Origin of the sequence: Comamonas sp. MYb69, assembly GCF_037479315.1 — a bacterium.
GTDB lineage: Bacteria > Pseudomonadota > Gammaproteobacteria > Burkholderiales > Burkholderiaceae_C > Comamonas.
Genome location: NZ_JBBGZG010000016.1, coordinates 54536 through 110560, shown reverse-complemented (window position 1 = coordinate 110560; position 56025 = coordinate 54536). Strand labels below are relative to the sequence as shown.

Genomic DNA, 56025 nt, shown 5'->3' with positions numbered 1-56025 from the left:
GTGGCCCACCGGCTGCTGCTGGACCACCCGGGCCGGGTGACGCGCGCCATGCTGCTCGATATTGCGCCAACCTTGGCCATGTACGAGCAAACCACGGAAGCCTTCGCCAAGGCCTACTGGCACTGGTTCTTTCTGATCCAGCCCGCACCGCTGCCAGAGCGGCTGATTGACGCCGACCCCGCCGCCTATATTCGCGATGTCATGGGACGCCGCCATGCCGGCCTGGCCGCCTTCGCGCCCGAGGCGCTGCAAGAGTACCTGCGCTGCATTGCCATCCCGGGCACCGCCACCGCCATCTGCGAGGACTACCGCGCATCCGCCGGCATCGACCTGGAGCACGATCGCGCCGATAGGGACAAGGGGCACAAGGTGCTGACCCCGCTGCGTGTGCTATGGGGCGAGGAAGGCGCCGTGGGGCGCTGCTTTCCGGTGCTGGACCTGTGGCGCGAGGCCGCCACTGACGTCAGCGGCAAAGCGCTCGACTGCGGCCACTACATTGCCGAAGAGCAGCCGGCACAGTTGCTGGAGGAGATGCGGGAGTTTTTTGCCATCTGATGGGCAGGATGGCGGTGGTCGTTGCGAGGCCCGCTGAGGGTATCAGCGGGCTTTCTTGGGTTTGGCTAGAGCGTTGTTTCAGGCAGCGGTGCCACCAATAGCCTCACCAACAATCGTCGTGTGGCAGACGCTTAAGAAAGATCCAGCCCAGCCTCTCTGAGCCGAGCACGTAGATCATCGACTCCCACAAAGTGGATGGCATTGAGCCCCACACGCCTGGCCGCTTCCACATTACGCAGGCTGTCATCAATGAAGAGGGTGGATCTGGGGCTCAAACCGAATCGTTGGATGGTGAGCTCAAAAATCTCGGCTTGAGGCTTTACCAGTCCCTCGAGACCCGAGACAACGATGCCCTCGAACCAGTTGAGAAAGTCAAACCGCGCTTGCGCGATAGGAAAGGTTTCGGTAGACCAGTTGGTCAGTGCCAGCAAGCGCAGATGGCGCTGCCCAAGCTCCCTCAAAATGTCCACCACATCGTTGTTCGCACCAGGCATCATTTCCTCCCATCGATCGTAGAAGGCACGAATGTTCGCCTCCTGGGACGGATGCCTTTCAATAGCTTCTGCAATGGCTTCACTCCATGGCCTGCCTTGGTCCTGACGTTCGTTCCAATCAGGACTGCACACTTCTGCCAAGAACGCTTCCATACCTGCAACGTCCAGGCCAAAAATCTTTCGGTACAAATGTCTCGGGTCCCATTGGATCAGCACATTGCCGAGGTCAAAAATCACGGTATCTATCAGCGGTCCGTTCATGCAATCGCTCAAAGTAGTAGAACCGCTGCACCTTACACCAAACGATGGATCTTGTTGCCGCTTGCGTAGGTCTTGGTAGCTGATGATCAACGCATTGCGGCTCAGCAGATAACTGCGCTTGATCACAATCCACCCTCGTAGAGCCCCCATTCATGAGCCCCGCTCATGGCGGCATGCGCCCCAAAGGGCTCAATCAAAAGCCGTTCCATCTCTAGCATGCAAGCCATGGATCACCCGGCCGCGCCAGCGGCCCTTCCCTGGAGTTGATATGCAGATAAACGGCTATACAGCCCACACCCCAGGCACGTCTGTGCCCACCCGAATCCCTGACAGAAGCCAGCACTGGGCCCCACAGGAGGCCGCATGAGCAAACACCTGATCGCAGCAGGCGCCTCCATGCTGATCAGCAGCAGCATCGCGCAGGCCCAGGGCATCCATATCAGCCCGGCTGGCACACCGGCCACGATGATCGGCGCGGCGCAGAACTTCAGCGGCCATGTGGCCGTTGACATCAAGGCCGCGGGCGACAGCGCGCAGCATGGCAGCGTGGGCATGGTGGACTTTGCACCGGGCGCACGCACCGCTTGGCACACCCACCCTGTGGGGCAGCTGCTGGTGGTCACCGATGGAAAAGGCTGGATACAGCAGGACGGCCAGCCCCGGCAGAACATCCAGGCCGGTGATGTCGTCTGGATCGATGCCGATGTGCGCCACTGGCATGGGGCTGCCGCCACCACCGGCATGCGCCATATGGCGGTGACCTATCTCAAGAACGGCAAGAACGCCGACTGGAAGGAGCTCGCCAGCGATGCGCAATACAACCCCCGCTAAATACCTGCAGCAGCTGCTGTGCGCCACCGGGCTAGTGGTAATGGCGGGTGACTCTGCGGCACAAAGCACGGCCACCCGCCCGGCAGCCGCGAGCGCACAGGCCTGCACGGCCAACGGCAAAGCCCAAGCACCGTCGCAGGTGCTGAGTGCCCAGCAGCAGGCCATCCTGCCGATCGCAGCATTTGCGGCCGCAGGCGACATGGAGCGGCTGACGCCCAGCCTGCAGGCCGGGCTGGAGGCCGGCCTGACTATCAGCGATATTCGCGAAGTCCTCGTACAGCTGTACGCCTATGCCGGCTTTCCGCGCAGCCTCAATGCGCTGAGCGCCTTTATGCAGCTGCTGCAGCAGCGCGAAAAAAGCGGCATGGTCGATGCACCCGGCTGCCCACCCAGCAGCGCCATTGCGCAAGGCGATGCGCTGCGCGCTGCCGGCCGCGCCAACCAGACCCAGTTGGCGGGCGCGCCCGTGCAAGGGCCCTTGTTTGACTTTGCGCCTGCGATTGGCGAGTACCTGCAGTCGCACCTGTTTGGCGCCATCTTTGAGCGCGACAACCTCGACTGGCACAGCCGCGAGCTGGCCACCGTCGGCATGCTGTCGGCGCTGCCGGGAGCCGAGGCGCAGCTGCAATCGCATATGCGCATCAGCCTGAATGCCGGGCTGAGCGCCGCCCAGCTGCAGCAGGCGGTGGAGCTGCTGGACAGCCGCGTGGGCAGCGCCAACGGCCAGCGTGCCCGCGCGACCCTGGCCAACACCTTGGGCGCGTTGGCTGGCCAGACGCGTTAAAGCGCTAGCCTTTGCTGGGCTCGCCCTGCACCTGGCCCCAGCCCCCGCCCAGCGCCTTGTACAAGGCCACGCTGGCGCGCAGGCGCTCCTGGTGCAGCTGCACCGCCAGGTCCTGCGCCTGGTACAGCGAGCGCTGCGTGTCGAGCAGTACCAGCTGGGTCTCGGCGCCAGCGCGGTAGCGGGCCTCGGCCAGCGCCAGCGCCTTGCGGGCCTGGCGCAGTTCTTCCTCCTGCGCCAGCGCCTGCTGCTGCACACCGGCCACGGCGTTCAGGGCGGTCTGCACATCGCTGAAGGCCTGGACGATGCTCTGGCGGTAGGCCAGCAGCAGCTCCTCGCGCTGGGCGATCACCAGGTCGCGGTTGGCGGCCAGGCGGCCGGCATCAAAAATGGGCGCTGCCAGGCCAGCGGCCAGCGAGTACAGCGGGTTGTCCAGCACGCGGTGCAGCTGCCGGCCTTGCGCGCCCAGCTCGGCGGTCAAGGTCAGGCGGGGCAGCATGGCGGCGCGTGCGGCCTCCAGGTTGGCATCGGCCGCCTGCAAGCGGGCCTCGGCGCGGGCAATGTCGGGCCGGCGGGTAACCAGCTCGATGGGCTCGCCCTGGTCGATGCGGGGCACCTGCAAGGCCAGCACACTGCTTTGGCTGACGACAGGGCCTTGCGCCTGGCCTAGCAGCAAGGCCAGGCTGCGCTGGGCATCGGCCTGCTGCTGGTCCAGCGCCGCCAGCGCCCGGCGCTGCGCCGCCACCAGGCCGCGCTGCTGCGCCAGTTCCAGCAATGTGGCCGCGCCAAAACTGGCCTTGGATTCGACCAGCGCCAGCAGGCGCTCGGCGGTTTGCAGATTGCGCTGGGCAATCTCGCCGCGCTCACGCAGGCCCACATTCAGCAGCCAGGCATCTGCGACTGCGGCGGTAACCGACAGCCGCACCGTGTCGTGGTCAAAACTGCTGGCGCGCAGCGCAGCGCCTGCCGCATCGCGCTGCGACTGCAGGCGGCCCCAGAGGTCGAGCTCATAGCTGGCGGCCAGGCCGACAGACAGGTTGCGGCCCGTCGTCTCGGCGTGGCCCCCCAACCGGCCCTGGTGCCCGGCCTGCGCCGAAGCATTCACCGTGGGCAACAGCTCGGCCCCGGCATAGCGGGCGCTGGCTTGCGCCTGCTGCACCCTGGCCATGGCGGCGGCCACATCCAGGCTGTGCTGCTGGGCATCGGCCACCAGCGCATCGAGCTCCGCGCTGCCAAAGCTGCGCCACCAGCCCTGGCTGACGGCATCGCCTTGGGCAGCGTCACCGCGCTGCCATTGGGCCGGCACATCCAGGGCTTGCAACTGCGACTGCTGCACCTGATGCACCTGCGTGGGCGCCGACACACAGCCGGCCAGCACCAGGGCCGCTGCCAGCGCGCTGGCGATTGGGAAGATCTGCATACTCACTCTCCTGCCAGGGCCCGTACCGGGTCCAGGCGCGCGGCCGTCTTGGCCGGCATATAACCAAACACCAGACCGGTGACCACCGCGCAGGCAAAGGCACCGGCCATGGCCCGGATGGAAAACACCACCGGCACACCGGCCAGCACCAGCACGGCGCCTACCAAGGCGCCCACCACCAGGCCCACGGTGCCACCGGACAGGGTCACCAGGCTGGCCTCGGTCAAGAACTGGCGCAGGATATCGCTCTGGCGCGCACCCACTGCCATACGGATACCGATCTCCCGCGTGCGCTCGCGCACCGTCATCAGCATCACATTCATCACGCCAATGCCGCCCACCACCAGCGACACCGCTGCAATCAGCCCCAGCATCACCGCCATGCTCTGGCGCGTGGCCGCCTCGGCCTGGATGCGCGCGGCCGCATTGCCGATGCCAAAGTCCTCGCGGCCGCCGTGCCGCGCCAGCAGCACGCGGTGGATGGCCGCCTCGGCCTCGTTGACCACCTCGGAGGACATGGCCTCGACCACCACATAGTCCGGCTGGGTCTGCGCCTGGTAGACGCGCGCCCGGCCCGATTGGTAGGGGATAAAGACCATGTCGTCATAGTCCTGCGCCCCCGAATCCGCCCCGCGCTCGCTCATCACGCCAATCACCTCGAAGGCCGAGGTGCCGATGATCAGCTGCCGCCCCAGTGGGTTGGGCGTGTCGGGGAAGAAGTGCTTGTGCGCCTTGTGGCCCAGCACCACCAGGGGCGCCAGATCGCGGTCCTCGGTGTCCGTGTAGTAGCGGCCCAGCTTGGGCTTCCAGTGGTGCACCAGCGGCATCTCTTGGCTGGCAGCAAACACATAGACCTGCTTGTCCGCATTGCCATAGCGCACGGTGACCGGGTCGCCAATCACCGGCATCACGCGCCGTATCTCGGGCAGCTCGCGCAAGGCGGCCAGGTCTTCCTCTGTTATCTGGCCGGCCGGCCCACCGGTCGCTGGCGGCTTGCTGCCCATGTAGAGAATCGCCGTGCCCATGGTGCCCATCTGCTCGACCACCTTGCGCCGAGCACCTTCGCCAATGGCCAGCATCACGATCACCGAGACCACGCCGATCACAATGCCCAGCAAGGTCAGGCTGGTGCGCACGCGGTTCATGCTCATGCCCCTCCAGGCCGAGCGCGCAGCCTCCAGCAGCTCGGCGACCAGCGGCGCGGCCGAGGCACTGCCGCCCTGGGGCACCGGCGCCAGCTGCATGCGGGTGCCCTCGCCTGTGCGCGCACTTGCAGTTGCACTTGCGGCGGCCGACGCTGCTTCGGGCTGGCTGGCACTGTCACCCACGATACGCCCATCGCTGATCTCGATGACTCTTTGCGCCTGCGCCGCCACATCGCGGTCGTGTGTGATCAGGATGATGGTGTGGCCAGCAGCGGCCAGCTCGCGCAGCAGTGCCATCACCTCGGCGCCGCTGTGCGAATCAAGCGCGCCGGTGGGCTCGTCGGCCAGGATGATATGGCCGCCATTCATCAGCGCGCGCGCAATCGACACGCGCTGCTGCTGCCCGCCCGAGAGCTGGTTGGGCCGGTTGCCCAGGCGCTCGCCCAGGCCCAGGCGCTGCAGCAGCGCCTGCGCGCGCTGCACCCGCTCCCCCTTGGGCAGGCCGGAGTAAATCGCCGGCATCTCCACGTTCTCACTGGCGCTTTCGCTGGCAATCAGGTGGTAGCCCTGGAAGACAAAGCCAAAGGCCTCGCGCCGCAGCCAGGCCAGCGCGTCCGAGTCGAACTGCGCCACATCCTGGCCCTGGAAGTGGTAACTGCCGCCGCTGGGCCGGTCCAGGCAGCCGAGGATGTTCATCAACGTGGACTTGCCCGAGCCCGAGCTGCCTACGATGGCGACAAACTCGCCCGCGTCGATCTCCAGATCGATACCATGCAGCACGGTCACCAGCGGCTGGCCGCTGGCAGGGTCGCCATAGTGTTTGCGAATGCCGCGCAGTGCGATCAGTGGCTGCTGGGGGTCAACCGCCTCGCTCACCATTGCAGCCACCTGGGGCCCCGCTCCAGCGCGGTCTCGCCGATGACGACCTTCTCACCTTCGGCCAGGCCCTCGAGCACCTCCACCTGGTGGCGGCTGCGTATGCCCAGCTCCACGCTGCGCGTCTGGGGCTGGCCATCGGCATCCAGCACCCGGGCTACATGGGTGCCTTCGCGGGCCTTGTCTTCTTCCACCGCCGTCAGCGCCACGGCCAGCGCCTGGCTGGCACTGGCGCTGACAAACACCACTTGCGCCGTCATCTGCGGCATCAGCTCGGCGTCCTCATTGCCCACATCAAACAGCACGGTATAGGCCACGGCCTTGGTGGCGGGTGCCGGCGTTTGCGCATTGCCGGCCGGCTGGGCCTGGCTGGCGGCGGGCGCGGGCAGCACCTGGCGCACCTCGCCCTTCCAGCGCCGGGGCTTGGTCTGGCCAGCGCCCCCCAAGGTGGTGAAGTAGACCGGCATGCCCTCTTTGACACGGCGCACATCGGCCTCGGACACCTCGGTCCAGACCGTCATCGCCGACAGATCGGCAATGCGCAGGATATTGGGCGTCTGGTAGGTCGCGTTCAGCGTCTGGCCTTCGCGCGCCTCGACCGACACCACGGTGCCCGCCATCGGTGCATAGATGCGGGTGTAGCCCAGGCGCGCCTCGTCGGCCTTGAGCGATGCCTGGGTCTGGCTGATCTGGGCCTTGAGGTGATCCATGCGCGCCACGGCCATCGCCAGGTTGGCCTGGGCGGTCTGCAGGTCTTCCTCGCGCGTGGCCTCGTGCGCGCTCAGCTGCTGCTGGCGCTGCAGCTGCTGGCCCGCCAGCCGGTGCTGGGCCTGTTGCTCGGCCAGTTGGGCGCGCAGCCCCGCCAGGGATGCACGGCCCGCATCCACCGTCGCACGCTGCACGCTGGGGTCAATCTCCACCAGCAGATCGCCCTTGGCCACCTCGGCACCGGGCTGCACGCGCAGCTTCAGGATCTGGCCCGATACCTGGGCACCCACATCCACATAGCTGCGCGGCTGCAAGGTGCCAATCGCCGTCACCGTGGCCTCGATATCCTGGCGCGCCACCGGCTCGCTCTGGTAGGCCATCGCCGGGCGGCCCGACCACCACAGCAGCGCCGCTGCCACCACCGCCGCAGCAGCGACTGCTGCCACTCCCACACGCGAGACCTTCATGAGATGTCTCCCTCAGCCACGCCCAGCCATTGCTTCTGCACACCCATCATTTCTTCCCCCACCATAGCTCCCTCACTTAGAGTCACTAACACAACCCTTGATACGTCGTTACCAAACCTTGTCGTACGTCTGTACTGCCTGCGGCTTGGCGCCTAGTCTCAACCGCAAACCTTCGGTTTGCTGGGCCGTGCTAGCGACTCTCATTCATCAGCAAGCCATCAGGCCCACCGCCACATCAAACCCAACAAGGCCAGCGGCGCCAGCGCAGCCGCTGCACGCGCCGCCCAGCGCGGCGCAGCCGCAATCCACAGCACGGCAACCAAGGCGCCGGCCGATATCCAACCCAGCCAGGCGACCACGCCCACGGTGGCACCCCAGCCGCCCACGCTGGGCAGCACGGCGGCCGCCAGCAGCAAGCTGCCCAGCAGGCGCAGCAGCTGGCTGCGCCGCCGTGGTATTTCTCGCTCGCCCGTCAACTGCTCATGGTGGCGTCCCATCGCAAAGGCCAGGGCCGTCATGCCGGCAAAGGCCAGCGCCAATGCATACGCGGATGCTTGCCAACTGTTCATGCGCCCACCTGTACCTTGTTGGCGGTTGAAGATGCCGCCTTGCCCGCCACCAGCGCGCGGCGCCGCCACAGCACGCGGCAGGCCCAGACGGCGGCCAGGCCAAAGGCCCAGGCGCCCAGCTCCACGCCGGCGCTTTCCCAATCGCCGCGCATCAGCTGCGCGGGCCAGTGGTCGCCCACGGTCACCGCATTCAGCACCGGCAGCAGCAGGCACAGCGCAGCGAGCAGCGCCATCTGCTCCAGCCAGGCCTTGGCCGGGGCGCGCAGCAGGCTATGCAGCAACGCGGCCAACCACAGGCCAAAGAAGACACCCAGCTCCCACTGCGCGCGCTGAGGCAGCTCCAGCGGCAGCAGGCGGTTGGCCCAGAGGTAGCCAATACAGGCGACGCCCAGGCCGACAATGGCCGCCACATTCAGGCCCTCGATCAAGCGGTAGACGGCGGCCGTGGCGCTGCCAAACTCGCCCATGTGCTTGCTGCGGCGTTTGACGACAAACAGGATGGCGCCGGTGGCCATCATCGCAGTGCCCGCCAGGCCGCAGACAAAGTACAGCCACTTCATCACCCAGCCACCAAACTTGACCATGTGCAGCCCGCCCATCACCGACTGGGCGAGCGATGCGCCGCCGCCTTCGGCCTCGCCGGGCATGCGCAGCTGCAGCAGCTCGCCGCTGGCGGCCGAGAACATGGCCATGCCGGTATTGGGGCTCAGGCGCTTGTCGGCGTCGGCATCGCTGTTCCAGCCATAGATGCCCACGCGCGCAGCCGCATCCCCCGGGTGGTTCACGACCACGGCGCGCACAGGCTGGCCGATCAGCGCCTGGCCGCGTGCGGCAAAGCTCTCCAGATCGGGCACCGCCATGGCCTCGCCCGAGCGCGGCGGCTTGCCGGGCTCGCCCAGCTCGGCCGCAAAGGTCTGGACGGCGCCGGGCGCGGTACCGTACTGGCTCCAGATGCCAGCGGGCATAAAGGTCAGGGCCGATATCGCAATGCCGGTGTAGGCTATCATCAGCTGGAAAGGCAGGGTCAATACCGCCACGGCATTGTGCGCATCCAGCCAGCTGCGCTGGCCCTTGCGGCTGCGGAAGGTGAAGAAGTCCTGAAAAATGCGCTTGTGCGTGACCACGCCACTGATGAGCGCCACCAGCATGGCCATGCCGGCAACACCGACCACCCACAGCCCGGCCTGGCCGGCATGCAGCTCGTAGTGGAAATGCACAAAATGCTCGCCACCCATCGTGGCCCGCATCGCGCCATGGTGGTGCTCGTCCAAAGGCTGGCCGGTGCGGGTGTCCAGCTCGGCATCGGCGTACTGGCGCTGCTGGTCAAACCAGTAGACCTTCAGGTCGCCACCGCCCTTGGCATCGGTCGGCCAGATCTCCCACATCTCGGCGCCCTGGTGGTGCTTTTCCATAAAGGCCGCGCCCCAGGCCAGGCGCTGGCCCCGGCTGGAGGCCTGGCCGGCGGCCTCGGCAGCCGCCTGCTCGGCCTCATGCGCCGCTTCTTCGGCATGGTGCTCAGGCGTCATCCAGTGGCCAATGGCCTCCTGGAACACCGCCAGGGTGCCGGTCAAAAACACCGCATACAGCAGCCAGGAGAACCACAGCCCGCACCAGGTGTGCAGCCAGGCCTGCGCCTGGCGAAACCCGCCCCGCCCTGCGCCGCTGCCCGGCCGCTTGTCGATCACGGTCTTGCCCATGTCAGCGCCCCAACACCAAAGCGCCCGCTGCCAGCAGCAGCGCGGGCAGCGCAATCCCTAGCCAGACCTTGCCCGGCGAGACCGGCGAGAACGCCCACACCGCCGCCAGCGCATGCAGCGCAAAGCTCCACTGCATGCCGGCCAGCACGGCCTCGGCCCGGGCAGCGGGCAGCACGGCCGCCAAAAAGACGGCCAAGGCGCTCGCCAGCAGGTAGCCGCCGAACACGGCGGCCAGCAAGCGGCTCAGGACAGACAGGCCCGGGTGGGCGCTGGGGGCGTTAGGAATGGGGTTCATGGATAGGGGCATCGTGGTGGTTGCGGGATAAACAATTTTTTAAGTCGCCAATGGGCCTTTTCAGGCCCCTCCTCTTACATGACAAACGAGATGCGAAAAAGGGCCAGCTGGTTTGTAAGCACCTGTCGAGGATCCACCCGCCTGTGGCAGCGGGTGGGCCCTCAAACGGTACGGGTTCAAGCCAGTGGCCCAGCGGCTTTTTGTTTAGAAGGTCCCCCGCAAGGTCAGCATCGCGCTGCGCGGGCTGCCGTAGTAGTTGCTGCCGCTCGCATAACCCACCGACTGGTAGTAGGTCTTGTCGAACAGGTTGTTGAGGTTCAAGGTCACGGTCCAGCGCGGGTCGACCCGGTACTGCAGCATCGCATTCCACACGGCGTAGCCGCCTTGGCTGAAGTCGTAGTTGCGCACCGGGTTCCAGTCCGCGTCGTACAAGGTGTCTTTCACATAGTGCTTGCTCTGGATGTGGGCGCTGGTCCCCACGCGCCAGGCAGACAGCTCACCCGGCAAGGTATACGCCGTACTCAGCTTGAGCAGATGGCGCGGCGTGATGCTGCTGAAAGGCGCACCCTCGGTCTCATCGCGGGTGGAAACATAGGTGTAGCCCGCAGACGCCTGCCAGCCCGGACGCAGCTCGCCGCCCACCTCCACATCAAAGCCCCGGCTGGTGACCCGGCCCTGTGGCAGGTAGCAGCAGTTGCCCGACCATTCCTCGTGGTTGTTGGGGTAGCGCGTGTCAAGCACGGCCGTGCCGCTGCGCTCCACATGGAAGAGGCTGAAGGTCGCGTTGAGCTTGCCCTCCATCAGCTCGCCCTTGAGGCCCGCCTCATAGCTTTTGCCCTTGACAGGCGCCAGCGAATCGCCGGGCGGCGGGCCGGACTTGGACAAGGCCTGCGGCTTGAGGATGGACGCATAGCTCAGGTAGGCAGACCACTGGCCATTGAGGTCATAGATCACACCGCCATAGGGGCTGAACTTGCCAGGCTCGCTGAAGCGGCTGCCCGATGCCAGCTCCCAATTGCCGGCCGCATCCATAGCCTCATACACCTGGTTGAACTTGTACTTGGCGTAGCGCCCACCCAGGATGACATGCAGCCGGTCCGTGGGGTGCAGGCGCAGCACGCCATAGCCGCCCAGCTGCTTTTGGCCCCAGGGGTTGTAGCGGCGCGAGACCGGGCCAGCCGCCGCCGGCTGCCAATAACCGGGGTTGAACACATCAATGGGTACGACGCCCGAGGGGTCACTGGAGTAGCCCACATTCCAGAAGCTCTCCACGCTTTGGCGGTCCACACCCAGCACCAGCTCATGCGTGCGGCCCAGCAGCGAGAAGTTGCCCGACAGGCTGGCATCGGCCACCGTCTGGGTGTTCTTGTACAGATAGTGGCCGCCGCCGTTCCAGGTCACGCCAGTGCCAGTTTCTCGGTCCAGCGCGCCATAGCCAAAGGCGGTGGTGCCGTCATAGTCCGAGGTGCTGCGCGTCACATTCAGCTTGGCGCGCCAGTTCGGGTTCAGCCGGTGTTCCAGCGCGGCAAACAGCTCATTTTTCTGGGTGCGGCCCGTGGCCCAGGGCTGGGTCAGGCTGGTGTGGCGCGGCAGGCCAATGTCGCTGCCATCGCTGTAGCGCGGCACATCGCCCCCGCCCTCGCCGCGCGTGCGGGTATTGGCGCGGCTCATGCCGGCGGTCAGCAAGGTGTCGGGCGTCAGATCGGCCTCGATGATGGCGTAGAACTGGGGCGAGCGCTTGTGCTTGATGTCGATGTAGGAGTCGCTGTCGATATAGGACAGCACCGCACGGCCCCGCACCCGGCCGTCGAGCGCCAGCGGACCGGTCACATCGAGCATGCTGCGGTAGTTGCTCCAGCTGCCCAGCGACTGCTGCACCGTGACGCGCGGTTCGGCCAAAGGCTTTTTGCGCACCACATTGATGATGCCGCCCGGATCACCCACGCCGCCCAGCAGGCCGGAGGCCCCCCGCATCACCTCGACCCGGTCATAGAAGTCCATGTTCTGGGTGGCACTGTAGGTATAGCTGGCAATGTTCAGCGGCGCGCCGCCGTCCACCTGCATGCTGTCGATCTGAAAGCCCCGCGAGAAGAAATTGGTCGACTCGAAATTGGTCAGCGACGTCGTGATGCCCGGCGTGGCGGCCAGCGCATCGCGCACCTCGGTCAGGCGGCGGTCATCGAGCTGCGCACGCGTGACCACCGATACCGACTGCGGAATCTCGCGGAAAGCCAGGTCGGATTTGGAGGCGATGCTGGTGACCCGGCTGGTGTAGGAGCCCGTGTCCTCGGTGGTGCCATCCACCGCGCGGCGGGCCTGCACCCGCACCTCGGCCAAGGTGCTCTCGCGCGTGGGCGCCGTCTCTACCGTCAAGGTGCCATCCTGCATGCGGCCATGCAGACCGCTGTTCTTGAGCAGCATGTCCAGCGCCTCGCGCAGCGGCAACTGGCCGTGCAGGGCCGGGGCCTGGCGGCCGGCGGCCAGCTCGGGCGCAAACACCAGCTGCAGGCCCGCCTGGCGGGCAAACTGGTCCAGCGCAGCGGCCAGCGGCTGGGCCGCCATGTCAAAGCGCAGGGTCTGGGCGGGGCTGCTGGCTTGTGCCAGCGCGCCCTGCAGCGGCAGCGCCAGGCCCAGCAAGAGCACGGCATGGGCCAGCGGCGAGCGCCGGGCACGGAAAAGCAATGAAGGCATGAAAATCGTCCTTGTGATGAGGGGGTGAAAGCAAACGCTCACCACAAGGACGACCGGGCCAGAAAGTTCCTGAAAAATAATTCGATCGCGGCTGCCGCAGCCCGCATAGTGCAGTGCCATAGCGTGCGCTGCTCCCTCAAGACCGGCTGCGGCGGCTGAGCAGCAGGCTGCCATCGCTTTGCTGCTGCACCTGCACCGGCAAGGCCCGGGGCAGTGCCTGTATCCAGGCCTGGGCCTCGCCAATGCGCACCCGGCCACTGAGCGGCAGCCGCGCCGCATCGGGCGTGGCCACGATTGCATACGGCGCATAGCGCGCCAACCGTTCCAGCGCCTGGCCCAGGGTGGCATGCTTGAACACCAGCTCACCATGGCGCCAGGAGGCGGCCGACTCCAGGGGCGACAGCTCGGGGCCGCGGTCGCCCGCCGCCCACTGCAGCGCTTGGCCGGCCTCCAGCGTATGTACAAAGCCATCATCCTGCGCCGTTGGGGAGGCATCGCCATCGGCCATCGGCTCCACACGCACCCGGCCGGATTCGACCTGCACGCTGACCCGGCTGGGCCCCCGGCCCATCGGCGTGATCTCCACGCCAAAGCGCGTACCCAGCACGGTGATGCGCAGGCCGGCCGCCTGCACCTCGAACGGCAGGTTCTCCTCACGCGCCACCTCAAAAAAGGCGGCGCCCTGCAGCAGCTGCACCGATCGGCGCGCCGCAAAATACTGCAGCTGCGCCTGGCTGAGCGCATCGAGCAGCAGGCTGGAGCCATCGGGCAGCGCATGGCGCACCTGCTGGCCGCGTGGGCTGCTCCAGCTGGCCTGCCACTGCACATGCTGCTGGCGGTACAGCTGCCACTGCTGCCAGCCCAAATGACCGCCCAGGCCCACACCGGCAACACCCAGCAGCGCGGCCAGGCTGCGGCGCCGGCCGGCACGCCGGGCGCTGCCCAGGTGGTTGCCGCGCCAGCGCTGCAAGGCGTCTTCGACACAGGAACTGGCCTGGATCAGATCGCGTTCGATGGTATTCAGCGATACGCCCAGCCGCTCGGCAATCAGCGGCTGCTTGTCGCCATGGATGCGGTGGGCCACAAAGGCGGCGCGGCTGCGCTCGGGCAGGCCGGCCAATGCCGTCTCCAGCACCGCCAGCGCCTGGCGGTACATGACGGAATCGGCCACATCCGGCGCATGGCTGGGCGCCAGCTGCTCCTGCAATACGGCGCCTTCTACATAGCGGCCATGGCGCTGGCGGCGGCGGTGCGCATCCAGCGCCATATGCTGGGTCATCACCGCCAGGTAGGCTGTCGTGTCATCGGGCTGGTCGCCAGCGGCCTCGGCCTGGCCACTGGCCTGCGCATGTTCGGCCAGTTTGAGCCAGGCCTCATGCACCAGCTCACCCGCCTCGTCGCGGCTGCCGGTGCTGCGCGTCGCCACCCGCACCAGATCGGCATAGGCCCGGTCAAAGCCGGTCAATAGCGCGCGGGTGAAGGAGGCAGACAATTCCATGGGGCTGGATCATAAGCCATGTAAAGAGAATCATTCTCAATAGCCATACTGATTTTCTGTCCTCTGCCCCAGGAACGCGCTTTTCTGCCTTCGAGGGCTTAGAAGTAGTACTTGAAGCTCAGCGTCGCCTCGCGGTCCACACCGCGGAAGATGCCCGCGTAGTAGGTCTTGTTGAAGAGGTTGTTGACGTTGAGCGCCACGCGGTACTGGGGTGTTTCATAGGCCAGCGCCAGATCGGCCACGGTCACCGAATCGTTGTAGTTCAGGCTGCCATTGGAGGCCAGGTTATAGGGCGAGCGGCCCTTGTAGCGCAGGCCAGCACCCACCATCACGCCCGGCAGGCTGCGCGGGCGGTAGTCCAGCCAGAGGCTGGCCATGTGGCGGGAGGTCTGCAAGGTTTGCCGGCCGATCTCTGCCGGACGGTTGCTTTGGGTGGTGCGCGGGTCCAGGTAGGTGTAGCCAAGCATGCCCTGCACCTCAGGCGTGAGGGCCATCTGCGCTTCCAGCTCGAAGCCGGTCGAGCGCACCTCGCCGGTCTGCACGCTAAAGCGCGGGTGGTCCGGGTCCTGGGTGGTCACATTGGTCTGGCGCAGGTCAAACACCGAGGCGGTGACCACGCTCTTGCTGCCGGGCGGCTGGTACTTGATACCGACCTCGTACTGCTTGCCCTTGCGCGGCGCAAAGGCGCTGCCATCAAAGGCCAGGCCGGTGGTTGGATCGAACGATGTCGCGTAGCTGGCATACGGCGCCAGACCATAGGCCATCTGGTAGAGCAGGCCAACGCTGCCGCTGGTGGCGTTGTCGCGCATGCGTGGCTGGCTACTGCTGTTTTGCGTGGTGCGGGCCGCATCATGGCGCAGGCTGAGGTTGGCAATCCAGGGCCCGCGCTTGAACTGGTTGAGCGTGTAGATGCCGGTCTGGCGCAGGTCGCTGTTGCTGTCTTCGAGCTCAGGCACCGCAATCGACTGGCCATAGATGGGCGCGCTCAGGCTGAGGTTGGGCACATCCCAGCCAAAGCCCAGACCGCCACGCTCCTTGTACTGGGTGATATCCACGCCCCAGGCCATGCGGTGCTCCACATCGCCCCAGCGCAGGTCCTTCTGCGCCCGGGTGTCCATCGCCAGGGTCTTGCCCTTGGTGCGCTGTGCCAGGCTGGCGCGGGTGATGCTGTCGCCATCGGCCAGCACATCCATCGCATAGATGTGGCGGTAGTCGATGTCGATCGTGGAGTAGCGCAGGTTTTGCGTGAAGGTCCAGCCGTTGTCGGTCTGGTGCGAGAACGCATAGCCCAGCGAGCGGGTGTCGCGGTCAAAGCGGTCAAAGGCCGGGTCGCCTGCCGTCAGCTTGGGCGACAGCTGCTTGATCTGCGGATAGCTGAACAGGCTGGGCCACCAGGGCTTGGGCGTGCTGCGCTCGCGTGAGTAATTGGCCAGCACCGTCAGCTGGGTCTGGTTGGAGATATTCCACAGCAGCGATGGCGCAATGGCCAGGCGGTCGTCGCGCGATCCGATAGCGCGGCCATCGCTGTCGCGCCCTTTGAGGTTAAGGCGGTAGAGCAGCTTGCCATCGGTATCGAGCGCGCCGCCCAGGTCGGCGCTGAGCTGGGTGCGGTGGTAGCGCCCGTACGAGGCGCCCACGCTGTTGACATGGTCCGCCTGGGGCCGCTTGGACAGCACATGGATGACGCCGCCGGGCCGGCCCTGGCCAAACAGCATGGATGCGGGGCCCTTGATGACCTCCAGGCTCTCGATCTCGTCGATCTCATCGTTCCAGGAGCCATAGGTGCCGGCGGCAAACTGCCGCAGCCCATCCTTGTAGTACGAGCTGCCATCGCTGAAGCCCCGGATGATGGCGCCCGTCATGCGCACATCGGCGCCCGTCACCTCGGTGGCCACGCCGGGTGTATAGGACAGTGCCTGCTCAATGCTCTTGGGCGCCTGGGCCTGCAGCTGCGCCTGGCTCACGACCGAGATGCTGCGCGGCGTCTCCATCAGGCTGGTGCCCAGCTTGGTGGCAGACACGGGGCCGGGGCTGGCATAGCCCTGCTGCGCCTGGCCGCGCTGCGAGGTGACGGTGACCGCTGGCAAGGTGGTGTCACCCGCCTGGCCGGCGCTGGCCGGTGCCACGGCCGGGCGCGGCGCGGCTTGCAAAATATAAGCCCCGTCAGCCGTGCGCTGCAGCGCCAGGCCGGTGCCGGCCAGCAGGCGCTGCAGGGCCTCATCCGGCGCATAGCTGCCCTGCAGGCCCGCGCTGCGCAAGCCCTGGACCTGCGCTTGCGTGAAGGACAGCAGCAGGCCCGATTCGCGCCCAAAGCGGTTGAGCGCATCTTCGAGTGCGCCGGCCGGGATCTGGTAGCTGCGGCTGGCTCCCACGGCCTGCGATGCTGCTGGTTGCTGGGCATGGCTACTGGCCATGCCGGCACAGGCCAGCGCCAGCACCAGGCTGCGGCAGGCCCAGGCATGGGTTGCGGAAGAAGCGTTAAACAACGGCAGCCTGGCAGCGGCACGCGGGTGGACAGAAGACTTGGCCATGGTGATCACAAAGAAAAGAGGACGGGTGGCAGGAGCGCCGTGCAAGACGGCGCCATGCCGCTTTCCTTTGACATGTCCCGCGAGAACCTAAAACAGACCAGGGTGGCCAAAAAATTCTTCAAAATTCTTTGCCCTGCCTTCGATCTGTCTCAGCCAGCCCTCTCCACCACCACCTCGCGCTGGCCCCACCAGCGCACCAGGCTGCGCACCCGCAGGCCCGGCAGGGCGTCAAGCGTGGCCAACACCCGTGCCACATCGGCCAGCGGGTAGCTGCCCGACATGCGCAGCGCCGCCACCGCCGGGTCGCAGACCAGGCGCTCCACGCTATAGGGCTGCAGCGCCGCCAGCATGTCGGCCAGCGGCATGCCGCGTGCGACCAGCATGCCGTCGGTCCAGGCCAGGCTGTCTTCAACCACCGCTTGCGGCGTAGATACCGACGCGGCTTGCAGCACGGCGCTAAAGCCGGCTTGCAGCACGGGACCGGCCCCGGCACTGTGGGCGGGGGTCAGCCGCACGGCGCCATCAAACACGCTGACCAGGCTGCCCCCACCCGCCAGGCTGCGCAGCGAAAAGCGGGTGCCCAAGGCCTGCGCCAGTCCTTCGCGTGTCTGCACGACAAAGTCGCGCGCAGGTTGTTGGTGATCGGCTGCCGTGGTGATCAGCACCTCGCCCTCCAGCAGCTGCAGGCGGCGCAGGCCTGCGCTGTAGTCGATGTTCAAGGCCGTTGCGCCGTTCAGCACGATTTGGGTGCCGTCTTCCAGACGCATGCGCTTGCGCTCGGCACGGGCCGTGCGCACATCGGCGCTCCAGCGCCGCCAAGGCAGCTGCTGCTCGGCCTGCCAGACAAGGCCCGCACCAAACACCAGCAACGCCAAGGTCTGCACCACCTGGCGGCGGCGGGCAGAGCCCCGGGGCGCCAAGGCCGCCCGCGCCACCTCGGCCGCGCCGCTGCTGCCAGGCGCCGCCAGTGCGCTGAGTTTGCCGCTGACCTGGGCCAGCTGTTGCCAGGCTTTTTCATGCAAGGGGTCGGCATCGCGCCAGGCCAGCCAGGCCTGGTGCTGGCCCTCGCTCAGCGCGCCCTCTTGCTGCTGCAGCCACCACTCCACCGCGCTACGCGCTACCTCGGGCGGTATGGCCAAGGCGCCGGGGCCCGTCATGTCGCCACCGCAAAAAAGCAACGCATGCCCGCCTGCAGCAGGTAGCGCTTGACGGTGGTGATCGACACGCCCAGCGCCTGTGCAATCTCGGCCTGCTTCATGCCATCGAGCTGGGCCATCAAGAACGCCCGGCGCACGGGGACCGGCAGGCCATCGAGCAGGCGGTCGATCTCGTCGAGCGCCTCCAAGAGCAGCGCCCGCTCTTCGGGCGAGATGGCCGTGGCCTGCGGCACCTGGGCCAGCGCCTCCAGGTAGGCGCGTTCGAGCTGCTGGCGGCGGTAGTGGTTGGCCAGCACGCGCTGGGCCACCGTTGTCAAAAACGCCCGGGGCTCGCGCGCCTGCACCGGCTCCTCGCGCGTGAGCAAGCGCATGAAGGTGTCCTGCGCCAGATCGGCCGCCTGGTGCACATCGCCCAGCTTGCGGCGCAACCAGCCCTGCAGCCAGCCATGGTGGTCGGCATAGAGCGTGGCAACTTCTGAATGCACAGGGGGTTCGGCGCTGGTCATAGGGCTGGGGGCATGCAGGCATGCCCATAGACAATGCAAATAGGAATTAATCGCATTGTAACCAGCGGTATTTGACCCCTTTGGCCTCCGCACCACGGCCACCCTCTTCCCATACGGCCATTGCCCAAACCCGCATGGCCACGCCGGAAAGCGAGGAGCGCGACAATATCAGCCAAATTTAGCTATATGTAAACTTCGATAAGCATGCGAGATATCAAGAAGATGGACCTCAACCTGCTCAAGGCGCTGGACGCACTGCTCGATGAGCGCAGCGTGACCCGTGCGGCCGGCAGGCTGGGGCTGACCCAGCCGGCGATGAGCGGCATGCTGCAGCGCCTGCGCGAGAGCTTTGCCGACCCCTTGTTTGCGCGCGTCCAGCGCGGCATGGTGCCCACGCAGCGCGCGCTGGATCTGGCCCTGCCGGTCAAGCAGATGCTGTGCGAGATCGATGCATTGCTGCAGCCACCGGTGTTTGACCCCAGCTCCGCCCGGCTCACCTTCCGCATCGCTGCCACCGACTATGCGCTGCGCGCCATTGCCGTGCCCTTTCTGGCAGCCTTGAAGCGCCAGGCGCCCAGCATTCGCGTCTCGCTGATCCCGCTGGAGCCGCGCCTGGTGCAGGGCCAGCTCGAGCGCGGCGATATCGACCTGGCGTTTTTGACGGGTGACAATACCCCCCAGGACATGCATGCGCGCGAGCTGTTCCAGGAGCACTATGTCTGCGTGATGCGCGCAGGCCACCCGGCTGCGGGCCGCAAGCTCAGCGTCAAGCAGTTCTGCGCGCTGGACCATGCGCTGGTGTCGTACGAAGGCGGCGGCTTCCACGGCGTGGTGGACGAGGCGCTGGAGAAGCTGGGCCAGCGCCGCGAGGTCACCTTGTCGCTCAAATGCTTTGTGGTGCTGCCCGATATCCTGCGCTCCAGCGACCTGGTCGCCGTGCTGCCCAGCCGCCTGGTCGCTGGCATGGAGGGCTTGTCGGTCTGCAAGCCGCCCGTGGAGGTGCCAGGTTTTAGCAAGCTGGCCGTCTGGCATGAGCGCAGCCACCACAACCCGGCGCAGCGCTGGCTGCGCGAGCTGCTGTTTTCTGCGACCCAGGCATAGGAAAGGGCCCCATAAGGGGCCCTCAGAATTGCCACATGAGCGCCCTACCCCAAGGTTGCGGCGCTCCACGGGCTTAGGTGCTGGCCACGCTTATTGCGCTACCCAGGGCGGCGACTGGATGTAGTTGTCCCAGCATGCAGGCTGCTGCGCTGGAGCGCCTTGGCAGCTGCGCCAGCCTACGGCATACCAGGCCTTGCCGCCGTTGCGGTAGTCGCCGGATTTTTTGGCGTCACTGCGCCAAACTTCCTTTTCCAGCGTGTCGTTCCAGTCCTTTGTCTTCAAGGGGCTTGTGCTGGGTGTGAGCTGGCCCATGGCGGTATTGGTCACGCCAGGAAAAATCTCCGTCCCCGGCGTGGCGCTGCGCATTTTGAAAGCCGCATCGCGTACAGCGGCGACATAGCTGACGGTGCTGCCTGCGCCCGCTGTTTCAACGCCGCTTTGGACATTGACTTCGGCAGCGTTGAGGTCCTTCAGGTTGTACTTGCTCAGGTCGATGGCAGCTTGGCCGGACGCTGCTTCGCGCAGCCACAGACCCCAGTAGAACTCGGCAAATTCCTGCACCTGGGCATTGCTGTAGCCCATATCGCGGGTGAGGTAGACCAAGGAGCGATAAGGGTCGTCCGCCAGTGCGCCCAGGCCCAAGGTGCTGGGCAATTGTTCTGGCGTGATGGCCTTACCGGCCTTATCGAACAGCCAGACGAACTTGTTGGCCTGCATTTTTTGCCAGAAGCTCGTGAGGTCTGGCGTATCGCTGAAATTGCCTGCGACGCGTACATACACCGTCAGGTCTGGGCCGCCATCGGCCAATTCCCACAGGGTCGTGAAGGTGTGGTGGCCATCGGTCAGGTACAGCTGGCCATTGGGGCCCACCACCACGGTTTTGAGGCCATCGGGGCTGACATCGCTATCGGCTACCGTGCATTTGAAACCTGTGCCCTTGATCAGCGAGACCTGGCCTACCCGATAGTCGCTGGCGCTGCCCCGGCCCGTGTCTTCGCAGTAGTCTTTGGCGCGCTTGAGCTCGGTGGCTTCCGTTTGGTCTTTGAAGTTGGTGGAGCCAGCCGCAAAGCGTGCCAGATTTGGTTGCTTGCGCGCCAGATGGTAGTAAATCTGGTCATAGCCCACCGATGGCTGGGTGGGATGCAGGTCCCGCAGTTGGACGGCCATCACCTCGCCCGTTTGGCGGGTAAAGTTGTCGGACACCACCACGTCAATCGCACAAGACTGGCCTGCCGCCAAGCTCAGGTCGTTGCGGCAGGCGGGCACCTGGCTGTCATCGCTGGAGGAAAACAGACGCGTGCTGGCATTGCCGTTTTGGATGCTCAAACCCTGCAGGCGCACTGGCTGCTGGGTGGTGTTGCGCACCAATACCCGCTCGCTGAAGTCCCGGTCCAGACTGATTTTGGCCGGGCTGGTTTGCAGGTTCAGCGTGCGCTGCACTGCTTCGGCCTGCGTGCTGTCTGCCTGGCTGAAGCCCACCACGGCAAGCATCGCCAACACCGGGAGGCTCAACCAATGGCCTGCGCCTTTGCGCTTGCCCAGCAGCAGCACCAAGCCAATGGCCAGCACGCTCAACAACACGGCCAGCGGGCCCAGTGGCACGGGCACGGCTGCGGCAGCGCCTGGGGCCAGGATGGCCACAAACTCCACCACCAGCGAAGCGGTTGTTGGTTGGGCATGGACGGGAGAAGCGGTAGCTGCGACAAGCGCCAGCGTGGCAGTCGGCAAGAGTAGACGGTGCATAAACAGGGGGACTGGTAACAAAATGCTAGGCCGCCACCCTAAGGTGTTTATTTGACAGCATCGTGACAAGACCGGCCATAGCCATCTGTTTTGCGATGCATGCCAGGGGCACGCCTGATATCAGCCAGGCATATGGCCGCCATAAAAAACCAGCATTTGATTTATGGCTGCAGCACCTCAATTGCAGGCGATGGACAGCCGGAGCAGCCCCTGTTTGGGCTGGCGACCTCCCGCCTTGCAGATGTGAAAGCGATCTGCGGGCGGCAGGTCCAGCGGCCGCTCCATCCCTTCTTTTTTCCTCAGCCCAAGCATTGCCATGTCAGCCCTGTTTACCCCCTTTACCCTCAAAGACGTCACCCTGCGCAACCGCATTGCCGTGCCCCCGATGTGCCAGTACAGCGCCACTGATGGCTTTACCAACGAATGGCACCAGGTGCACTACCCCTCGATCGCCCGGGGCGGCGCGGGCCTGGTGATTGTTGAAGCCACCGGCGTATCGGCCGATGGCCGCATCAGCCCTGCCTGCCTGGGCCTCTGGGATGACGCCCATGTGCCCGGCCTGGCGCGCATTGCCGCTGGTATCGAGGCCGCAGGCGCCGTGCCCGGCATCCAGATCGCGCACGCCGGCCGCAAGGCCAGCGCCAACAGCCCTTGGGAAGGCGACGACCATATCCCCGAGAGCGACCCGCGCGCCTGGCAAACCATTGCACCCTCGGCCATCGCCTTTGGTGGCGACCTGGGCCGCGTGCCCCGTGAGATGACCCTGACCGATATCGAACGCGTGAAGGCCGACTTTGTCGCCGCCGCCCGCCGCGCGCTGGCTGCCGGCTTCAAGTGGCTGGAGCTGCACTTTGCCCATGGCTACCTGGCCCAGAGCTTTTTCTCGGCCCACTCCAACCAGCGCCAGGACGCCTATGGCGGCAGCTTTGACAACCGCGCCCGCTTTGCGCTGGAAACCCTGGCCGCCGTGCGCGAAGTCTGGCCCGAGAACCTGCCACTGACCGCCCGCTTTGGCGTCATTGAATACGATGGCCGCGATGAGGAAACCCTGGCCGAATCCATCGAGCTGGTGCGCCGCATGCGCGAAGGGGGGCTGGACCTGCTCAATGTCAGCGTGAACTTTGTCATCCCCGGCGTGCAAATCCCCTGGGGCGAGCCCGCCTTCCTGGCCCCGATTGCCCAGCGCGTCAGCCGCGAAGCCGGCCTGCCCGTGGCATCGAGCTGGGGCATTGACGACCCCGAGCTGGCCGAGCGCGTCGTCGCCGAAGGCCAGATGGCGCTGGTAATGATGGGCCGCTCGATGCTGGCCAACCCGCACTACCCCTACACCCTCGCCCAGCAGCTCAAGGCAGCCCGGCCGGACTGGGTTCTGCCCGCCCCTTACGCGCACTGGCTGGAGCGCTACCGTGGTGCGGGCAAGCAGGCGGCGGTGGCCTGAGCCTTCCCCCGCGTTCTAAGGGACCCACCCGAGACCTCGGGCCGGTCCTTTTTTGCTTTAAAACCGGTACCGCGCCGTCAGCATCACATTGCGCGGATCGCCAAAGAAGTTGGGGCCGTTGTCTGCGCCGATGGAGCTGTAGTAGTAGCGGTCGAACAGGTTGTTGATGTTCAGGTTCAGATCCAGCTGGCGGTTGACGGTGTAGCCCAGGCGCAGGCCGGCGATGGCAAAGCCGCCCTGGTGCACGCTCCAGGGGCTGTCGGTCTTGCTTTGCACCTCCAGCGATCCGCCCACGCTCCAGCGCTGCCAGTCGCCTGGCAGGCGGTAGTTGGTGGCCAGCTTGACGAGGGTTCGCGGAATATTGGAGGCATAGCGCTCGCCCATGGTGTAAGTGCCGGCCGGGTCATAGGCCGATGCCGGGCTGCGCCGCTTGGCCGAGGCATAGGTGTAGCTGGCGGCCACCTGCCAGCCGGGTTGCAGCTCGCCGCTCAGCTCCAGCTCCACACCACGGCTGCGCACTTTGCCGGCAGACTGGTAGCAGCTGGTGGCGCGACCTCCACAGGCCGATGCCGGCAAGGCATCGGGCAGGTTGTCCAGATCGATCTGGAAGATCGCAGCGCTGGCATTGAGCTTGCCGTCCAGGTATTCGCCCTTGATGCCCAGCTCGAAGTTGGTGCCGGTCTGCGGCGGCAGGCTGCCGCCATCGGCGCTTTCGTAGCTTTGCGGGTTGAAGATGCGTGTGCCACTGGCGTAGACCGAGTACTGGTCATTGAGCGTGTAGACCAGGCCTGCATAGGGCGTGAACTTGCGCGTTGCCTTGTCGTGCGTGACGCCATAGGGCGTATCGCCGTCGTACTGTGCCTGGTCGCGCTCGAACCAGTCCAGACGTGCACCCAGAATCAGCTTGGTGGCATCGCCCAGCGCCAGGCGGTTCATGCCGTAGAGGCTGGTCTGGTCCATCTCGGCTTTGCGCGCCCACAGGCCAAACTCGCCAATCGTCGGCTTGGGAATGCTGCCCGGGTCCCAGCTGAGCGGGTTGAACGTGCCCAGCGTGAAGTTGCCATTGATCGTGGCGCCGCCGCCCACATCGTTCCAGCGGCTGCGGCGGTGGCTGGCGCCCAGGACCAGGTCATGCGCGCGGCCCCAGGCATTGAACTGGCCCGAGAGCTGGGCATCGATGCTGCGCTGGGTGCGGTCGTAGTCATAGCCACCACCACCCAGACCGAACTGGGTCTGGCCATTGCTGTCCAGTACCGGCGTGCGCAGGTAGGTGCCCAGCATGTGCATCTCGCTGTTGATGGCCGAGGCGGCCAAGCGCGCCTTCCAGCCATTTTCCAGGCGGTGCTCCAGATCGGCAAACACCGTCTTGCTGCGCTTGTCCCAGAAGGACCAGCTGGGGCTCATGCGGGTCGAGCGCGACAGCGGCAAAAAGCTGCCGTCGGGGTTGGTGCCCAGGCCGTTCCAGTCCACGCCGGGGTTGTCTTCGTCGCTGAAGGAGCCGCCCACGGTCAAGGTGGTGGAGGCCGTCAGGTCGGCTTCGACAATGCCATAGACGAGACTGCGCTTGTTCTTGGTGTCGTCGATGAAGGAGCCCTTGTCCTGGCGGCTGACCACGGTGCGGCCGCGCAAAGTGCCTGCCTCGTTCAAGGGGCCGCCCACATCGAGCGAGGCCGTGTAGTTGTTCCAGCTGCCAGCGCTGGCGGTGACATTGCCCTCCAAGCTGCGGCCCGGGCGCTTGCGCACCAGGTTGATCGAGCCGCCCGGCGTGCCCGCGCCCTCGGTCAAACCGGCTGCGCCGCGCATGATCTCGGCCCGGTCATACATGGACAGCGCGCCGGTGGACAGCGCCGCCTCCTCATACTCAATCGGCAGGCCATCGACCAGCAGGTTGTTGATCTCAAAGCCGCGCGACGAAAAGCGGTAGCGCTCGCCGCCCCACTTGACCACCGACAGGCCCGGCGCCGCCTGTGCAATGTCGGCCAGCGATACCAGGCCCCGGTCTTCGATCTGCTGGCTGGTGATGACGGACACGGACTGCGGCGTCTCGCGCGGCGACAGGGCCAGCGGCGTGGCGGTGCGCATCTGCTGCGTGGTGTAGCTGCCCGTGCCTTCGGTGGCGCCGCTGCGGTCAAGCGGCGCGCTGACCTTGACTTCGGGCAGGGTCAGCGCTCTGTCCGTGCCATCGGCGGGTCGGGCCGTAGCTGCGGCGGGCGCCGGTGCAACACGCAAGGTATAGACACCGGCTGCGCGCGCCGCTACCGGCTCCAGGCCCGTGCCGGTCAAGAGGCGGGCCAGGCCTGCATCCACCGCATGGCGCCCTTGCAGGCCGGGCGACTGCTTGCCCGCCAGCAGCTGTGGCGGCATGCTGATGCTGATACCGGCTTGCTCGGCAAAGCGCGCCAGCGCTTCGTCCAGCGGCCCCGCCGCAATCTGGTAGCTGCGCAGGTCAGCGGCCTGGCTGCTGGCTGCGCTGGTAGGGTTGTCGGGGGTAGATGGCGGCTGCTGGGCATGGCCCAGGCTGGCGCTGCAGGCCATGGCCAGCAGCGCGCTGCGCACGGCTGCACTGAGGGGCCGGCGCAGCAAGGCGGGCGTGGCGGATTGTTTGGAACAGGTAAAAGCGGAACCCATGTCGGCGTACTCCGGATAGTGTCAATGAAGGTCTCTCAAGGCTTCACACGCCAAATCCGGAAAAGGGACAGCTGGGAGCAGAAATATTGGAAAAAGAAAAACAAGGGCGAGATCAGGACGCGTCAGCAGGCACCAAGGTGACCCAGTAGCGGCTGCGGTAGACGACCTGCACCGGCAGCAGATCGGGCAGGCTGTCCAGCACCGGCGTGGTATCGCGCAGCTGAAAACTGCCCGACAGCCGCAGCTCGGCCACCGCCGGATCGCAGCGCAGCAGACCGCTGCGGTAGCGGCCCAGCTCGGCAGCAAAATCGGCCAGCCGCATATTGCGCACATGCAGCACACCCCGGGTCCAGCTGTCTGCCTGTGGCGCCACGGCCTCGATGGCTGAGGCACCATCTGCATGCAGCTGCGCCTGCTGACCGGCATGCAGTACCACAGCGCTGCTGCCAGCTTGCGCGGGCCGCATCTCCACAGCGCCTTCGAGCACCGCCACCGCTGTCGCATCGCCTTGCACCCGCACGGTAAAGCGCGTGCCCAGCGCACGCAGCCGCCCCTGGGGGATGGCCACGACCAGCGGGCGCGCCGGCACGACTGGGTCGGCAGCAGTCTGTACATGGATGGCGCCCTGCTGCACCCGGATCAGGCGCAACGCGTTGTCAAAGCGCACATCGATGGCGGTGGCGGTATCGAGCTGGAGCTGGCTGCCATCGGCCAGCACCAGGGCACGCTGCTCACCGGTGGCGGTGCGGTAATCGGCCAGCCAGCCCGCTTGCTCGCTCTGGCGCCAGGCCATCCAGCCCAGGGGGGCGGCCACCAGCAAGGCAGCGAGGCCGCGTATCGCTTGCCGGCGCCGGGCGGCGGGGCGGTCCAGCGCGGCCATCGCCAGCGACGGCGGTAGCTGCGCCATCTGGCCTGCCAGGCGCTCGGCCTTGTGCCAGGCCGCGGCATGCACAGGATCGGCCGCCAGCCATTGCTGCCAGCGTGCCCGGTCCTGCGCGCTGGCATCGCCTGCCTGCAGCAGAAAAAACCATTCGGCCGCCTGCAGTGCGGCCTGCTCGCTGATCGGGCTGGTGCTGGCTGCGGGCGCTGCTGCCTGGCCCGGGGCGGGATGCAAGGTGCTCATGGCATCAGCACGATGCAGCGTGCCATCGCCTGGGCCATATAGCGTTTGACCGTGCGCTCGCTGCATTGCAGGCGGCTGGCAATATCGGCATAGGCCATGCCTTCCAGCTGCGCCAGCAGGAAAGCCGCACGCACCGGCGCGGGCAGGCCATCGAGCACGGCCTCGAGCTGCTGCAGGGTTTCCAAAATGATGGCCTGGTGCTCGGGCGATGGCGCCAGCAGCTCGGGCATCAGCGCCAGCGCTTCCAGGTAGGCCTGCTCGAGCGAGCGGCGGCGGTGCAGGTTGGCAACCAGGCGCTTGGCAACCAGGGTCAGGTAGGCACGCGGCTCGCGCAGCTGCCAGCCGCCTTGTTTCTCCGCGCTGTGCTCGGGCGCATCGAGGAGGCGCACAAAGGTGTCCTGCGCCAGATCGGCTGCATCACCCGCATGACCGAGCTTGCGGCGCAGCCAGCCCTGCAGCCAGCCATGGTGGTCAAGGTAGAGCGCAGCAATGTCGCCGTGTGGCGTGGGGGCGGTGGAAGGCATGGAGAGCCGGTTCTGTGCAGGCCCTGGGCAGCCGCATTCAAACAAGAATCATTCTTATTTAATTTTAACCAAATCTTGTCTGGGGCCATCTGCCACATCTATAAACACCCAAAGAGCTGTGGTGAGAACGCATCAGCACTTGGGCCGGACGCTGCGCCTGTCACCCGGCTTCAACGCGGCAACCCAGCGATGAAAACCGGCCATCGCCGGGCCAGAGGGAGGCACTCACTTACGGCCCCACTCAGCCTGCTGGGAGCGAAAGACATCGACAGCACAGCGCTATACCGCGCGCTAAGCCTTTGAAAAAACAACCATTTGATATGGGTCAATGCCTGGCGGTCCGGCTGTTTTGCCAGCCCCGTCCTACATGCAGATTTCGGCCACCTCGGTTAACGTGGTCAGCGCCCCAATGACAACAATTCTTAACAAGCTGTACACCGCGCGACATGGGTTTAATGCGGTAGCGCAGCCTTCTTTTGATTGGAAAGGCTCGTATGGATTGGCTCAGAGGTATCTTGCACCAGGCGCCCGAGATAGCGCTGTTTGCATCGCTGGCACTTGGCTATGGGGTCGGCAAGCTGCGGTTTGGCTCGTTCCAGCTGGGGGGCGTGGCGGGCTCGCTGCTGGCGGCTGTGTTGATCAGCCAGGTGGGGGTGACCATCGACTCGGGCATCAAGGCGGTGCTGTTTGCGCTGTTCATCTATGCCGTGGGTTTTGAGAGCGGGCCCCAGTTCTTTCGCTCCCTGGGGCGGCAGTCGATCAAGGAGATCCTGATGGCGGCCGTGGTCGCCATCTCGGGCCTCATCACCGTCGTGGTGCTGGCGCGGGTCTTCCACCTGGACAAGGGGCTGGCTGCAGGGCTGGCCGCCGGCGGCATGACGCAGTCGGCCATCATCGGCACGGCAGGCTCTGCCATTGAGAAGCTGGGCCTGGCGGCTGACGAGGTACAGCGCATGCAGGCCAATGTGGCCATCGGCTATGCGGTGACCTATATCTTTGGCTCCTTCGGCGCCATCTTGCTGTGCGTGAATGTGCTGCAGTGGCTCACCGGCCGCAAGATCCATGACGACGCCATCCAGGCCGAGCAGGAAATGCTCAAGGGCGTGCATGTCTATGGCGCGGGCGAATCGCCTGCGGCGCCTGATCTGGTGGGCCGCATTTTCAAGGTTAAGCAGTCAGGCCGCACGGTGGCCGAGCTGGAGGCCAGCACCCCGCAAGGCTCGGTCACCATCGAGCGCATCCGCCGCAAGAATGCGCTGGTCGGCGTGGACCCGCAGCTGGTGCTGGAAGCGGGCGACATTGTGCTGCTGGTGGGCCGGCGCGCTGCGGTGGTGGCGCTGGGCGCAAACATCGGTGATGAGCTGCAAAGCGCCGAAGACATGGACGTGGTCATGGTGCGCCGCGATGTATCCATCACCAACAGCCAGTACCTCAACCGCAGCGTCAAGGACATTCTGGACAGCCTCACGCCTGAGTTCAAGCATGGCGTCTATGCGGTGGCGCTGACGCGCTCGGGCTCGCCGCTGCCGATCACGCCCAGGACCCTGATCGTGCCCGGCGATGTGGTGACCCTGTTTGGCACGCCCCAGGATGTGCAGAACGCCGCGCAGTCGGTGGGCCCCATCCTCATTCCCAGCGACAAGACGGACTTTGTCTTCCACGGCCTGGGCATCACGGTCGGGCTGCTGATCGGCCTGCTGGTGCTGCGCATCGGCTCCATCCCCATCACCCTGGGCAGCGGCGGCGGCGCCTTGCTGGCGGGCCTGCTGTTTGGCTGGTGGCGCAGCCGCAAGCACACCTTGGGCAATATGCCGACTGCGGCATCCACCCTGCTGCGCGACCTGGGCCTGGCCGGCTTTGTGGCCATGGTCGGCCTGCAGTCGGGCCAGCAGGCGGTGAGCACGGTGATGGAGCAAGGCCTGAGCCTCTTTCTGATGGGCATGGTGGTAACCATCGTGCCGCTGCTGATTGCGATGCTGTTTGGCAAGTATGTGCTGCGCTATGAGAACGTCGCCATCTTTGCCGGGGCACTGTCGGGCGCGCGCAGCGCCAACCCGGCCTTTGGCGAGGTGCTGGACAAGGCGGGCAACGCCATCCCCACGGTGCCGTTTGCGATCACCTATGCGCTGGCCAATGTGTTTCTAACATTGCTGGGCCCACTGGTCATCGCGTTTGCCTGAGCGGCGCTGCTGCGCCCTCTTTTCTATGGATACCCAGGCGGCGCTGCGCCGCCTCCCCCTCTTCTCATTTATCCCGTTTATCAACGACTGCAAGGAGTTGCACCATGTCTCAGGACTACCAGCGTCTGGCCCATTTGAGCCCGTTCGAGCTCAAGGATGAATTGATCAAGGTGGCATCGGGCAAGGCCAATCGGCTGATGCTCAATGCCGGGCGCGGCAACCCGAACTTTCTGGCGACCACGCCACGCCGCGCGTTCTTTCGCCTGGGGCTGTTTGCGGCGGCCGAGTCCGAGCTGTCGTATTCGTACATGACGGCAGGCATTGGCGGCCTGGCCAATATCGAAGGCATTGAAAACCGCTTTGAGCGCTACACGGCCGAGCACCGCGACCAGGAAGGCGTGCGCTTTCTGGCTAAGTCGCTCAGCTATGTGCGCGACCAGCTGGGCCTGGACCCGGCTGCCTTTCTGCACGAGATGGTGGACGGCATCCTGGGCTGCAACTACCCGGTGCCACCGCGCATGCTGAGCGTGAGCGAGAAGATCGTGCGCCAGTACATCGTGCGCGAGATGGCGGGCGGCGCCGTGCCGGTGGAGTCGGTCGACCTGTTTGCCGTCGAAGGCGGCACCGCCGCGATGGCCTATATCTTCGAGAGCCTGCGCATCAGCGGCCTGCTCAAGGCCGGTGACAAGGTCGCCATCGGCATGCCGGTGTTCACGCCCTATATCGAGATCCCCGAGCTGGCGCAGTACGCACTGGAAGAGGTGCCCATCCATGCCGATCCGGACAATGGCTGGCAGTACTCTGACGCGGAGCTGGACAAGCTGCGCGACCCGGCCGTCAAGATCTTCTTCTGCGTCAACCCCAGCAACCCGCCCTCGGTCAAGATGGACCAGCGCAGTCTGGAGCGCATCAAGACCATCATTGCCGACCACCGGCCCGATCTGATGGTGCTGACCGACGATGTCTACGGCACCTTTGCCGATGACTTCCAGTCGCTGTTCTCGGTCTGCCCGCACAACACCTTGCTGGTCTACTCCTTCTCCAAGTACTTTGGTGCCACCGGCTGGCGTCTGGGCGTGATTGCCGCGCACAAAGAGAATGTCTTCGACAAGGCCCTGGCCCAGCTGCCCGAGAGCGCCAAGGTCGAGCTGGACCACCGCTACCGCTCGCTGCTGCCCGATGTGCGCTCGCTCAAGTTCATCGACCGCCTGGTGGCCGACAGCCGCGTGGTGGCGCTGAACCATACGGCCGGCCTGTCCACCCCGCAGCAGGTGCAGATGGTGCTGTTCTCGCTGTTTGCGCTGATCGATGAAGCCGATGCCTACAAGCAGGCGCTCAAGCAATTGATCCGCCGCCGCGAAGCCACCTTGTACCGGGAGCTGGGCATGCCGCCGCTGCACAACCCCAACTCCGTCAACTACTACACCCTGATCGACCTGCAGAGCGTGACCTGCCGGCTCTATGGCCAGGCGTTTTCCGACTGGGCGGTCAAGCAATCGTCTACCGGCGACATGCTGTTCCGCATTGCCGACGAGACCGGCATTGTGCTGCTGCCGGGCCGGGGCTTTGGCTCCAACCGGCCATCGGGCCGCGCATCGCTCGCCAACCTCAACGAGTACGAGTACGCCGCCATTGGCCGCGCCTTGCGCAAGCTGGTGGACGAGCTGTACGCGCAGTTCCAGGCGCAGTCGGGCGCCAAGCCCTGAGCCGCTCAGGCACGCAAACGCGGCAGTGCAGGCCCGCCCTGCGCTGCCCGCCCCAGCTCCCAGCAGCCACTGCAGCAGGCCGTTAGAACAGCTCCTGCTGCAGCGAGGTGAGGCTGTTGAAGTCCTCCCCCAGCGGCTGCAAAATCGAATCGGCAATCGGCTGCAGCTGCTTGCTCAGGTAGTGCTCGTAGTCGATCGGTGACTGGCGCACCTCCAGGGGCTCGGGCCCGCTCTTGCCCATCACATAGCGAATCCAGCCACCGCCCTGGTACTGCAGCGGGCGGCCCAGGCGCCGGTTGTAGTCATCAGCCATGCGGGCAGCGCGCACCTGCGGCGGCAGGTTGGCCACATAGGCATCGAGCCGGTGGCGCAGGCGCTTGCGGTAGACCAGCAAGTCATCCTTCCTGCCAGCCAGGGTCGCCTGCGCATAGTCGATGACAAAGTCACGGTAGGGCTCACCTTGAAAAACCCGTGAGAGCAGCCCTTCCTGGAACTGGCGCGCCAGCAGTGTCCAGTCGCTGCGCGCCATCTCCAGGCCCCGGTAGACCATGGCCTCCTTGCCCTCGGCATCCACACTCAAGCCCGCATAGCGCTTTTTGCTGCCCACGTCCGAGCCCCGGATCGTGGGCATGAAGAACTTCTTGTAATGCGTGTCGAACTCGATCTCGAGAAAGCTCTCGAGGTTCTGTTCCTGGCGCAGGCCTTGCGTCCACCAGGCATTGATATCGCTGACCAGTGACGTGGCCACCGCATGGGCCTCCTGGTTGCTGTGGGCACGCCCCAGCCAGATAAAGATCGAATCCGTATCCCCGTAGATGACCTCGTAGCCGCGCTGCTGCACCAGCGCCTTGGTGCGTTTGACCATCTCATGGCCGCGCAGGGTGATCGACGAGATCAGCGCTGGGTTGAAGAAGCGGCATTCCGTCGCGCCCAGCACCCCGGCAAAGGAGTTCATCACCAGCTTGAGCGCCTGCGACAGCGGCTCGTTCTTCGTGCGCTTGGCCTCATCGCGCGCACGCCAGAGCGTGGTGACGATCTCGGGCAGGCAGTGCTTGTCGCGCGAAAAGCGCGTGTCCATCGGCCCGCGAATCAGCGATGCGGAATCGCTGGCATGCAGGCCTTCGGCCAGGCCCACCGGGTCGACCAGGTAGGTGCGGATGATGGACGGATAGAGGCTTTTGTAATCGAGCACCACCACCGAGTCATAAAAGCCCGGCCGCGAATCGAGCACATAGCCACCGGGCGAGGACTTGCCCCGCACATCGCCCACATTGGGCGCCACATAACCTTGGCGGTGCATGCGCGGCAGGTAGTGGTGGCTGAACGCGGCAATCGAGCCGCCAAACTGGTCCAGCTGCAGGCCGGTGGCATGCGCCCGCTCCATCGCAAACTGCAGCAGCTGGGCCTTGTCAAAAATGCGCAGCACCAGCTCACAGTCGCGGATGTTGTAGGCCGCCAGCGCAGGCTTGTCCTCTTGGTAGCGACGCTCGATCTCGGCCATCTTGTCGTACTCGTCGCCAATGTCCTTGCCCTCGCCCAGCAAGGCCTGGGCCACGTTCTCCAGGCTGAATGACGGAAAGCTCCACACCGCCGCCCGTAAGGCCTCGATGCCATCGATCACCGCGCGGCCTGGCATCGGCGCAAACCAGTAGTCCTGCTTGCCCGGGTGCGCGCGCCAGGCAATGGGCCGGCCCTCGCGCCCCAGCAGCAGCGGGGTCGCACAATCGTCTGCGGTCTTTTGCAGCACCCGCAGGTCAAACTGGATCACATTCCAGCCGACGATGACATCCGGGTCATGGCGCGCAAACCAGTCGTTGAGCTGCTCGATCATCGCCTTGCGGCTCGCGCAATACACCAGCCCGAAATCGCTGCTGGGTTCAGCCTGCTCTGCCTGTGCAGCGGGCGCCGGTGCGTCGGGCGCCCGCGCATCGGGTGCCGGAGCATCGCCCAGCATGAACACCACACGCTCGCCCACGCCATCGAGCGCAATCGAATACAGCTCCTGGTGCTGGCTGGTTTCGATATCGAGCGACACGACTTTGAGCGCAGGCCGGTAGGCTGGCGCGGGCAACAGCTTGCAGTCCACCACGGTGCTGCCTTGCAGTTGTCCGCCTTCAACCTGCACGCCCGCAGTGATAAAGCGCTCCATCAAATAGCGCTCATGGGGGCGCACATCGGCTTCCAAAAGCGATACATCGAGCTGCTTCAAGCCGCGTGCGAGCTTGCCCAACTGCCGGTAATGCTTGGCATAGACCCCCAGCACCGGCTCTTGCTGGAAATTTTTAAGGGCCAGCTCGCGCAGCTCCATACCGGGCATGGCCAGCAGCTGCGTCTGCACCACCACCCGGTGCCGCGCCTTGACAAACGCCACCGAGACCTGCCGCGTCAGCAGCACTTTGAGCGGCCCGGCATCGGTCGCCAGCCAGTACTCCATCTCGGTGCCCGCAGCCGTGTCCCGCCAATGGCGGGTCAGGATGAAACCATGGTGGGGGGTGGTGGGCACGGAAGGGCAGAAGAATTAGGAAAAAAGCGCCGCAGAACCTGCGATCAGGGCCGCTAGGTATTGTGCACGCGGAGAGATATCAAATGTAAACGGGTGCAAATCACCGAGCGCTCTTCGCCACTCTTATGTATCGTCTATCTCTATCAAATTTCTCACCTTGATAGGAAGATTAGTTTAATGACATTATTCAGAGTACCAGGACCCATCGGCGTCAATGTTTCCAACAACTCAGCACCAGGCCCCGAGTTCTCAGCGAGCCTCGGAAATTTTCAAGCGCCAACCACGGGCTGGACTGGAGATATTTTCCCAAGCTCATTTTCCCAGACTCCCTCAGTCATGAGAAAAATGACAAAAACAACAGATCTTGTAGAGCAAATCGAAAATGATTACGCTGATATTTGCCACAACGTGAGGAGTGAAGCATTTGGCAAACTCATGATGGATTATCGTGATGAAGCTGTGGCATATATAAAGACTAGAACAGCTGAACTACATCGGTGGGACGAGCAGGCAAAGGCAAGAACGCTCACTTGGTTTAACAGCTCAGACGATGAAATTCGAGACTATTTATTACCACGGTTAGGCTCCACAATGAGGGTTTTGAAATCTCTAACCCCTGATAACTTTGACTATGACACAGGAGAGAATAGGCAGCTCTCAGGCTGTTTACCCGGACAGGGTATGTTCGAAGAAGGTGCTATTGCCTCCGTTTGCCCTATTGATACCGAGAGGCATCGAATCCTCATCAATATGAAATTCTTCACTATTCCTAAGCGGGGAGTAACTTTCGGCACCAATATCTTTACGGGGAAAGACTCGCAGCTACAGACTTTAATTCATGAGGTCACCCACTTCAATGACGTTGCCAGTTCAACCGATGATTTTTATAGTAACAAAAGCGCATTGTTTCATGCGAAGCATCCAAAGGCACGAATGAATGCAGATAGCCTAGCCGGCTATATTCTTGGAATCAATATTTAATTATTACAAGCACAAAAAATCATGAAATTTCTTAGAGCAACATTAGCTTCATTGATCTATATTTTTTCACCTCTTGCTTATTCGTGCGTCATTCCCGATTTGCAGTACTATATTAAATTCAGCCCAGACACCTCAGAGCTTGGAAAGGAAGAAGCAACAAAGATTGCAAAATGGTTCATCTACTGGAGAGAAAAAGAGGGCATTAAATATGCCATCGTCTTCTCAAACATAACCAAAGAAGACCGCGATTTCAACCAGATTTCCAATCAAAGGGTTAAAAATATAACATCGCTTCTAACGCCTTTACTAGAAGAAAAAATGGAAATCAAATATGGCACATCAATTCGAAATTATTCAGTAGAAAAATCAAAATATGATGATCTGAACGAGATTCAAATATCGATCCAGCCTGAGTGCAAAAGGACTGGAAATTGCTGTGGCGGAAACAGCAGGTGATCTTGCAATGACACAGCCCATACGGTCAGCGCTATACCTGTGGGCGATCGTTATAGAAAGAGTTACCTCCAAAGGAGGAACGTTCATTCATCCCCCCATGTCGTTGCACACCGATAGCCGCTGCAGAACCAGTCTAGGTGAAAAGGATACTTGGCATGCTGATGCTGCGAAGCGATGGCCAGTGAAGCTGCGACCTACGCGTTAGCGGGTGCAGAAAGATAGGAAAACAGCATTGGCAACGCACTTGAAAACCTGCGCGCAACAAAAGAAAAAGGACTTAGCTCTTTCGAGCTAAGTCCTTGTCTTTTTGGTCGGAATGGCGGGATTCGAACTCGCGACCCCTTGCACCCCATGCAAGTGCGCTACCAGGCTGCGCTACATTCCGAAGACTTGAATTATATACCTAGTTTTCGGGGTCTCCGGAAAGAATGCGACGAATTTCTTGCAATTCGATCGCGGCCTGCTGCCAGCTCAGCGGTTCGGCGCTTTCAGCCATGCCGGCAGCCAGCGTATCGGCACCTTCGTCCTGCAGCGCGAACATGCTGTCGTCTTCCAGCGCATCAAGCATGGCCTGGCCGCGCGGCAGTGACTGGAGCTGGTTGCGCGCGCCGCTGATCGTAAAGCCCCGCTCATAGAGCAGCTCACGGATGCGGCGGATCATCAGCACCTCGTGGTGCTGGTAATAGCGGCGGTTGCCCCGGCGCTTGACCGGGCGCAGCTGCGTGAACTCCTGCTCCCAGTAGCGCAGCACATGCGGCTTGACGTCGCACAGCACCGATACCTCACCGATGGTGAAGTAGCGCTTGGCAGGGATGGGGGGCAGCTGTTTTTCCATGGACAAATTGTAAACAGCCGCGAAAGCGGCCGTGTTGCATATAGGCGAAAGCGGGCGACGGTTTGACCTTCAGTGCCAACGCACTGCAGGCGGCCGCGCGCCCAGGGCCTGCGTCACTCCATGTCGGCGGGGGCCTGCACCGAATCCTTGAGCTTGCCGCTGGCATGGAAGGTGACCACGCGGCGCGCCTCGATCGGCACCTCTTCGCCGGTGCGCGGATTGCGGCCGGGGCGGGCCTTTTTCATGCGCACCTGGAAATTGCCAAAGCTCGACAGCTTCACATCCTCGCCCTTGATCAAGCTCTCCGAGATCAGGTCGAAAAAGGCATCGACCATGTCCTTGGCTTCGCGCTTGTTCAGGCCGATGTTGTCAAACAGCATATCGGCCAGCTGCGCCTTGGTCAGCGCAGGTTGTTCCAGGCTCTCAACGGTGAATTCCATATAGCAATCCTCGCGTGTGGGATCAGCGCAGACGCGCACCCAGGCTTTGTGTGAGTTGTTCGACCACGGCCTGCACGGCCGCTTCGATCTCGGTGTCTTCGAGCGCGCGCTCGTCATGGCCCAGGCTCAGACGCACGGCCAGGCTCTTCTCATCCTGAGCCAGGCTGCCGGCGGCGGCCTCTTCGCCGGCCTTGAGCTTCTTGGGCCGGAACACGTCAAACAGCACGGCACTGCGCAGGATAGCACCTGCGCTGGCAGCCGTGATGGCCTGCATGATCTGGGCGTGGGTGACGGCTTCCTTGACCACGACGGCAATGTCGCGCTCGACCATCTGGTGCTTGGCCACCGGTGCGAACACCGGCACCTGGCGTGCCAGCACGGCATCGAGGGCCAGCTCGAACATCACCGGCGCCTGGGCTAGATCCCATTCCTGGCGCCACTGGGGGTGCAGCTCGCCAACAAAGCCGATGGCCTTGCCGTCCAGCAGCACGCGGGCGCAGCGGCCGGGGTGCAGCGCGGGGTGCTCGGCCGCTTCAAACACCGGCTTGAGCGGTGCGAGCAGTGCCTCGACATCGCCCTTGACGTCGTAGAAATCGACCTTGGTCTCGCTGCGGCCCCATTGCAGCTGGTCGGCTGCGCCATAGGCCAGGCCCGCCACGCGCATGGGCTGGTGGAAGCCCTTGACGGTGGTGTCGGACTCGGCGACCGAATCGTCCTTGAAGAACACGCGGCCCAGCTCGAACACGCGCACGCGCTGAGCTTTGCGGTCCACATTGAACTTGAGCACCTGCAGCAGCGAGCCCAGCAACGACGAGCGCATCACGCTCAGATGGCTGGCGATGGGGTTGAGCAGCTTGATGGCCTGGGTGTTGCCCGCCAGCTCCTGCTCCCACTTTTCTTCGACAAAGCTGAAGTTGATGGTCTCCTGGTAGCCCAGGCCGGCCAGCGCATGGCGCACGGCGTAGGGGCTGCGGGAGTTTTCGGCACGCAGCTTGGGCGAGATCGGCGCCAGCGGCTTGCTGGTGGGCAGGTTCTCGTAGCCAATCATCCGCGCGATTTCTTCAACCAGGTCTTCTTCCAAGTTGATGTCGAAGCGGAAGGTAGGCGCAGTCACGCTGATCACGCCTTCTTGCGCCACGGTGGCGGGCAGACCCAGGCCGTTCAGCGCATCGAGGCACTGCTGCTGGGTCACCGGCATGCCGATGACCTTGGCCGCACGTGCCACGCGCAGCTGCACCGTCTTGGGCGCAGGCATGTTGGGCTGCTGGTCGTCCATGGCGGCCACCTGGGTCTCAGGCGTGCCGCAGATCTCCAGCACCAGCTGGGTGATGCGCTCGATGTGCTCGGTGGTGAACTGGGGGTCCACACCGCGCTCGAAGCGGTGGCCCGCGTCGGTCGAGAAATTGAAGTGGCGCGAGCGGCCGGCAACGGCCTTGGGGAACCAGAAGGCCGCTTCGATATAGATGTTCTTGGTGTCGTCGGACACGGCGGTGGCATCGCCACCCATGATGCCGGCCAGCGACTCCAGGCCGTGCGCGTCCGCGATCACACCGACCTTGAGGAAGTCGTCGATCTCGATGGTGTTGCCGTTGAGCAGCTTGAGCGTTTCGCCCTGCTTGCCCCAGCGCACGCTCAGGCCGCCGCTGATCTTGTCCAGATCGAAGATGTGGCTGGGACGGCCCAGTTCGAACATCACATAGTTGGAGATGTCGACCAGGGGGCTGACGGCGCGCTGGCCGCAACGGGCCAGACGGTCGATCATCCACTGCGGGGTCTTGACCTGGGTGTTGACGTTGCGCACGATGCGGCCGGAGAAACGGCCGCACAGGTCGGTCGCTTCGATCTTGACGGGCAGCTTGTCTTGCGAGGCCACAGCCGCCGCCGGGAAGGACAGCGCCTTGAGCGGCGTGCCGGTCAGTGCCGACAGCTCACGCGCCACACCATAGACCGACAGGCAGTGCGCCAGATTGGGCGTGAGCTTGAGGGTGAACAAGGTGTCGTCGAGGTTCAGGTACTCGCGCACGTTCTGGCCCAGCGGCGCATCGGCGGGCAGCTCCAGCAGACCGCCGTGGTCGTCGGCAATGCCCAGCTCCTTGGCTGAGCACAGCATGCCAAAGCTTTGCACGCCGCGCAGCTTGCCGATCTTGATCTTGAAAGGCTTGCCGTCCGCACCGGGCGGCAGCTCGGCGCCCACGGTCGCGCAAGGGATGCGGATGCCCACGCGCGCATTGGGCGCGCCGCAGACAATGTTGAGCAGCTCAGGGCCGCCCACATCGACCTGGCAGACGCGCAGGCGGTCGGCATCGGGGTGTTGCACCGCTTCCTTGATCTCACCGACAACGATGCCGGTGAAGGGGGGCGCTACGGGGTCGAGTTCTTCGACCTCGAGGCCTGCCATGGTCAAGGTATCGGCCAGCTCTTGGGTGGTCAGCGACGGGTTGCAGTATTGGCGCAACCAGGATTCAGGAAATTGCATAGTCGGACTCTTTGGCGTTCAGGCCTGCTGCGCCGTCTTGGGCAGCGGCAGGCCGGGCGTTCTTGCTTTTCAATGGGGAGCGGCTGTCAGCGCAAGCTGCCCGGGGGCTGGGGATCACATTGCAGATCTGCAGCACCAACCGCTCCGTGCTCATGACTGGAACTGCGACAGGAAGCGGATATCGCCGTCAAAGAACAGGCGCAGGTCATTGACGCCATAACGCAGCATGGTCAGGCGGTCGGGGCCCATGCCAAAGGCAAAGCCAATGTATTTCTCGGGATCGAGCCCCATGTTGCGCACCACATTGGGGTGCACCTGGCCGGCGCCCGAGACTTCCAGCCAGCGGCCGGCCAGCGGCCCGCTTTGGAACTGGATGTCGATCTCGGCCGAGGGCTCGGTGAACGGGAAGAAGCTGGGGCGAAAGCGCAGCACCAGGTCATCCTGCTCGAAGAAGGTCTTGCAGAAGTCGGTGAACACGACCTTGAGGTCCTTGAAGCTCACGTTCTCGCCGATCCACAGGCCTTCGCACTGGTGGAACATCGGCGAGTGGGTGGCGTCCGAGTCCACGCGGTAGGTGCGGCCCGGCGCGATCACGCGGATCTCGGGCATGGTCTGGCCCGCATCGATCAAGTTGCGGTAGCGCTTGACGTGCTGGACCGCATGGCGCACCTGCATCGGGCTGGTGTGCGTGCGCAGCAGGTTGGGCGCGTGCTGCGTGCCGCCTTCAACATAGAAGGTGTCGTGCATCGAGCGCGCGGGATGGTCTTCGGGCGTGTTGAGCGCGGTGAAGTTGAACCAGTCGGATTCGATCTCGGGGCCTTCGGCCACATCGAAGCCCATGGAACCGAAGATGCCTTCGATGCGCTCCATCGTGATGGACACGGGGTGCAGACCACCGCTGCCACGGCGGCGGCCGGGCAGGCTCACATCCAGCACTTCGGCCTTGAGGTGGGCTTGCAGCTCGGCATCGGCCAGCGCCTTGCGGCGTGCCGTCAAGGCCGCCTCAATCGCCTGCTTGGCCACGTTGATAGCGGCACCGCGCGATTTTTTCTCTTCGACGGAAAGCTGCGCCATGCCCTTCATGAGCTCGGTCATCTTGCCCGACTTGCCCAGAAACTGCGCCTTGGCGTTTTCCAGATCAGCGGGGGTATGGGCCTGCGCAAACAGTTGCTGCGCGCTTTCGACCAGAGAATCCAACTCGTTCATATCGACTCTTATCGACTTAGGTGCCGGGCCGCCAAAAGCAGCCTGGCGATAAAAAAACAAGGGCTAGCGCCTTTTCAAGCCCTAGCCCTTGCTGTGTGTGCACCAGCAGCTACTAAATCAACAGTAACTACCGATCGTGACCTTAGGCAGCCAGCTTGGCCTTGACTTGGTCGACGATAGCTGCAAAAGCAGCCTTGTCGTGCACGGCGATATCGGCCAGCATCTTGCGGTCGATTTCAATGGCAGCCTTCTTCAGGCCGTTGGCGAACTGGCTGTAGGTCAGGCCCAGTTCACGGGAAGCCGCATTGATACGGGCGATCCACAGTTGGCGGAACACGCGCTTCTTGGTACGACGGTCACGGTAGGCGTACTGGCCTGCCTTCATTACCGCTTGCTTGGCAACGCGGAAGACGTTACCACGGCGACCGCGGAAACCCTTAGCAAGGGCCAGAACTTTTTTGTGACGGGCGCGTGCCGTTACACCACGTTTGACGCGAGGCATGTGTTTTCTCCTAGTTCGTCAGTGAATTACAGGCCCATGCCGGGCAACATTTGTGCCATGTGACCCATGTTGGTCTCATGCACAGCGGTTGCACCACGCAGATGGCGCTTGTTCTTGGTGGTCTTCTTGGTCAAGATGTGACGCTTGAAGGCTTGACCGCGCTTGACGGTGCCACCTGGACGAACGCGAAAACGCTTCTTCGCGCTGCTTTTGGTCTTCATTTTGGGCATGTGAATGCTCCTTATGTTTGTGCTCGTGAGGCGTTTCATCGCCATGATGAAACTTGTTTTGGCCCCGAGCCACTTTTGTGACAGACCTAGATTAGATCTACTCTATCAATGCGCAAGGCGTTGGCTGCGCCCACCCTGAGCACCAAGGCCGAAACCCCAGACCCAGGCAGTTGCTGCCCCTACCCTGCTAAAAACCGAAAGCGGCCTAAGCCGCTTGTCGGTAATCCGGTATTCTAACCGCTTCTTTAAGCTGTGGCTACTGGCGAGGAATTTCCCTCGACCGGCTTGCCAGCTGCAGCGCCACCGGGCTTCTTGCGCGCCGGAGCGATCATCATGATCATCTGGCGGCCTTCGAGCTTGGGGAACTGCTCGACCTGGATCAGGTCGGCCAGCTCGTCGCGGATGCGGTTGAGCAGGTCCATACCCAGGTTCTGGTGGGTGATTTCACGACCACGGAAGCGCAGGGTCACCTTGACCTTGTCGCCTTCGGCCAGGAAGCGGCGGATATTGCGCATCTTGACGTTGTAGTCGCCATCATCAGTACCGGGGCGGAACTTGATTTCCTTGATTTCGATGACGGTTTGCTTGGCCTTGGCCTCGGCCGCCTTCTTTTGCTCCAGATACTTGAACTTGCCGTAGTCCATCAGGCGGCAAACGGGAGGCGTGGCCGTGGCGACAATCTCCACCAGGTCAACGTCCAGCTCTCCGGCCATGCGCAGCGCTTCCATCAGCGGCACGATGCCCAGCGGTTCATTATCAGGACCGGACAGACGCACTTCTGGTGCCTGAATCTCACGATTCAGACGGTGTTTGCGTTCTTCGCGGTGGCGGCGATCACGGAATTCAGTAGCTATGGCTTTCACCCTAAAAATTTAAAAACTACGACAGCGTAGCTGCTCAAAACGCAGTCCACGCTGTCCAAAGCTTTGACGAACCAGCAAGAGGCTGTTTAGGCTTTAGCGGCAATGTCCTTGGCAATCAAGTCGACGAATGCATCGATGGACATCACACCGAGGTCTTTACCGCCCCGGGCGCGCACTGCTACGGCTCCAGCTGCCTTCTCCTTGTCGCCGGCGACAAGAATATAGGGCAGCTTTTGCAACGAATGCTCCCGTATTTTATACGTAATCTTCTCGTTGCGCAGATCGGTAACCACACGCAGCCCTTGGCTCGGCAAGGCCTTACGCAGTTTGTCGGCCACTTCCTGCACGTAGGCGCCTTGCGCATCGGTGATGTTGAGCACGGCCACCTGCGTGGGCGCCAGCCAGGCGGGCAGCGCGCCAGCGTGCTGCTCGATCAGGATGCCGATGAAGCGCTCGAGCGAGCCCACGATCGCGCGGTGCAGCATGATGGGGCGGTGGCGCTCGCCGTCTTCGCCGACAAACTCGGCATCGAGGCGCTCGGGCAGGTTCGGGTCGACCTGGATGGTGCCGCACTGCCATTCACGGCCAAGCGCGTCCTTCAAGGTGTACTCGATCTTGGGGCCGTAGAACGCGCCCTCACCGGGCAGGTACTCGAACTCGCAACCCGAGGCACGCAGGCCCTCGGCCAGCGCCGCTTCGGCCGCATCCCAGCTCTCGTCGCTGCCGATGCGCTTTTCAGGGCGGGTCGAGAGGCGGTAGAGGATGTTGCTGAAGCCAAAGTCTGCATAGACCTTTTGCAGCAGTGCGGTGAACGCGGTCACCTCGGCCTGGATCTGCTCGGGCAGGCAGAAGATGTGGCCGTCATCCTGCGTGAAGGCACGCACGCGCATGATGCCGTGCAGCGAGCCGGTGGGCTCGTTGCGGTGGCAGGCGCCAAACTCACCAAAGCGCAGCGGCAGATCGCGGTAGCTCTTGATGCCTTGCTTGTAGATGAGGATGTGGCCGGGGCAGTTCATCGGCTTGAGCGCGTACTCGCGCTTTTCCGACTCGGTCGTGAACATGTTCTCGCGGTACTTGTCCCAGTGGCCGGTCTTCTCCCACAGGGTCTTGTCCAGGATCTGCGGGCCCTTGACTTCCTGGTAGCCGTTGTCGCGGTACACCTTGCGCATGTACTGCTCGACTTCCTGCCAGATCGACCAGCCCTTGGGGTGCCAGAACACAGTACCGGGCGAGTGCTCGTCGATGTGGAACAGATCGAGTTCGCGGCCGAGCTTGCGGTGGTCGCGCTTTTCGGCCTCTTCGAGCATCGTCAGGTACTGCTGCAGATCGTCCTTGCTGGCCCAGGCCGTGCCGTAGATGCGTTGCAGCATCTCGTTGTTGTGGTCGCCGCGCCAGTAGGCGCCCGCCACCTTCATCAGCTTGAAGTGCTTGAGCTTGCCGGTGCTGGGCACGTGGGGGCCACGGCACAGGTCTTCGAACGCGCCTTCGCGGTACAGGCTCACATCTTCATTGCTGGGGATGGAGGCAATGATCTCGGCCTTGTAGTTCTCGCCCAGACCCTTGAAATAGGCCACGGCTTCGTCACGCGGCAGCACGCGGCGCACCACGGGCTCGTCCTTGTTGGCCAGCTCGGTCATGCGCTTTTCGATCGCCACCAGGTCTTCGGGCGTGAAGGGGCGCTTGTAGGCGAAGTCGTAGTAGAAACCGTTGTCGATCACCGGGCCGATGGTGACCTGGGCTTCCGGGAACAGCTCCTTGACGGCATAGGCCAGCAAGTGGGCGGTGGAGTGGCGGATCACTTCCAGGCCATCGGCGTCCTTGGCCGTCACGATGGACAGCGGCATGTCGCGGTCGATGACAAAGCTGGTGTCCACCACCTTGGCGTTGTCGCCCAGACCTACCTTGCCAGCCAGCGCGGCCTTGGCCAGGCCAGCGCCAATCGATGCAGCGACCTCGGCCACCGACACGGGGCCCGGGTAGTCGCGCTTGGAGCCATCGGGAAGCGTAATTTGAACCATGAGAAATCCTAAATAATCGTGAGCTTTTACCAAGCCGCGCTGCCAGAAAAGCAAAAAGCGCGGAGCTTGTCCGCGCTTTGGTGTAAGGAGACGAAATCGTCGTACAGGCGCGAACCACCGGCCTTACTGGCCAGTCAAACCCCAAGTGGTTGTAGTTCGCGGTGTCATAACCGATGTTGCCTTTCTCGCTCTTACCAGTGGATGGAATCTAAAACGACTGTCATTTTCCCACATTCTGATGCAATCTGCTGGTCTTCCCGCAATCCGGGCGCCAACGGGCTTGCCATAATCAAAACGATAGCAGACCTTGACGATTAGATATGCCCTATCGCTACGCCCGATCTGTTGGAATGTCCGCCTGCCTGGCTGCGTTATTGCTGCAAGGGGGCTGCTCCAGCACCCCGCCCACCCGCGGCAAAGTCCCCGAACGCGATATGCAGGCCCAGGAATGGGGCCAGTCCGATGTGAACCGCATGGCCACCTTGAGCATGCGCGCCAACCTGCAAAGCCTGTATGTGCTGATGGACAAGCTCTACCGCCGCAACCCGCAGGAGTGGCGCAAGGGCGGTTTTGACAACCGCGAAGCGGCGATGAAGGCCGTGCGCGAGGCGATCGAAAACCAGCAACCCTGGCCCGAACTGTTGGATCAACGCGACATTGCCGGCATGAGCATGGCATTGGCGCCCGAATTTGCCGGCGACCGGGTGGCCGCCTTCACCTGGGCCACGGCCGACATGCTGATCACCGCCTACGGCGGCCGCACCACCTTCTACCTGATCCATGGGCTCGATGCCCAGGCGGTCTACAACGCCTCGCGCAACCTGGAGATTGCCAACTGGATGCTTACCCACCGCAAGCTGGGCAATGGCCAGACCATGCTGCTGAGCAACGAGCTCAATGCCAGCGAGCGCAACCTGAGCTTTGAGCGCGAATTTGGCAAGATGATTGCCCGCAATGACCTGATGGCCGATGTCGTGTCCGAGAAATACCGGCGCGCGGTGATTGGCTATGTGCAGGGGCTGGCCGGCGGCAGCTTGCTGCAGTTCCTGCCGGTGCAGGCAGTGGCGCATTAACGCGCCCTCCTCACCCACCCCTTTGCAGAACCACTCGCTTATCGCACAGGCAGCGGCAGATGCAGGCTGCGCTTGAGCGTGGCCAGCGCAATCGAGGTGTTGAAGCGCTGGATATTCTGGTCGCCGTCAAACAGCCGCTGGGTGATCGCCTGGTACTCCTGCATGTCGCGCGCGGTCACCACCAGCAGGTAGTCCGTCTGGCCGGTGACGGCATAGCACTGCTGCACCGCCGTCTCCGCCGCCACCCGGGCGCGGAAGCCCTGGGTCAGCGCATCGAGCTCATTGACCAGCTGCACCTCGATAAAGATCGTCAGCGGCCGGCCCACGGCCTCGGGGCTGAGCTGCGCGGTATTGGCCGCAATCACGCCGCTGTCTTGCAGGCGGCGGATGCGCCGCTGCACGGCAGCCGGTGACAGGTTCACCTGCTCGGCCACCTCGCGCTGGGGGCGCAGGTTGTCGCGCTGCAGGATGGCCAAAATGGCCAGGTCGAAGGGATCGAGTTCAGCGTTCATCGCAAGGGCCTGGAGGAGGAGTGCGCAGCAAGAGTGAAACTTGCATTTGGCACCGATTTTTCGAGCAATTTACTTCGCCCAGCTGCAATATTATCTCGGCCATGCAAGATTCTCTCTGGCAGCGGCTGCTGCCCTCCTTGGCCGTATTGGGCTCGGTCAGCGCGCTGTGCCTGGGCACCAGCTTTGCCAAACACCTGTTCCCCGTTGTCGGCGCCCAGGGCACCACCGCGTTGCGCGTGGGCTTTTCGGCATTGCTGCTGCTGCTCATCTGGCGCCCCTGGCGCTTTGGGCCTAGCAGGGCCCACCTGGGGCAGATTGCGATCTTTGGCGTGGTGCTGGGCCTGATGAACCTGCTGTTCTACATGGCCATCAAGCGCCTGCCCTTTGGCGTGACGGTGGCCATCGAGTTTGTCGGCCCGCTGTCGGTGGCGGTGTGGACCTCGCGCCGGCTGCTCGATCTGGTCTGGCTGGGCCTGGCGGCGCTGGGCCTGTTTTTGCTGCTGGTGCTGCCGATGTTTGGCGTGCAGACTGCCGCGCTCGACCCGGTGGGCCTGTGCTTTGCCATCCTGGCCTCGGCCTGCTGGGCCGGCTACATCGTGCTGGGCAAGCGCGCCGGCCACATGCATGGCGGCATGGTGGTGTCGCTGGCACTGCTGACTGCGGCCATCGTGGTGGTGCCCTTTGGCATTGCCGAGGCCGGCGCCAAGCTGCTGCAGCCCTCGATCCTGCTCTATGGCCTGGCAGTGGCCGCTGTCTCCAGCGCCATTCCCTACACCTTGGAGATGTTTGCACTCAAGCGCCTGAGCTCGGGCGCGTTTTCCACCATGCTCGCCACCGAGCCCGCCATTGCCGCCATCGCCGGCATGCTGGTGCTGGGCGAGCTGCTGACCGCGACCCAGTGGTCGGCCATTGGGCTGATCATGTTTGCAGCGATGGGCAGCACGCTGACGGCCAAGCCCTCTGCCCCGCCGCAGGCGGCAGCGCCCAAGACCGAAGGCCAGGCCGTCGCCTGAGCACCGCAGCCACCCACCATGCAAAAAGCGCCTGCCGTATAGACGGCAAGCGCTTGGGTGTTGGGATGGAGGCAGCTTAGTTCTCGCCCGCCCACTCCACCTTGGCGCCCAGGCTTTGCAGGTTCTCGACAAAGCGGGGGTGCGCGCGCTTGATCGGCGCGGCATTGCGAATCTCGGAGCGCCCTTCGATGCTGGCGGCCACCATGAACAAGGCAATGGCCACGCGGATGATGTAGGGGCTCTCCACCACGGCGGGGCTGAGCGGATTGCCGCCCAGCGTGACGATGCGGTGCGGGTCGGACGAGAACACATGGGCACCGAACTTGGACAGCTCACCGGTCCAGCCCAAAGCGCCGTCATAGACCTTGTTCCAGAACATCGCATTGCCTTCGGCGCGCACGCCCAGCGCGATGAAGATCGGCAGCAGATCGACCGGGAAGTACGGCCAGGGCGCGGCCTCGACCTTGGTCAGCACATTGCGGGTAAACGGCGTCTCGACCTTGAGCGGGCCCTTGCGGATGGCGCGCGACCAGCCGTCCTTGTGCTCGATCTGCACGCCAAACTTGGCAAAGGTGCGGTCGATCAGCGGGAAGTTGTCGGGTGTGCGGTTGCGCACCTGCACATCGCCGCCGGTGATCGCGCCCAGCGCCAGGAAGGTGGTGATCTCGTGGAAGTCTTCCTCGAAATGGAACTCGCCGCCGCCCAGCTGCTCGACGCCATGCACCGTCAGGCGCGAGGTGCCAATGCCCTCGATCCTGGCGCCCAGCATCACCATAAAGCGGCAGAACTCCTGCACATGCGGCTCGCAGGCGGCATTGGTCAGCACCGAGCTGCCCTTGGCCGTGGCTGCGCACAGCACAAAGTTTTCGGTGGTGGTGACCGAGGCATAGTCCAGCCAGTGCTGCGTGGCCTGCAGCGGGCCATCGCAGCGCACGATGAGCGAGCCCTCGCCATGCTCGACCCGGCCGCCAAAGCGGCGGAACACCTCGATGTGCGGATCGATCTCGCGCACGCCCAGGGTGCAGCCCTTGACGTTGTCCTCCAGCCGCGCCACGCCAAAACGGGCCAGCAGCGGCGGCACCAGCATGATGGACGAGCGCATTTCCTCGGGCAAGTGGTGCTTGCAGGCATCAAAATGCGTGTCGCGGTGGTGCAGTTGGAGCACGCCGCTGGCGTAGTCCATCTGCACGCTGGAGCCGAGCTTGCCGAAGATGTCCAGGATCTTGCGCACATCGGTGATGTCCGGCACGCCATGGAGCACCAGGGGCTGGGCCGTCAACAACGTCGCGCACAGCACAGGCAAAACGGCATTCTTGTTGGACGAGGGAATGATGCGGCCCTGCAAAGGGGTGCCGCCGTGCACGATGAGTTTGGACATGGATGGGGGGAGGTCGCGAATTCTGGAGTGGCCCGTGGCAGTGTGCGCTATCCGGGCCGACCCTGCATGGTACAGCGTCCAAAACAACAAAAGGCACTCGGTTGGAGTGCCTTTTGTAAATACCCGTCAACAAAATGTGCGGGATGCTGCTATGCCCTGCCAGGGCAGCTTGCTTGCCTATCAGAACGCGGGAACCACGGCGCCCTTGTACTTTTCCAGGATGAATTTCTTCACATCGTCGCCATGCAGCGCGCGGGTCAGCTTGGCAATGGCTTCGTCATTGGCGCGGTCCGCGCGGGCAGCAATGATGTTGGTGTAGGGCGAATCAGAACCTTCGATGAACAGCGCGTCCTTGGTCGGGTTGAGCTTGGCTTCGATCGCGTAGTTGGTGTTGATCAGGGCCAGATCGACATCACCCAGCGCGCGCGGCAGCAGCGGCGCTTCGAGTTCCTTGAACTTGAGCTTCTTGGGGTTCTTGGCGATGTCCAGCGGGGTGGAGGTCAGCTTGGAGGCGTCCTTGAGCTCGATCAGGCCGTGCTTTTGCAGCAGCAGCAAGGCGCGGCCGCCGTTGGACGGGTCATTGGGGATGGCCACGGTGGCGCCGTCCTTCAGGTCCTTGATGTTCTTGATCTTGCTGGAGTAGGCGCCAAAGGGCTCCACATGCACCTTGCCATTGGGCACTTGCACCAGCGAGCTCTTGCGGTCCTTGTTGTAGCTGTCCAGGTAGGGCTGGTGCTGGAAGAAGTTGGCATCGAGCTGCTTGTCTTCCACCGCCGCATTGGGCTGGATGTAGTCGCTGAACTCGCGCACTTGCAGATCCACACCCTCGGCCTTGAGCTTGGGCTTGATGAAATTGAGGATTTCGGCATGTGGCACCGGCGAGGCCGCCACTTTCAGCACCACATCGGCAGCGTGGGCAGACACGGCCAGGGCCGCGATGGCAAGAACGGAAAGCGTTTTTTTGAACATGGTGTTTTGAACAGATGAGAAAGACCAGCCCGGGCAACACATGGATTTTTTCTTGATGGGACTGAACCAAGATGGTGCAAGTCTAGCCTTGATTAGCATATCGATCAAAGAATATAAAGAGATTTGGTTATAAAGAAATTGATCTTTATGGCCCAAAGCGACAGTCCGGGCAGCCGCCGGCCGCCGGGCGCCGGGCGCCGGCCGCGCTATGCTCTGGGCCATGTCTAGCCCGTTTGACCCCGAGCAACTGCTGCGCCTGCTCACCACCCCCATGCCTTTTGGCAAGTACCAGGGCCGCGCCATTGCGGACCTGCCAGGCAATTACCTCAACTGGTTTGCCCGTGAAGGCTTTCCCAAAGGCGATCTGGGCCGGCTGCTGGCACTGATGCACGAGATCGACCACAACGGCCTGGGCGAGTTGCTGCGCCCTCTGCGCGCCAGCCTGCAGGCGAGCGGGCAGGCCGTTGGGCAACCGCCGCGAAAATGAAAAAACCCGCAGGCTGCCAGCAGCTGCGGGTAGGTTCAGGTCGTTAAGACGCGTATTACTTGACGGCAGAGCGGGCTGCGTCGGCCTTGGCCTTGGCGTCATCGGCCTGCTTTTGCAGCGCAGCCGCTTCGGCTTCTGCCTTCTTGGCTTCGGCTTCCTTGGCTGCGGCTTCTTCCTTGCCCTTGTCACCGCCCATGGCGCCTGCCATGGCACTGCCGGCCATCGTGCCAGCGACGGCGCCCACGGCGGCTGCGCCCATGGTGCCCATCATGCCGGAGCCGCCGGCCGGTGCCGCGGCGGCAGGGGCTGCAGCTGCTGCTGGAGCGGCCGCAGGTGCAGCGGCTGCTGGCGTCGCAGGCTTGGCTGCAGGCGCTGGAGCCGCCTTTTGCGTGGCTGCGGGGCGCTTGACACCGCCACCCATGCGCTTGGCGTGGGCCAGGCCTGGCAGAACCAGACCGGCAATGGTCAAAGCAAGAACGGATGCAGTGGTGCGAAAAGAGGGGTTCACTACGAAATTTCCAAATAAAAGGCCGGGGCCACAGGCCGGTTGCCTGCTTGCCTACCCTGGGTACATGAGGGGAAACGCTGCAAATTCAAGTGCTTGGCAGCACGGCTTGCAGCGGTATGGCTCGGCTTTGGTTATTCGTTATGCGTAGCGCGCAGCTACAAATATTGTAGAGCAAGCGCTGGGCCCAGCCCCCTGTGCAAGACCTTGGGCGCCGCCAGCTATCGCCTGGCTCAGGCAGCCGCGATGCTGCCGAGCCCGCTGTACACCCACCAGGCCAGCGCCAGCATCATCACACCGGTAAAGCCGTCCATCACGCGCCAGGCCTGGGGCTTGGCAAACAGGGTTTGCAGGCGCCGGCCGGCGCTGGCCAGCATCACAAACCAGGCCAGGCTGGCACAGGCCGCGCCCAGCACAAAGATCCATTTCAGGCTGCCATCCTGGCGCGCACCGATCGAGCCCACCAGCACGACGGTATCCAGGTACACATGGGGGTTGAACAAGGTAATGACGACCAGCGCCCCCAGCACGCGCCACAGGCCGCGCCGGGCTGCGGTGGCGGGCGCATCCCCGTCAGCATCGGCAGCGGGTGCTGCGCCAGCGGGCATCGCGGCGCGCCACAGCGCCATCAGGCCGTAGGCCAGCAAAAACAGTGCGCCGCCCAAGGTCAGGTAGTAGGCCAGGGTGGGCGAATCCCCCAGCACCTGGGCCATGCCGGCCACGCCGATGCCGATCAGCAGCGCATCGCTGAACACGCACCAGGCGACGCAGGCGCGCACATGCTCGCCACTCACGGCCTGGCGCAGTACATACAGGTTTTGCGCACCGATCGAGACGATCAAGGAAAGGCAGACCGTGAAACCGGCCAGCCAGGTAGAAGTCATGCTTGTTGTCCACATGGCGGCTATTGTGCGGCGCACCAACAAATAAGTAAAATTAAACAATCTTAGTCAAATGAAGTAAAACTAAATGCTGGATTACCTGGGACTGGCCGCGCTGGCGGCCGTGGTGCGCGAGGGCAGCTTCGAGCGCGCCGCCAAGAAACTCCATGTCACCCCGTCGGCGGTGTCGCAGCGCATCAAGCAGCTCGAAGAGCGCAGCGGCCAGGTGCTGGTGCAGCGCGGCAACCCCTGCACCGGCACCGAGGCCGGCCTGCGCCTGTGCCTGCACCTGGAGCAGGTGGCCTTGCTGGAAAACGCCCTGCGCCGCAGCAACCCCGACCTGCTGCCCGACGCGCCGGTCGCGCCGACGATCAAGCTGGCCGTCAATGCCGACTCGCTCTCGACCTGGTTCATGGATGCGATGGCCGAGTTCACCGCCAGCGGCAACGAGCTGCTGGACCTGCGGATCGACGACCAGGACCACACCGCCCAGGCGCTGCGCGAGGGGGCCGTGCTGGGCGCGGTGACCGGCACCAGTGGCCAGATCCCCGGCTGCAACAGCTGGCCGCTGGGCACGATGCGCTATGTGGCAGCGGCCAGCCCCGGCTTTATGGCGCGCTACTTTGCAGACGGGGTGAGCACCCAGACCTTGGCCCAGGCGCCCATCATGACCTTTGACCGCAAGGACCGGCTGCAGGACCAGTGGCTGCAAGCCCAGGGCCTGGCCTCCCGGGGCGGCGGGCCCCGGCATTTTCTGCCATCCAACCAGGGCTATGTGCGGGCCTGCGAGATCGGCATGGGCTGGGGCATGCATCCCACGGTGCTGATTGCCGAGCAGCTCGCGCGCGGCAGCCTGGTGCCGCTGGTGCCCGGCACCTCGCTGGATGTGCCGCTGTACTGGGCGCTGCCGCGCAGTGCGCAGACCAGCCTGGCCCGGTTGACGGACTGCGTCATGCGCGCGGCCAGCCGCGTGCTCGCGCCCGCCGCATGAGCGGCATGGATTGTCAGCACAGCGCAGGCCTGTGCGCCTATGATGCGAGCAGCTGCAGCGCCAGACCACCAGCCTGGGCGCTGCCGCAGAGGGAGGACTCCATGGTTTTCATTAGAAAGAGCACAGCATGATTGAGGTGCAGGATCTCATCGTCGACTACCCCGGCCACCGCGCGCTGCATGGTGTCAGCCTGCAGATCGAGGCGGGCACCGTCACCGCCTTGGTGGGCCCCAATGGCGCGGGCAAATCCACCTTGCTGCGCTGCATTACCGGGCTGGAAGCGCCGCTCAGCGGCAGCACCCGGGTGGCGGGCATCGATGTGCAGCAAGCGCCCCGCCGCGCCCACCAGTGCATGGGCTATCTGTCGGATTTCTTCGGGCTCTACGAGACCCTGAGCGTGGCCCAGTGCCTGCAGTACGCCGCCGAAAGCCAGGGCCTGAGCCGCAAGGCAGCCACCTTGCGCGTGCATGCGGTGGCCGAGCAATTGGCGCTGACGGCCAAGCTGGGCCATGCCACGCGCAATCTCTCGCGCGGCCAGCGCCAGCGCGTGGCCATTGGCCAGGCCATCATCCATGAGCCCCAGGTGCTGCTGCTCGATGAGCCGGCCAGCGGGCTGGATCCGGAAGCGCGCAGCAGCCTCTCGAGCCTGTTCCGCCAGCTGCAGGCCCAGGGCATGACCCTGGTCGTCTCCAGCCACATCCTGAGCGAGCTCGACGAGTACTGCAGCCATATCCTGTCAATCCGCGAAGGCCGCATCACCAGCCACGGGCCCTTGAATGCGGTCGCCGGTGCGGGCGGCAGCGGCGCCCTGCCCTCCGAGCTGGTGATGCAGCTGGAGCTGGCAGCGCCGCTCGCCCAGCCCGAGCTGGCGCTGGCCGGCTACCGCCTGGTAGATATGCGTGCGGGCCGTGAAGGCAGCGCCAGCCACATTCTGTGGATTGGCATGCCCGCGCAGGACAGCGCGGCCCGCGTGCAACTGCTGCAGCAGCTCGTGGCCCATGGCGCGCAGGTGCTGGGCTACCAGGAGGCGCGCACCAGCCTGCAGGAGCGCTACCAGCAAAGCCTGGAGGCGCCCGTTGATCCCCAAGCGCTGTTTGCCAAGGAGTGGCCATGAATCCGGAATTTCGCCGCCAGCTCAGCCTGGAGCTGAGCCCTGCGCGCCTGGTGCTGATGCCTGCCATCTTGCTGATGCTGGCGATCTGCGTGTTTGTCATCGAGGGCAAGCAGCCGCTGGTTTATTTGCACAAGGGCGCGATGACGCTGGTGGGCCTGCTGGCCGCCTGTGTGGGCACCTTCACCGCACTGTCCAGCATCAATGACGAGCTGAACGAACGCACCTGGGACCAGCAGCGCATGAGCGCCATGGGCCCCTGGCGCATGGCCTGGGGCAAGCTGCTGGGCGGCCCCAGCTACGCCTGGTATGGCGCGCTGCTGTGCAGCGCAGCGGCCCTGCTCTGCGGCTTCTGGCTGGGCGAGCTGGCCGAGACCGTGTTGGTGCTCGTCCTCACCATCGTGGGCGCCTGCGCGCTGCACTGCGCGATGATGGCCAGCCGCCTCTACAGCATGGACCCCAACAAGCCGGCCACCAGCCGCAACGTCTGGGTGCTGGTGGTGCTGGTGTTCCTGCTGCTGCAACTCGTCAGCAGCCTGGTGGTGGGGCTCGATAGTCTGCTGGGCGGTGATGGTGGCGGCGCCTGGTGGGGCCTGCACCTGGGCTCGGGCGCGCTGCTGCTGATTTTTGCCGCCGCCAGCCTGCTGCTGGGCCTGCTGGCGCTGTGGCGGGCGATGTCGATGCAGCTGTCGGTGCCCACCACGCCCTGGGCCTGGGCGCTGGGCAATGCGGCGGGCTGCCTGCTGCTCGTGGGCCTGGTGCCCAGCGGCACCGGCCGGGCGCTCACCGGCATGCTGCTGCTGGCGCTGGTGACCTACTACGCCGCTGCGCTGGAGAGCCAGGTGGCGCAGCGCTGGCGCGCCCTGATCTATAGCGCGCAGCACGGCCAGTGGCGGCGCTTTTGGCAGAACATGCCGCTGTGGCCGATCAGCTGGTGCATGGCCTTTGCGGTGCTGCTGCCAGCCTACCTGTTGTGGAATGCCGACCCGCTGTCCAACCGCACCCAGTTGGGCCCGCTGGCCTTCATGGTGCTGCTGCATGTGCTGCGCGACTGCGGCATCTACCTGGTGTTCTCGCTGCGCAAAAGTAGCCGCTCGCCGCTGGGCATGACCTTGCTGGTGGTCTTTGTGCTCAGCGCCCTCCTGCCCGCGATGTTCTGGTCGCTGGGGCTGGCGCCGCTGTTCGAGCCACTGTTTGGCGCCTTTGACCCGCGCCTGTCGTCCAACTTCCAGCATGCGCCGGCGCTGGGCTGGCTCGCCTGGGTGGGCATGCTGCTGCAGCTGGCGGTGCTGGCCCTCATCCTGGTCTGGCGCTTCAAGGCCATCACACCCCAGGCGGGCGGCAAGGACCTGTTTGCGCTCTAGCCAAACACCCAGGCGCCAATCCAGGGTGCCGCCAGCACATTGAGCGCGCCGGCAATCATCATCACCAGCGAGGCGGCCACGCCTTGCTGGGGGCCGGCCATCTGCGCCTTGGCCACGCCCGAGCCATGGGCCGATCCGCCCAGCATGGCCCCCGCCGCCACCCGGCTGCGCAGCCGGGGCAGCAGGCGCAGCACCAGGCCACCAATCAGCATGCCGGTCACCCCGGTGAGCAGCACAAACAAGGCCGCCAGGTCCAGCGGGCCACCGATGGCCCGCTCGGCCTCCACCGCAAAGGGCGTGGTCACCGAGCGCATGGCTAGCCCTTTTTGCAGCAAGGGCGACAGGCCCAGCCAGCGCGCCAGCCAGACCGACGTCAGGATGGACACCGTGCTGGCCACCAGCACGCCGGCAACGATGGACATCCAGTGCTTGCGCACCATCTGGCGGTAGTCATACAGCGGCAGCGCAAAGGCAACCGTCGTCGGCCCCAGCAGCCACACCAGCCAGTGGGTATGGGTGCGGTAGTCCTCGTAGCCAATACCCAGCAGCAGCAGTGCGGCCACCAGCACCACAGGCGTGCCGATGATGGGCATCAGCACCGTATGCGGATAGCGCCGGTACAGCCGCTTGTTGAGGTAATAGCACAGCACGGTCAGCAGCAGCGACAGCAGCGCTGCGCTGCCATGGCTCAGCGGCCACAGCGGCAACAACGAGGTCGAGAGGACAGGCGCCGCAGTCATCGCGCCACCTCCGCTGGCGCCTTGGCGCCGCGCTGCTGGCTGCGCTTGCGCTGGGCCAGGCGCAGCTCCAGCCGGTAGACCGCATCGACCGCCAACGCGGTGGCCACCATCACGCAGGCCGTGCTCAGCACAATCACCAGCACAATGCGCAGGCCCTGGCTGCGCACCAGTTCGCCATAGTTGACGACCACCAGCATCGCGGGAATGAAGAACAGCAGCATGTCCGACAGCAGCCAGTGCGTGCCCTGCGCCAGCCAGCGGCCGGGCACGGCCCGGCTGAACAGCCCCAGCGCCAAGGCGGCAAAGCCGATCAGGCCGGCCGGTATGCGCCAGCCCATATGGCTGCGCAGAGCCTCGGCTGCCAGCCAGATGGCGCACAGCAGTGCCACTTGCCAGGCGGTGCGCGCCGCCTGGCGGGCAGGCTTGGGCAGCTGCATGCGCGCGGGTCTGCCCTCGCCCGCCGCCCTCTTGTCGCTTGTCATGGAATCCTCGGTCTGGCCCGGAGGCCAGCTGGCAGTGGCCGCGGTGCGGCCCCTTGCCTCACCATGCTGCACTGCACAAACGGATTGTAAAAATGGCGGATCTATTCGTAAAATGACTTATTCTTATAAATTCAATTCCAAATAGGAATCCACCATGGATCTGCGCGCGCTGCGTTATTTTGTCGAGGTGGTCCAGCGCAACAGCTTCACCCGTGCGGCAGAGGCGCTGTATGTCACCCAGCCGACCATCAGCAAGATGGTCAAGAGCCTCGAAGACGAGCTGGGCGGGCCCTTGCTGCTGCGCGAAGGCCGCTATGTGCGGCTGACCGATGCCGGGCGCGTGGTGTTTGAGCGGGGCCAGGCGCTGCTGCAGGACGCCAGCCGCCTGCGCCAGGAAGTGGCCGAGGTCGATGGCATTGCGCGCGGCACGCTCAGCGTGGGCGTGTCACCCACCACGGGCCACTACATGGCGCCCATCTTTGCGCAGTACCGCCAGCGCTACCCGGGCGTGCAGCTGCAGCTGCATGAGCGCGGCGCGCGGGCGCTGGAGCAAGCGGTGACGGATGGCGAGATTGACCTGGCCATGGGCCTGCTGCGTGCAGGCAGCCCCTTGGCCAGCCTGCGCATTCAGACCCACCATACCGTGGCCGTTTTTGCCCATGCGCGCGCGCCCCAGGGCTTGAGCCAGGTGCGTTGGAGCGACCTGGCGGCCCTGCCCTTTGTGATGTACGAGAGCGACTTTGCGCTGTATGAGGGCGTGCAGGGCTGCTGTGCGCAGGCCGGCTTTTCGCCGCAGATTGCGCTGCAAAGCCGCTACTGGGATTTGATTGGCGACCTGGTCGCCGCCGATGCGGGCATTGCCATCATGTTCGACCATGTGGCCAGCCGCTTTGACCCGGCCCAGGTGCGCTGCCTGCCCGTGGTCGAGCCCGCGCTGAGCCACGACTTTGGCCTCACCTGGCGGCCTCGGGATCTGTCCAAGGCGGCCAGCGCCTGGCTGGCGCTATGCCAGGCGCGCTATCCGCAGGCCCAGCCCTGAACCTGGGACACAGCCTCAGACCTGGGGCATGAAGGCATCCTGGCG

At 64.5% G+C, this 56025-nt stretch carries 49 protein-coding genes and 1 tRNA gene (2 of these 50 only partly in view); 16 read left to right on the top strand and 34 right to left on the bottom strand.

From position 1 onward, the window contains the following. A protein-coding gene (locus WH303_RS20125; protein WP_339520662.1) for an alpha/beta fold hydrolase crosses the window boundary here: on the top strand, window positions 1-555 show its 3' portion. 324 nt of this gene lie to the left of the window's left edge; 555 of the gene's 879 nt are visible here — the last part of the coding sequence; its start codon lies beyond the left edge, outside the window; its stop codon occupies window positions 553-555. A 131-nt stretch (window positions 556-686) separates the two neighbouring features. Here the strand turns inward: WH303_RS20125 and WH303_RS20120 are convergent, their stop codons facing one another. Beyond that, window positions 687-1436 carry an HAD family hydrolase gene (locus WH303_RS20120; protein ID WP_339520661.1) on the bottom strand — a complete coding sequence of 250 codons (750 nt, stop codon included), beginning with the start codon at window positions 1434-1436 and terminating at the stop codon, window positions 687-689. 237 nt (window positions 1437-1673) lie between these two features. Between WH303_RS20120 and WH303_RS20115 the strand changes: the two genes are divergently transcribed. Continuing rightward, the gene (locus WH303_RS20115; protein ID WP_339520660.1) at window positions 1674-2141 is read left to right on the top strand and encodes a (R)-mandelonitrile lyase; all 468 of its coding nucleotides are present in this window, start codon (window positions 1674-1676) and stop codon (window positions 2139-2141) included. Further along, a complete protein-coding gene (locus WH303_RS20110) occupies window positions 2119-2925 on the top strand; it encodes a carboxymuconolactone decarboxylase family protein (RefSeq protein ID WP_339520658.1) in 807 nt (268 codons plus the stop codon). Before WH303_RS20115 ends, WH303_RS20110 begins: the two co-directional genes overlap by 23 nt. A gap of 4 nt (window positions 2926-2929) precedes the next feature. On the opposite strand, the gene WH303_RS20105 is transcribed toward WH303_RS20110, so the two are convergent. The 11 genes from WH303_RS20105 to WH303_RS20055 form a co-directional block, all read right to left on the bottom strand. Beyond that, window positions 2930-4342 (bottom strand): efflux transporter outer membrane subunit, encoded by a 1413-nt coding sequence (locus tag WH303_RS20105; RefSeq protein WP_339520656.1) that lies wholly within the window; start codon window positions 4340-4342, stop codon window positions 2930-2932. 2 nt (window positions 4343-4344) lie between these two features. Next, window positions 4345-6366: an ABC transporter permease gene (locus tag WH303_RS20100; RefSeq protein WP_339520698.1), complete on the bottom strand. Its 2022-nt coding sequence runs from the start codon at window positions 6364-6366 to the stop codon at window positions 4345-4347. After that, on the bottom strand, window positions 6360-7538 hold the full coding sequence (locus WH303_RS20095; protein ID WP_339520654.1) for an efflux RND transporter periplasmic adaptor subunit: 1179 nt from the start codon (window positions 7536-7538) through the stop codon (window positions 6360-6362). The genes WH303_RS20100 and WH303_RS20095 overlap by 7 nt, the downstream gene beginning before the upstream one ends. 218 nt (window positions 7539-7756) lie before the next feature. Continuing rightward, window positions 7757-8107 (bottom strand): DUF3325 domain-containing protein, encoded by a 351-nt coding sequence (locus WH303_RS20090; RefSeq protein ID WP_339520652.1) that lies wholly within the window; start codon window positions 8105-8107, stop codon window positions 7757-7759. Then, window positions 8104-9804 (bottom strand): PepSY-associated TM helix domain-containing protein, encoded by a 1701-nt coding sequence (locus tag WH303_RS20085; protein WP_339520650.1) that lies wholly within the window; start codon window positions 9802-9804, stop codon window positions 8104-8106. The genes WH303_RS20090 and WH303_RS20085 overlap by 4 nt, the downstream gene beginning before the upstream one ends. 1 nt (window position 9805) lies before the next feature. Next, window positions 9806-10099 (bottom strand): DUF3649 domain-containing protein, encoded by a 294-nt coding sequence (locus WH303_RS20080; protein WP_339520648.1) that lies wholly within the window; start codon window positions 10097-10099, stop codon window positions 9806-9808. A 204-nt stretch (window positions 10100-10303) separates the two neighbouring features. Then, window positions 10304-12790 (bottom strand): TonB-dependent siderophore receptor, encoded by a 2487-nt coding sequence (locus WH303_RS20075; RefSeq protein WP_339520646.1) that lies wholly within the window; start codon window positions 12788-12790, stop codon window positions 10304-10306. A 136-nt stretch (window positions 12791-12926) separates the two neighbouring features. Further along, window positions 12927-14288 (bottom strand): sigma-70 family RNA polymerase sigma factor, encoded by a 1362-nt coding sequence (locus WH303_RS20070; RefSeq protein WP_339520644.1) that lies wholly within the window; start codon window positions 14286-14288, stop codon window positions 12927-12929. Window positions 14289-14386: 98 nt separating this feature from the next. Continuing rightward, complete coding sequence (locus WH303_RS20065; protein ID WP_339520696.1) at window positions 14387-16702, bottom strand: TonB-dependent siderophore receptor; 2316 nt, start codon at window positions 16700-16702, stop codon at window positions 14387-14389. 266 nt (window positions 16703-16968) lie between these two features. Further along, window positions 16969-17976, bottom strand: a complete 1008-nt coding sequence (locus WH303_RS20060; RefSeq protein WP_339520642.1) for a FecR domain-containing protein — start codon at window positions 17974-17976, stop codon at window positions 16969-16971. After that, window positions 17973-18482 carry a sigma-70 family RNA polymerase sigma factor gene (locus tag WH303_RS20055; protein WP_339520640.1) on the bottom strand — a complete coding sequence of 170 codons (510 nt, stop codon included), beginning with the start codon at window positions 18480-18482 and terminating at the stop codon, window positions 17973-17975. Before WH303_RS20055 ends, WH303_RS20060 begins: the two co-directional genes overlap by 4 nt. A 204-nt stretch (window positions 18483-18686) precedes the next feature. Between WH303_RS20055 and WH303_RS20050 the strand changes: the two genes are divergently transcribed. Then, on the top strand, window positions 18687-19583 hold the full coding sequence (locus WH303_RS20050) for a LysR family transcriptional regulator (RefSeq protein ID WP_339520639.1): 897 nt from the start codon (window positions 18687-18689) through the stop codon (window positions 19581-19583). Between the two features lie 90 nt (window positions 19584-19673). Here WH303_RS20050 and WH303_RS20045 read toward each other — a convergent pair whose 3' ends face one another. Next, window positions 19674-21326 carry a ParB/Srx family N-terminal domain-containing protein gene (locus WH303_RS20045; protein ID WP_339520638.1) on the bottom strand — a complete coding sequence of 551 codons (1653 nt, stop codon included), beginning with the start codon at window positions 21324-21326 and terminating at the stop codon, window positions 19674-19676. 316 nt (window positions 21327-21642) lie between these two features. Between WH303_RS20045 and WH303_RS20040 the strand changes: the two genes are divergently transcribed. Beyond that, on the top strand, window positions 21643-22764 hold the full coding sequence (locus WH303_RS20040) for an NADH:flavin oxidoreductase/NADH oxidase (RefSeq protein WP_339520636.1): 1122 nt from the start codon (window positions 21643-21645) through the stop codon (window positions 22762-22764). 57 nt (window positions 22765-22821) lie between these two features. On the opposite strand, the gene WH303_RS20035 is transcribed toward WH303_RS20040, so the two are convergent. The 3 genes from WH303_RS20035 to WH303_RS20025 all read right to left on the bottom strand — a co-directional run bounded on the left by WH303_RS20035 (window position 22822) and on the right by WH303_RS20025 (window position 27039). After that, entirely contained in the window at window positions 22822-25392 is a 2571-nt protein-coding gene (locus WH303_RS20035) for a TonB-dependent siderophore receptor (RefSeq protein WP_339520634.1), read from the bottom strand. Between the two features lie 112 nt (window positions 25393-25504). Continuing rightward, window positions 25505-26515, bottom strand: a complete 1011-nt coding sequence (locus tag WH303_RS20030) for a FecR domain-containing protein (RefSeq protein ID WP_339520632.1) — start codon at window positions 26513-26515, stop codon at window positions 25505-25507. Further along, window positions 26512-27039, bottom strand: coding sequence for a sigma-70 family RNA polymerase sigma factor (locus tag WH303_RS20025; protein ID WP_339520630.1), 528 nt, complete (start codon window positions 27037-27039; stop codon window positions 26512-26514). The genes WH303_RS20030 and WH303_RS20025 overlap by 4 nt, the downstream gene beginning before the upstream one ends. Window positions 27040-27533: 494 nt before the next feature. On the opposite strand from WH303_RS20025, the gene aspT reads away from it, so the two are divergent. Then, a complete protein-coding gene (aspT, locus tag WH303_RS20020; RefSeq protein ID WP_339520628.1) occupies window positions 27534-29219 on the top strand; it encodes an aspartate-alanine antiporter in 1686 nt (561 codons plus the stop codon). Window positions 29220-29323: 104 nt separating this feature from the next. Then, entirely contained in the window at window positions 29324-30925 is a 1602-nt protein-coding gene (locus tag WH303_RS20015; protein ID WP_021025151.1) for a bifunctional aspartate transaminase/aspartate 4-decarboxylase, read from the top strand. An 82-nt stretch (window positions 30926-31007) separates the two neighbouring features. Here WH303_RS20015 and WH303_RS20010 read toward each other — a convergent pair whose 3' ends face one another. Next, window positions 31008-33428, bottom strand: coding sequence for a DNA polymerase II (locus tag WH303_RS20010; RefSeq protein ID WP_339520627.1), 2421 nt, complete (start codon window positions 33426-33428; stop codon window positions 31008-31010). Window positions 33429-33521: 93 nt separating this feature from the next. Here WH303_RS20010 and WH303_RS20005 point away from each other — a divergent pair, with 93 nt between their 5' ends. Both WH303_RS20005 and WH303_RS20000 read left to right on the top strand, forming a co-directional pair. Further along, window positions 33522-34409 carry a M35 family metallo-endopeptidase gene (locus WH303_RS20005; RefSeq protein WP_339520625.1) on the top strand — a complete coding sequence of 296 codons (888 nt, stop codon included), beginning with the start codon at window positions 33522-33524 and terminating at the stop codon, window positions 34407-34409. Between the two features lie 21 nt (window positions 34410-34430). After that, complete coding sequence (locus tag WH303_RS20000) at window positions 34431-34865, top strand: hypothetical protein (protein ID WP_339520624.1); 435 nt, start codon at window positions 34431-34433, stop codon at window positions 34863-34865. A gap of 308 nt (window positions 34866-35173) precedes the next feature. On the opposite strand, the gene WH303_RS19995 is transcribed toward WH303_RS20000, so the two are convergent. From WH303_RS19995 to thrS, 9 genes are all read right to left on the bottom strand, one after another. Continuing rightward, window positions 35174-35250: transfer RNA gene (locus WH303_RS19995), tRNA-Pro, on the bottom strand. Window positions 35251-35268: 18 nt separating this feature from the next. Continuing rightward, the gene (locus tag WH303_RS19990; protein WP_021025153.1) at window positions 35269-35700 is read right to left on the bottom strand and encodes a MerR family transcriptional regulator; all 432 of its coding nucleotides are present in this window, start codon (window positions 35698-35700) and stop codon (window positions 35269-35271) included. A gap of 113 nt (window positions 35701-35813) precedes the next feature. After that, entirely contained in the window at window positions 35814-36140 is a 327-nt protein-coding gene (locus WH303_RS19985) for an integration host factor subunit alpha (protein WP_021025154.1), read from the bottom strand. Between the two features lie 22 nt (window positions 36141-36162). Beyond that, complete coding sequence (gene pheT, locus WH303_RS19980) at window positions 36163-38616, bottom strand: phenylalanine--tRNA ligase subunit beta (RefSeq protein ID WP_021025155.1); 2454 nt, start codon at window positions 38614-38616, stop codon at window positions 36163-36165. 150 nt (window positions 38617-38766) lie between these two features. Beyond that, window positions 38767-39822: a phenylalanine--tRNA ligase subunit alpha gene (pheS, locus tag WH303_RS19975; RefSeq protein WP_021025156.1), complete on the bottom strand. Its 1056-nt coding sequence runs from the start codon at window positions 39820-39822 to the stop codon at window positions 38767-38769. A gap of 142 nt (window positions 39823-39964) precedes the next feature. Beyond that, window positions 39965-40324 (bottom strand): 50S ribosomal protein L20, encoded by a 360-nt coding sequence (gene rplT, locus WH303_RS19970; RefSeq protein WP_021025157.1) that lies wholly within the window; start codon window positions 40322-40324, stop codon window positions 39965-39967. 26 nt (window positions 40325-40350) lie between these two features. Beyond that, entirely contained in the window at window positions 40351-40554 is a 204-nt protein-coding gene (gene rpmI, locus WH303_RS19965; protein WP_021025158.1) for a 50S ribosomal protein L35, read from the bottom strand. Window positions 40555-40799: 245 nt separating this feature from the next. Next, window positions 40800-41417: a translation initiation factor IF-3 gene (gene infC, locus WH303_RS19960; protein WP_021025159.1), complete on the bottom strand. Its 618-nt coding sequence runs from the start codon at window positions 41415-41417 to the stop codon at window positions 40800-40802. 86 nt (window positions 41418-41503) lie between these two features. Beyond that, window positions 41504-43435: a threonine--tRNA ligase gene (gene thrS, locus WH303_RS19955; RefSeq protein WP_021025160.1), complete on the bottom strand. Its 1932-nt coding sequence runs from the start codon at window positions 43433-43435 to the stop codon at window positions 41504-41506. Between the two features lie 350 nt (window positions 43436-43785). On the opposite strand from thrS, the gene WH303_RS19950 reads away from it, so the two are divergent. After that, a complete protein-coding gene (locus WH303_RS19950; RefSeq protein ID WP_339520606.1) occupies window positions 43786-44508 on the top strand; it encodes a hypothetical protein in 723 nt (240 codons plus the stop codon). A gap of 38 nt (window positions 44509-44546) precedes the next feature. Here WH303_RS19950 and WH303_RS19945 read toward each other — a convergent pair whose 3' ends face one another. Continuing rightward, window positions 44547-45020 (bottom strand): Lrp/AsnC family transcriptional regulator, encoded by a 474-nt coding sequence (locus WH303_RS19945; protein WP_339520604.1) that lies wholly within the window; start codon window positions 45018-45020, stop codon window positions 44547-44549. A 101-nt stretch (window positions 45021-45121) separates the two neighbouring features. Between WH303_RS19945 and WH303_RS19940 the strand changes: the two genes are divergently transcribed. Further along, the gene (locus tag WH303_RS19940) at window positions 45122-46033 is read left to right on the top strand and encodes an EamA family transporter (protein ID WP_339520603.1); all 912 of its coding nucleotides are present in this window, start codon (window positions 45122-45124) and stop codon (window positions 46031-46033) included. 76 nt (window positions 46034-46109) lie between these two features. Here WH303_RS19940 and WH303_RS19935 read toward each other — a convergent pair whose 3' ends face one another. Further along, window positions 46110-47411 carry a UDP-N-acetylglucosamine 1-carboxyvinyltransferase gene (locus WH303_RS19935; protein WP_021025164.1) on the bottom strand — a complete coding sequence of 434 codons (1302 nt, stop codon included), beginning with the start codon at window positions 47409-47411 and terminating at the stop codon, window positions 46110-46112. A 180-nt stretch (window positions 47412-47591) separates the two neighbouring features. Beyond that, window positions 47592-48380: a MetQ/NlpA family ABC transporter substrate-binding protein gene (locus tag WH303_RS19930; RefSeq protein ID WP_312989316.1), complete on the bottom strand. Its 789-nt coding sequence runs from the start codon at window positions 48378-48380 to the stop codon at window positions 47592-47594. 220 nt (window positions 48381-48600) lie between these two features. On the opposite strand from WH303_RS19930, the gene WH303_RS19925 reads away from it, so the two are divergent. Beyond that, window positions 48601-48867, top strand: a complete 267-nt coding sequence (locus WH303_RS19925; RefSeq protein WP_339520600.1) for a DUF3820 family protein — start codon at window positions 48601-48603, stop codon at window positions 48865-48867. A gap of 55 nt (window positions 48868-48922) precedes the next feature. On the opposite strand, the gene WH303_RS19920 is transcribed toward WH303_RS19925, so the two are convergent. Continuing rightward, window positions 48923-49375 (bottom strand): ABC transporter substrate-binding protein, encoded by a 453-nt coding sequence (locus WH303_RS19920; RefSeq protein ID WP_339520598.1) that lies wholly within the window; start codon window positions 49373-49375, stop codon window positions 48923-48925. 230 nt (window positions 49376-49605) lie between these two features. Then, window positions 49606-50271 carry a LysE/ArgO family amino acid transporter gene (locus WH303_RS19915; RefSeq protein WP_339520597.1) on the bottom strand — a complete coding sequence of 222 codons (666 nt, stop codon included), beginning with the start codon at window positions 50269-50271 and terminating at the stop codon, window positions 49606-49608. 70 nt (window positions 50272-50341) lie between these two features. Between WH303_RS19915 and WH303_RS19910 the strand changes: the two genes are divergently transcribed. From WH303_RS19910 to WH303_RS19900, 3 genes are all read left to right on the top strand, one after another. Then, on the top strand, window positions 50342-51244 hold the full coding sequence (locus WH303_RS19910; RefSeq protein ID WP_312989803.1) for an HTH-type transcriptional regulator ArgP: 903 nt from the start codon (window positions 50342-50344) through the stop codon (window positions 51242-51244). A gap of 127 nt (window positions 51245-51371) precedes the next feature. After that, the gene (locus WH303_RS19905) at window positions 51372-52358 is read left to right on the top strand and encodes an ABC transporter ATP-binding protein (RefSeq protein WP_339520594.1); all 987 of its coding nucleotides are present in this window, start codon (window positions 51372-51374) and stop codon (window positions 52356-52358) included. After that, entirely contained in the window at window positions 52355-53719 is a 1365-nt protein-coding gene (locus tag WH303_RS19900; protein ID WP_339520593.1) for a hypothetical protein, read from the top strand. Before WH303_RS19905 ends, WH303_RS19900 begins: the two co-directional genes overlap by 4 nt. Here the strand turns inward: WH303_RS19900 and WH303_RS19895 are convergent. Both WH303_RS19895 and WH303_RS19890 read right to left on the bottom strand, forming a co-directional pair. Beyond that, window positions 53716-54459, bottom strand: a complete 744-nt coding sequence (locus WH303_RS19895; RefSeq protein ID WP_339520592.1) for an LrgB family protein — start codon at window positions 54457-54459, stop codon at window positions 53716-53718. The genes WH303_RS19900 and WH303_RS19895 overlap by 4 nt on opposite strands. Continuing rightward, the gene (locus tag WH303_RS19890) at window positions 54456-54941 is read right to left on the bottom strand and encodes a CidA/LrgA family protein (protein ID WP_339520590.1); all 486 of its coding nucleotides are present in this window, start codon (window positions 54939-54941) and stop codon (window positions 54456-54458) included. Before WH303_RS19890 ends, WH303_RS19895 begins: the two co-directional genes overlap by 4 nt. A 154-nt stretch (window positions 54942-55095) precedes the next feature. Here WH303_RS19890 and WH303_RS19885 point away from each other — a divergent pair, with 154 nt between their 5' ends. Beyond that, entirely contained in the window at window positions 55096-55980 is an 885-nt protein-coding gene (locus WH303_RS19885) for a LysR substrate-binding domain-containing protein (protein WP_339520588.1), read from the top strand. A 15-nt stretch (window positions 55981-55995) separates the two neighbouring features. Here WH303_RS19885 and WH303_RS19880 read toward each other — a convergent pair whose 3' ends face one another. Beyond that, window positions 55996-56025: the 3' portion of a DUF2721 domain-containing protein gene (locus tag WH303_RS19880; RefSeq protein ID WP_339520586.1), read on the bottom strand. Its footprint extends 546 nt past the window's final position; 30 of the gene's 576 nt are visible here — the last part of the coding sequence; its start codon lies off the right edge, out of view — the gene reads right to left on this strand; its stop codon occupies window positions 55996-55998.

What these genes read in the sequence shown, in the direction of transcription:
- WH303_RS20110 (WP_339520658.1), top strand. Translation starts at nt 2,119, where the DNA reads ATGCGCAATACAACCCCCGCTAAATACCTGCAGCAGCTGCTGTGCGCC.
- WH303_RS19925 (WP_339520600.1), top strand. Translation starts at nt 48,601, where the DNA reads ATGTCTAGCCCGTTTGACCCCGAGCAACTGCTGCGCCTGCTCACCACC.
- WH303_RS20090 (WP_339520652.1), bottom strand. Translation starts at nt 8,107, where the DNA reads ATGAACAGTTGGCAAGCATCCGCGTATGCATTGGCGCTGGCCTTTGCC.
- WH303_RS20015 (WP_021025151.1), top strand. Translation starts at nt 29,324, where the DNA reads ATGTCTCAGGACTACCAGCGTCTGGCCCATTTGAGCCCGTTCGAGCTC.
- thrS (WP_021025160.1), bottom strand. Translation starts at nt 43,435, where the DNA reads ATGGTTCAAATTACGCTTCCCGATGGCTCCAAGCGCGACTACCCGGGC.
- aspT (WP_339520628.1), top strand. Translation starts at nt 27,534, where the DNA reads ATGGATTGGCTCAGAGGTATCTTGCACCAGGCGCCCGAGATAGCGCTG.
- WH303_RS20060 (WP_339520642.1), bottom strand. Translation starts at nt 17,976, where the DNA reads ATGACGGGCCCCGGCGCCTTGGCCATACCGCCCGAGGTAGCGCGTAGC.
- WH303_RS19915 (WP_339520597.1), bottom strand. Translation starts at nt 50,271, where the DNA reads ATGTGGACAACAAGCATGACTTCTACCTGGCTGGCCGGTTTCACGGTC.
- WH303_RS19950 (WP_339520606.1), top strand. Translation starts at nt 43,786, where the DNA reads ATGTCCGCCTGCCTGGCTGCGTTATTGCTGCAAGGGGGCTGCTCCAGC.
- WH303_RS19990 (WP_021025153.1), bottom strand. Translation starts at nt 35,700, where the DNA reads ATGGAAAAACAGCTGCCCCCCATCCCTGCCAAGCGCTACTTCACCATC.
- WH303_RS20070 (WP_339520644.1), bottom strand. Translation starts at nt 14,288, where the DNA reads ATGGAATTGTCTGCCTCCTTCACCCGCGCGCTATTGACCGGCTTTGAC.
- rpmI (WP_021025158.1), bottom strand. Translation starts at nt 40,554, where the DNA reads ATGCCCAAAATGAAGACCAAAAGCAGCGCGAAGAAGCGTTTTCGCGTT.
- WH303_RS19945 (WP_339520604.1), bottom strand. Translation starts at nt 45,020, where the DNA reads ATGAACGCTGAACTCGATCCCTTCGACCTGGCCATTTTGGCCATCCTG.
- WH303_RS20075 (WP_339520646.1), bottom strand. Translation starts at nt 12,790, where the DNA reads ATGCCTTCATTGCTTTTCCGTGCCCGGCGCTCGCCGCTGGCCCATGCC.
- pheT (WP_021025155.1), bottom strand. Translation starts at nt 38,616, where the DNA reads ATGCAATTTCCTGAATCCTGGTTGCGCCAATACTGCAACCCGTCGCTG.
- WH303_RS19895 (WP_339520592.1), bottom strand. Translation starts at nt 54,459, where the DNA reads ATGACTGCGGCGCCTGTCCTCTCGACCTCGTTGTTGCCGCTGTGGCCG.
- WH303_RS20050 (WP_339520639.1), top strand. Translation starts at nt 18,687, where the DNA reads ATGCGAGATATCAAGAAGATGGACCTCAACCTGCTCAAGGCGCTGGAC.
- WH303_RS19885 (WP_339520588.1), top strand. Translation starts at nt 55,096, where the DNA reads ATGGATCTGCGCGCGCTGCGTTATTTTGTCGAGGTGGTCCAGCGCAAC.
- pheS (WP_021025156.1), bottom strand. Translation starts at nt 39,822, where the DNA reads ATGAACGAGTTGGATTCTCTGGTCGAAAGCGCGCAGCAACTGTTTGCG.
- WH303_RS20030 (WP_339520632.1), bottom strand. Translation starts at nt 26,515, where the DNA reads ATGAGCACCTTGCATCCCGCCCCGGGCCAGGCAGCAGCGCCCGCAGCC.
- WH303_RS19985 (WP_021025154.1), bottom strand. Translation starts at nt 36,140, where the DNA reads ATGGAATTCACCGTTGAGAGCCTGGAACAACCTGCGCTGACCAAGGCG.
- WH303_RS19930 (WP_312989316.1), bottom strand. Translation starts at nt 48,380, where the DNA reads ATGTTCAAAAAAACGCTTTCCGTTCTTGCCATCGCGGCCCTGGCCGTG.
- WH303_RS20080 (WP_339520648.1), bottom strand. Translation starts at nt 10,099, where the DNA reads ATGAACCCCATTCCTAACGCCCCCAGCGCCCACCCGGGCCTGTCTGTC.
- rplT (WP_021025157.1), bottom strand. Translation starts at nt 40,324, where the DNA reads ATGCCTCGCGTCAAACGTGGTGTAACGGCACGCGCCCGTCACAAAAAA.
- WH303_RS20055 (WP_339520640.1), bottom strand. Translation starts at nt 18,482, where the DNA reads ATGACCAGCGCCGAACCCCCTGTGCATTCAGAAGTTGCCACGCTCTAT.
- WH303_RS19910 (WP_312989803.1), top strand. Translation starts at nt 50,342, where the DNA reads ATGCTGGATTACCTGGGACTGGCCGCGCTGGCGGCCGTGGTGCGCGAG.
- WH303_RS20045 (WP_339520638.1), bottom strand. Translation starts at nt 21,326, where the DNA reads ATGCACCGTCTACTCTTGCCGACTGCCACGCTGGCGCTTGTCGCAGCT.
- WH303_RS19890 (WP_339520590.1), bottom strand. Translation starts at nt 54,941, where the DNA reads ATGACAAGCGACAAGAGGGCGGCGGGCGAGGGCAGACCCGCGCGCATG.
- WH303_RS20085 (WP_339520650.1), bottom strand. Translation starts at nt 9,804, where the DNA reads ATGGGCAAGACCGTGATCGACAAGCGGCCGGGCAGCGGCGCAGGGCGG.
- WH303_RS20065 (WP_339520696.1), bottom strand. Translation starts at nt 16,702, where the DNA reads ATGGCCAGTAGCCATGCCCAGCAACCAGCAGCATCGCAGGCCGTGGGA.
- WH303_RS20025 (WP_339520630.1), bottom strand. Translation starts at nt 27,039, where the DNA reads ATGCCTTCCACCGCCCCCACGCCACACGGCGACATTGCTGCGCTCTAC.
- WH303_RS20115 (WP_339520660.1), top strand. Translation starts at nt 1,674, where the DNA reads ATGAGCAAACACCTGATCGCAGCAGGCGCCTCCATGCTGATCAGCAGC.
- WH303_RS20105 (WP_339520656.1), bottom strand. Translation starts at nt 4,342, where the DNA reads ATGCAGATCTTCCCAATCGCCAGCGCGCTGGCAGCGGCCCTGGTGCTG.
- WH303_RS20095 (WP_339520654.1), bottom strand. Translation starts at nt 7,538, where the DNA reads ATGAAGGTCTCGCGTGTGGGAGTGGCAGCAGTCGCTGCTGCGGCGGTG.
- WH303_RS19935 (WP_021025164.1), bottom strand. Translation starts at nt 47,411, where the DNA reads ATGTCCAAACTCATCGTGCACGGCGGCACCCCTTTGCAGGGCCGCATC.
- WH303_RS20000 (WP_339520624.1), top strand. Translation starts at nt 34,431, where the DNA reads ATGAAATTTCTTAGAGCAACATTAGCTTCATTGATCTATATTTTTTCA.
- WH303_RS19905 (WP_339520594.1), top strand. Translation starts at nt 51,372, where the DNA reads ATGATTGAGGTGCAGGATCTCATCGTCGACTACCCCGGCCACCGCGCG.
- WH303_RS20035 (WP_339520634.1), bottom strand. Translation starts at nt 25,392, where the DNA reads ATGGGTTCCGCTTTTACCTGTTCCAAACAATCCGCCACGCCCGCCTTG.
- WH303_RS20040 (WP_339520636.1), top strand. Translation starts at nt 21,643, where the DNA reads ATGTCAGCCCTGTTTACCCCCTTTACCCTCAAAGACGTCACCCTGCGC.
- WH303_RS19940 (WP_339520603.1), top strand. Translation starts at nt 45,122, where the DNA reads ATGCAAGATTCTCTCTGGCAGCGGCTGCTGCCCTCCTTGGCCGTATTG.
- WH303_RS20100 (WP_339520698.1), bottom strand. Translation starts at nt 6,366, where the DNA reads ATGGTGAGCGAGGCGGTTGACCCCCAGCAGCCACTGATCGCACTGCGC.
- WH303_RS19900 (WP_339520593.1), top strand. Translation starts at nt 52,355, where the DNA reads ATGAATCCGGAATTTCGCCGCCAGCTCAGCCTGGAGCTGAGCCCTGCG.